Below are 55,686 nucleotides of genomic sequence, written 5' to 3' on the forward strand. Positions count from 1 at the left end.
TTGAAATCAAAGCCTTGCAGCAGGCGGGCGTCGCCCATTTCGTCGATTTCGGCAGGGTGGACTTTATAGTCCCAGCGGCAGGAGTTAGTGCAGGTGCCTTGGTTGGGGTCGCGGTGGTTGAAGTAGCCGGAGAGCAGGCAGCGGCCGGAATAGGCGATGCAGAGTGCGCCGTGCACGAATACTTCGAGCTCGACATCGGGGCATTCTTGGCGGATTTCGGCGATTTCTTCCATGCTCAATTCGCGCGACAAAATAATGCGTTCCACGCCGATGCGCTGCCAGAATTTCACGCCCCAGTAGTTGGTGGTGTTGGCCTGCACGGAGAGATGGACGGGCATATCGGGCCAGCGTTCGCGGGTAACCATAATCAAGCCGGGGTCGGCCATAATCAGCGCGTCTGGCTTCATGGCAACCAGCGGCTCCATATCGGCCACAAAGGTTTTGAGCTTGCTGTTGTGCGGCAGGGTATTGACGGTGAGGTAGAACTTTTTGCCGCGTGTATGGGCTTCGGTAATGCCGGCCTGCAATACGTCGAGCTTGGCGAATTCGTTGTTGCGGGCGCGCAGGGAATAGCGCGGGCTGCCGGCATACACAGCATCGGCGCCGTAATCGAAAGCAGTACGCATGCGCTCGGGACCGCCGGCGGGAAGAAGGAGTTCGGGAGATTTCATGATGATAAATATGTAATTGGAATAATAAAGATTTTTGCTTCGCAGAAGATCAGCTTTGGCTACGCCAAGACATTACTTTCAGGTAGCCTCTAAAGATTTTCAGGTAGCCTCTTAAGTAGGCTACCTGAAAAACATCGGCTTCCACAGAAGCGGCAGTCAAACGGATTATAGCGCAAAATAGCGACTAACCGGTTTCTGCCGAGTCGTGCTTGGGTGCGGGCTCCCAAATCTGCGAGGTGAAGAGTTGTGCGTCGTGCACATAGGGGTTGTTTTGGTCCCACACGTAGCCGGCAAACACGGCGCTGAGCATGCGGTCGGTTTCCGGTGTACGTTGGCTGCTGAAAATCATGTCTTGCAGTGTACCGGAATACCAGGCATCCACATAGTGCCGGAACACGTTTACGCCGGACATCAGCGGGCGGGCGAATTCGTTTTGCCAGTTTACCTGCTGGCCATTCAGCTGGCGGGCCACCAAATCGGCGGCGAGTTTGGCCGAGTGGGTGGCGATGGTTACGCCGGAGGAGAATACCGGGTCGAGAAATTCGGCGGCGTTACCCAAAAGGGCGAAGTGGCGACCGTAGAGCGATTTTACGCTAGCGGAATAGCCAGGCAGGTAGATGAACGGGAAGTCGTTATCCCATTGCGTGTTTTTCAAAATGCGGCGCAAGATTGGCACTTCCAGGGCGAATTTCTTCAGGATAACGGTGGAACTTTCCAGCCCAAGTTTTTCAGGCAGTCCTACTACACCGATGGAGGAGCGGCCGTTGGAAAAGGGAATCAGCCACAGCCAAATGTCGCGGTGTTCGGGGTGGATGCACACCAGGTTTTTGTTGCGGTCGAAGGCTGGGTCGGTGATGTGATCGTCGATGTGGGTGAAGTGCACGTGGCGTAAGGGCAGGTCGGAGGGGATGTCCCAACTGAGCATGCGCGGCAGTACACGATGGTAGCCGCTGGCGTCCAGCACGAAGCGCGCACCCAGCACATAAGGGTCGCCACCTTCCTGTTGCACCACCAGTTTGGCGAAATCACCGTGGTTGTCGAAGGCCTTTACCGTGGAGCCGAACTGCACAGTTACGCCCTGCTTGATGGCTTCGTCAATCAAGATTTTGTCGAAACGGGTACGCTCTACATTAAATGCAGTAGAAGGGCCGGGGGAGAATTTGTCGGTGAATTTAAAGCTGGTGTTGTGTTCGCCCCAAGATAAGGCAAAGCCGTTTTTATATTGAAAGCCGAAGCCGGCTTGCACGGCGGGCAGGAAACCGGCCTCATGCAGCAGCTCTATGCAGTACGGCAGCAGGCTCTCGCCGATAACGAAACGTGGGAAATGCTGCTTTTCCACCACGCAAACATTAAATCCCCGCTTGTTCAACAAAGCGGCCGCCACCGTCCCCGAGGGGCCGGCACCGATGATGACGACGTCGTAATGCTGAATCATGTTTTCCCTTTATTATTCGTTTCCGCCCGACTCTGCGGGCGTTGGCAAGATTATTCATTTGCATCTGCTTTGTCGGCACACCCCACGCACGGCGGCAAGGCTTAAATGGCTTAGAAATTGGTTTGATTATAAATGAATTAGATAAAAATTGTCTGAAACCAACCGCCGTGAGCAATACGGCACCGCTCCTGCCTGCTAGAGCTGTGTTGCCCAGTAAGCAATAGGCCTATAGGCTACCTGAAAGCAATTAGCCTGCCAAGCCGTATTGGTTTTCAAATTAGCGGATTAACTTCGCTTCCGCTGTGGTGTGAGCCCGCCTTGCTGTGCCTTAGTTGCAGTTGGCGGCTCGCAGCCCGATGTCGGAGACAAATTTAATCCTCTACTGTTCCAAGAAGGCCGTACAATATTGCCCGTTATCCAGGTTACCTGAAACTCCAAGGACCCCGCCATGCAGGATTTCCACGTTGCACAACTGTCGCTGCCGCCGCAGGGCACCCACCTTGTCGAGGCTTCCGCCGGCACGGGTAAAACTTACAATATTGCCGCGCTATTTACCCGCTTGGTGGTGCTCGAAGGCTGGGTGCCGGAAAACATACTGGTGGTTACCTTCACCGATGCTGCCACCGCTGAGCTGAAAAACCGCCTGCGCGCTCAGCTGGGCGAAGCCCTGGCTGCTCTGCAAAGCGGGGAAACGCCGGCCGATGAATTTCTGCAACACCTGCTGGCCGAAGCATTGACCAAACAAGAGCGCAGTAAACTCATCCTGCAGCTGCAGGCCGCCCTTTCCGGCTTCGACACCGCCGCCATCTACACCATCCACGGCTTCTGCCTGCGCGTGCTGGGTGACTACGCCTTTTTGTGCGGCGTGCCCTTCGAGCTGGAAACCGGCCCCGCCGACACCGCCGCCCGCCTGGTGGCCGCACAGGATTTTTGGCGCGAATACGTGGCCGACCACCCACAAAACGCACGCATCGCTGCCCGCTTCGGTATCACTCCCGCTTCCGTGCTGGCCGAATTTTCAGGTAGCCTCAAACGCGCCTTTGTGGACTACAGGCTACCTGAAAACCGCCTGCCGCAAATATTGAAAGGCCGCAATGCCGCTTGGCAGAAGCTGCAACGGAATGTGGACGAAATCGAAGCCGTATACCGCCGCATCAAGCCGCAGCTCAACGGCAATACTTTCAATGCCTCTATCGACACCCTGTTTACCGAGCTCCGGCAAGCCGCACAAGAAGGCTTGGAGCAGCCCGTGCTTTCCAGGCCGGACAAGCTGCTGTGTTTTGAAGACAACGCCCTGCGCGGCAAAATCCGGAAAAACCAGCATATTGAAGAAGCCGACATCGCCGCCCTGCAGCCCTTGGCCGTTCTCGGCCGCCGACTGGCCGAAATTAGCGAGGCCGAGCAGGAAGCCGCCATCCGCCTCAAACTTGAATGTTTGGGCTACCTGAAAACCCGTTTGGCCGAAGACAAGCGCCGCAGCCCGCGCCGCGACTACGACGACTTGCTGCTCGATGTGCATGCCGCCCTGTCCAACCCCGAACATCCCGAGCAGGCGGAAGCGCTCGCCCAAGCCCTGGCGGCCAAATGGCGCGTGGCGCTCATCGACGAATTCCAAGACACCGACCCGCTGCAATATGCCATTTTCCACACCGCCTTTATCCGCCAAGGCGTGCCCGTATTTTTGGTGGGCGACCCCAAGCAGGCCATCTACGGCTTTCGCGGTGCCGACATCCATGCCTACCTCGCCGCTGCCGCCGATACCGCCCCCGAGCAAAGCTACACCCTGCACACCAACTACCGCAGCTACCGCAATTTGGTAAACGGCATCGGCCATCTGTTTTCCGCCCGCAGCCGCCCCTTCGTGCTGCCACAGATTGCCTATCCTAATGTGCAGGCCGCCCGCATCGAGAGCTTGCTCCGCCCCGCGCCTGAAGCCGCTGTGGCCGTGCGCTGGATCAATCCGGCTGGCGAAAGCGAAGGGAAGTTGCCGAATAAAGATTCTTTGCGCGAGCTCTGTGCCGATTATTGCGCCCGCGAAATTGCCGCACGGCTTAATCAGGCGCTTTCAGGTAGCCTTTCTATCGGTGGCAAACACGGCGGCGAAAACATGCCGCTGCATCCGGGCCAGGTGGCCGTATTGGTTCGCACCCACAGCGAAGCCGCCCTGGTCGCGCGCGCGCTCAAGCGCCGGGGTGTGCGCAGCGTATTGCTGCAACAGCAATCAGTGTTCGACACGCCCGAAGCCGAAGCCCTGCATGCCCTGTTGCTGTTTTGGCTGGCACCGCAGCAAACTGAATACCTGCGCTTCGTGCTCGGCGGCATTTTCTATGGCTACGCCGCGCAAGACCTGGCCGAATTGAATGGCAACGAAAACCGTTTGGCCGAGTGGATCACCCTGGCCGAAACCGCCGCTGAAGCCTGGCAGCAGCACGGCATCTACACCGCGCTCACCCGTTTCGCCCGCCAAAGCGGCCTTGAGCAGCACCTTCTACACACCCGAAACGAACACAGCTTCACCAATTTCTGGCAGCTGGCCGAAATCCTGGCGCTGGCCACTGCTGAATGTGCCAGCCCAGTTGCATTGGCGCAATGGTTGGAAATGCGGCTGAAAAGTAGCAAGAAAAACAAGAAAAGCAAAGAAAATAAAAATGATAGGGAGGATAAGGGGAATAAAGAATACCAGCTGCGGCTGGAAAGCGACGAAGACTTGGTAAAAATCGTTACCATGCACGCCGCCAAAGGGCTGGAATACCCGCTGGTGTTTTGCCCTTTCGTGTGGGATGCCAGCCGCGATTTGGTAAAAGACTGGAACATCATCAGCCAAAGCAACGGCCGCAACCTATTGTTGGCCAAGGCCCAGCTGGGCGAAGAAGACGAGCGGCAGCTGTTTGCCGAAGACCTCGGCGAACGCCTGCGCCTCTTGTATGTTGCGCTCACCCGCGCCCGCGAGCAGCTCGTGATTTACGCCGCCCCCTGCAGCAACACTCCGGAAAACACCTTCGCCTATCTCTTGGCTGAAACAGGTGAGGACGATTGTCATGCCATCCGCAGCCATTGGAGCAGTTTTGAAGGCCAAGGCCGAGCCGAAGCCCTGCGACAGGCTTGGCTTAAGCGCATCCAAAGCGCCGCACCCGGCCAGCTGCAATGGCTGGAAGACGAGCCGCCCGAAGCCCGCTACCACGCCCGCGATGAACAACAGGGCAGCTACCGCGCCCTCGTGCTGCCCGAGCGGCCGCTGCAATTTATCCGCCACACCAGCTTTACCGGCCTGAGCCGCCGAACCCTTGCTGCCGAAGAGTGGCTACCTGAAAGCCTGCTGGCTGATGAAAACCCCGCTGCCGAAACCGAAAGGCTACCTGAAAGCGCAAACAACGAGTTGCGTTCCAACGGTCAAAATGCAGTTCAGCCAAACGGACAGGGCGACTTATGGCCAAACGAAGCCGAAACCGCTCTGCTAGCCTTCCCCGCCGGCACCACCCCCGGCATCTGCCTGCACAGTATTTTAGAAAAAACCGATTTCGTTTGCCCCACCGCCGAACAAGCGGCATCCTATGCCGATATCTTGGTCAAACACGGCTTTGAGGCCGAACCATGGCTGCCGGCGGTGTTGGAAATGGTAGAAGCCGTGCGCCGTGCACCATTGGTAGAGAATATGCAGTTGGCTGATATCCCCGCCGATAGCTGCGTAGCGGAAATGGGCTTCGTGCTACACCTGCACGATTTCGGTTTGAAACGCCTGCGCCGTTGGTTTGCCCGTCCCGACATCGGGCTACCTGAAAATGCCGCCGCCCATCTGCTGCAGCTGGATTTCCATACCGTAAACGGTTTCCTCAACGGTTTCATCGACCTAATTGCGGCAGACGAAAATGGCAGGGTATGCGTAATCGACCACAAATCCAACCACTTGGGCAATCATTTGGCAGATTACGGCCAAGCCGCCATGAGTGCGGCGGTGAGCGAACACCATTATTACCTGCAGGCGCTGATTTATGCCGTAGCCACCGCACGCTACCTGAAACAACGCCATGCCCTGCCCGAATACATCTATGTTCGCTACCTGTTTGTGCGCGGCCTGAATCCGCACGGCCAAGAAGGCCTGTGGTGCTGGGACATCCCTGTTTCCACCCTGCAAGAATGGCTCGAATAGTCGCAGCCGTGCCGACGGGGAAAGGCGTGGCAGAAAAATCAGCATAAATAACAATCCTTAGCCAAGTTTTCCAGAATGGATGTTGACTATTTGTCAAATCTACCTATAATATGCCGTTTTCGTAAGTATGGCGCAGCCGGAAAACGCCCAAGCGGGAATAGCTCAGTTGGTAGAGCGCAACCTTGCCAAGGTTGAGGTCGCGAGTTCGAGACTCGTTTCCCGCTCCAAGTTTTCAATCATCCGAATCCCAAGCGGGAATAGCTCAGTTGGTAGAGCGCAACCTTGCCAAGGTTGAGGTCGCGAGTTCGAGACTCGTTTCCCGCTCCACTATCTACTTAGTTGTTGGTTCGGGTGCTATGCGGGAATAGCTCAGTTGGTAGAGCGCAACCTTGCCAAGGTTGAGGTCGCGAGTTCGAGACTCGTTTCCCGCTCCAAGTTTTAGCAATTTGGCCGATACAGTCGGCCAAAAGCTAATTTGGCGGGATAGCAAAGTGGTTATGCAGCGGCCTGCAAAGCCGTGTACGCCGGTTCGATTCCGACTCCCGCCTCCAAAATACCATAGTGAATGTAAGCCGCAGGCAGCAAATAGCCATCGCGGTATTAGTTTAAATTAACCATACATCAATCAGCACGGCGGGGTGGCAGAGTGTTTATGCTGCGTGGGGTGCAACCCTCGCATAGGCCGGTTAAAATCCGCGCCCCCGCCTCCAATCATCCAGGCTGCCAGCCGCAGCCCGGCCCGAGTGGTGGAATTGGTAGACACAACGGACTTAAAATCCGTCGCTCCTTAATACGAGCGTACCGGTTCGATTCCGGTCTCGGGCACCACAAACCGCTTTTCAGCGGTTCTTTTATTTTGTCTAATTAATATCTGCTTAAGTATATATTGCTAAGTCCTTCACTTCATACAGAGTTAATTTGTCTTGCTATAGTTCTGTGTTGTCTGCGGCTGGCAACCTTGTACGAGTAATATGGCAAGGTAAGCCGACGTGGTACTGGTTTAAAGTTAATTTGCTTAAGTTGTGTATTTGACAAGTATGCGGGTGGGTCCTTCTCATTTTTCTGCAGAAGTTTTGTCAACAAAACCGCCGGCCTGATTATTTCAGGCCGGCGGTTGCTTAATAATGTGCGCTATATTACTGCTCGTTTTTGGCTGCCCATTCGGCAGGAGTGGCGGCTATGGAGATGGAAAGGGCGTGCAGTTCGTTGCTGGCCAGCCGGTCGGCGAGGCCATCTTTGATCAGGCGGTGACGGGCAAGGCGGGGTTTGCCTTCAAAATCGGTAGACACGATGGCAGCGAAAAAATGATGGCCGTCGCCTTCCACTTGAATCATTTCGGCGTTGATGATTTCGCCAATCATGGCTTGGACTTGTTCGGGAGTGAGCATGTGGGATTCCTTTTGATTTCTTAAGAGGTTTGTGTGAGGGGCGTATTCTACCGTAAACCGTTGTGGTGCGCTTTGTTTGTGTTGGGTAGTTTCAGGTAGCCTATATCGGGTAATGGGCTACCTGAAACTTTAATACGGTTTGAAGAACAGCCTGCTCGGGCAGCGATTTGGCTAATGCTGCACCCTATTGCGTTTTCACTTCGTTGAAGTTCAAGCTTCAGGTAGCCTCTGCGGCAGGTTGCAAAATATACAGGCTTACCGTTTCGCGGCTGCGGGCAGCGGCGAGTGGGTTGGCAGCATCGCGGCTTTTGGGGTGCTGCGGACAGGTGTCGAGGCGTTGGCTGACGGTGAGGTCGGCGGCGGCGATACGTTCGGCCAGTTCATTCGGTCGGCGCAGGCCGAGGTGTTCGGCAAGGTCGGACATGATAAGCCAGATTTGCCCGCCGGGATTGAGGTGGGCGGGGGCTTGCTGCAAAAAGGCTTGCAGCATGGCGCTGCCGGGGTCGTAGAGGGCGGTTTCAATATCGGCGGCGGGTTTGGCGGGCAGCCAGGGCGGGTTGCAAACGATCAGGTCGGCGCAGCCTTCGGGGAAAAGATCGGTTTGCAGCAGCTTGATTTGGGACAGGCCGAGGCGTTGGAAATTGGCGCTAGCACAGGCGACGGCGCGCGGGCTGTTGTCGGTGGCGGTAATCGCTTGGAGACCGCGCCGGGCGAGCAGGGCGGCAATCACGCCGCTGCCGGTGCCGATATCGAAGGCGCTCTGGGCGCTGGGCGGTAGGGGTGCGTCGGCGATCATGCTGAGATATTCGCCGCGCAAGGGGGAGAATACGCCGAACGGCACATGGATGCGCGCACCAAGCGCGGCGATTTCCACGCCTTTTTTGTGCCATTGGTGTGCTCCGATGAAGCCGAGCAGCAGGTTGAGTGGCAGCAGGAATGGCTCGCTGTTTGGTTCGCCGAACACGTCGGCCAGGGTGGCGGATACATCGGGAGTGCGCCGCAGGTTCAGCTGATAGCCAGCATCGATTTCTACCAGCAGCATGTTGGCCAGCCGGCTGCGTTGCGCCTGCTGCATGCGGTGAGTATGAAAATCGGGCGAGGCGGCGGCGGGAAGCTGGCGTTTCACGGCGGAGAGCAGCTGCACGGCCTGATGATAATCGCCGCGCCAAAGCAGGGCTTGGCTTTGGCGGAGGCTTTTGAGCGCGGCTTTGGCAGAAAGGCCTGCTTCAGCTACGGTGAGCGCGGTAGGCGGCTTCTGCGCGGCGGTGTTGCGCCATTTGGCTTGACGGGTCTGGCCTTGTTCTTGCCAGGTGAAGATATGGGGCATAGTGGGTTCGCTTGGTTTGGGTTTCAGGTAGCCTTTGTGCAAGGAAGAGGCTACCTGAAATTTTACTAATGTATTTTCAGCTTTCTACCAGCCTCACACCTACTCTGCCAAGCCATCCAGCAACTTCTGATGGATCCCGCCGAAGCCGCCGTTGCTCATCACGAGGATGTGGTCTCCGCTTCGGGCGTTGCTCAGGATGCTTTGCACGAAGGCGTCGAAATCGTTGCCGGTATGCAGTTTGCCGCCGAGCGGGGCGAGGGTGGCGGCCACATCCCATTCCACGCCGCCGCCGTAGCAGAACACCTGGTCGGCTTCGGCCAGGCTTTCGGGCAGGGCGGCTTTCATACTGCCGAGCTTCATGGTGTTGGAGCGCGGTTCGAGCACGGCGATGATGCGCGCGCCGCCCACTTTCTGCCGCAGGCCGGCCACGGTGGTGGCAATGGCGGTGGGGTGGTGGGCAAAGTCGTCATACACGGTGATGCCGCGCACGCAGCCTTTCACTTCCATGCGCCGCTTCACGTTTTGGAATTGCGAAAGCGCTTCGCAGGCTACCTGAATACTCACGCCGGCGTGGCGGGCGGCGGCGATTACGGCCAGTGCGTTGAGGCGGTTGTGTTCGCCCAACAGCGGCCAGGCGATATGGCCGACAATTCGGCCGTGGTGCAGCACATCGAATGCGCCATTCTCGTCCGGCTCGCCGGCCTGCCAGCCTTCTGCGCTGCCGAAGCTTTCCACCGGCGTCCAGCAGCCTTGCGCCAACACGGCTTGCAGGCTTTCTTCGCGGCCGTTACACACAATCAGGCCTTGGCCGGGAATGGTACGCACGAGGTGGTGGAACTGGGTTTGGATGGCGGCGAGGTTGGGGAAAATGTCGGCGTGGTCGTATTCGAGGTTGTTCAGAATGGCGGTACGCGGGCGGTAGTGTACAAATTTGCTGCGCTTGTCGAAGAAGGCGGTGTCGTATTCGTCGGCTTCGATCACGAAAAACGGCGAGCGGCTGGCCGGATCGGCTTTGGGCGCCTGCGGCAGGCGGGCGGAAATGCCGAAGTTTTGCGGAATACCGCCGATAAGGAAGCCTGGAGCCAGCCCGGCATATTCCAACACCCAGGCCAGCATGGAGGCAGTGGTGGTTTTGCCGTGCGTGCCGGCCACGCCGAGCACCCAGCAGCCGTGTAGCACGTTTTCGGCCAGCCATTGCGGGCCGGACACATAAGGCAGGCCGCGATTCAAAATGGCCTCAATCACCGGCATGCCGCGCTTGGCCACATTGCCGACCACATACACATCGGCAGGAAATTCGCTCAGTTGTTCCGCATCAAATCCTTCGTGTACGGCAATGCCTAAATCAGCCAGCTGCGTGCTCATCGGCGGATACATTTTGGCGTCGCAGCCGCTCACTTTGAAGCCCGCTTCTTGCGCGATGGCGGCCAGCCCGCCCATAAATGTGCCGCCGATGCCGATAATGTGGATGTGTTGCATAGCCGAAAGCCTTATCTGGAAATGGAAAGGCGGAATTATAGCGGATTGGCGCGGCGGCGGGCATGGCGATTCCTGCTATGCCGCAGATTAGGCTTTCAGGTAGCCTTACCGTACAGCAGGCTACCTGAAAGTGATGTTTGAGCAGAATTCAGCATGGTTTCATCCAGCCTGTTTCAGAATAAACCCGTTGATTTGACAATAAAACCGCTAAAATTTAGAATCGCGCCGTTTTGAATTGGGAAGCCGGGATAACGATGAGCAAACGTGTATTGGTGGTGTCGTATTCGCAGAGCGGGCAGCTGGCGTGCCTGAAAGAGAGTTTTCTGCGCGATATACGCGGCGCGGCAGGAATTGAAGTGGACGACGTGGTACTGCGGCCGGCGCAGCCGTTTGCTTTTCCCTGGCGCTTCCTGCCGTTTTTCGATGCCTTCCCCGAAACCGTACATTTGCAACCCGCCCCCATCGAGCCGCCTGTTTTGGCACACGAGCGGTATGACTTGGTTGTGATTGCCTACAGCGTGTGGTTTTTGTCGCCCGCCCAGCCGATTACAGCGTTTCTGCAAAGCGAAACCGCACGGCGGGTGTTGCGCGATACACCGGTGATCACATTGATTGGCTGTCGCAATATGTGGCTGATGGCGCAGGAGAAAATGAAACGTTTGCTGGCCGATACGGGCACACGGCTAGTGGGCAATGTGGTGAAAATCGACCAATGCGGCAGCGCGGCCAGCTTCATCACCACGCCGCTGTGGATGTTTACCGGCAAGCGGCAAGCCGTGCATTGGCTGCCGCCTGCGGGCATCAGCGAAGCAGAAATCGCCGATGCGGCGCGTTTCGGGCAGCGCACCGCCGAAGCTTTGCAGCACGATGAAACATTAGACGAAACGCTGCTGCAACACATGGGCGCGGTGAAGATAAACGAAAAACTGATGGTCAGCGAGCGCGTGGGGCACCGCAGCTTTTTGATGTGGGGCAGACTGGTGATGGCCGCCGGGCACGTATCGCCGCTCTTGAGGCGGCTGGTATTGTGCGTGTATATCGTGTTTCTGCTGGGGATGATTCTCACCGTGGTGCCGATCGGCGCGCTGCTTAAAACCTTGCTTGCCCCACTGCGCCGTGAACAGATGCGGCGGGAACGGGAATATTATGCTGCGCCGTCGGGGGAATGATGAGGAAAGGCTACCTGAATAATCAGATAGCCTTTTGTTTTAATGTGCATAAATGGTTGTGAGCTACTAAGCATAGATCGGATTTCTGAATCAGACATCTCTGACATTGCGGCCATAATAGCAGTAGGCGAGGGCATCCCAAGTTTTGTCGGATACGGGTATCCGCTCTGCTTCGCTTTCAGGTAGCCTCACGTTAAAACTGCTTTTCCAATTCTACAAATACTTGCCGGCTTTTACGTTCTGCCCACACATGGCTGCTGCGGATGCGCTGCCAAGAGAAATTCAACTTCGGGGTTAGGCCTAGGATGGTCCAGTTTCTGTGCCACAGTGAAGCAGAGTATTGGATCTCGCGGTCGCGGCGTTGTTCGGGCGGGAAGCCTTGCGGAGTGATGTTTAGCGCGGTGCCGCGGAAAAGGCGTTCGGCGAAGGAGACGTTAAGCCGGGTGGAGAGGCCGCCTAGAGCATCCCAATCGTGAATCCAGCCTGCGCCGATGCCGTGGCGGTGGTAGGCGGCATTGTTCGGTTTGCTGCGCAGGGTGGACTGTTCTGGCAGCATCTGGTTGAAATTCAGCCCGGCATACAGCGTGTTGCGCGATGTGGCGCGCCAGGCCAGGGAAATGCTTTCCCCCAAATACCAGCCGTTATACATTTCTGCTTTTTCGCTCATTCGGTAATACTGGCGATAGGCATCCAATGCGGTATGAAGCTGCCAGCGCGGGGTGAGCAGGTGGTTGTATTCCGTGCGCAGTCCGGAAGCGTGCGCCCACATGTACATTTTCAGCGTGTGGTTGTTTTGTGGTTTGCGGTTTTCCCAGTTGTCTGTGCCGCTAAGCTGGAATTGGTAAAACGGCATCACCAACAGCCGCTGCCGCGCATCTTGCCAGAGCCAGCCCGTGCCCAAGCGGCCGTAGGCGCTGTCGTAGGCCGACTTGTTGCTCCAGTAATAATTGGTGCCGCTCACATCTAGCTGCACGCGCAGGTTGTGATGCCCGGCCAATGCCTGGTTTTTTGCCAAGCCCAGGCTGTAGGCTATGCCCACTGCATCTTCTGCGCGCTCTCGGCTGCAGCCGAACGGGCTGCAATGCGGCAGCGCCGCGTTGTTCACATTGTTATCAAATGAAGGGGAAAGCCCACCGCTCCACTGCCATTGCTGCTGTTTGGTGATATGGTTCAGATAATGTTGCACATTATTCTGCACCTCCGCCGGCACTTCCGGCTTGTTCTGCACTGTTTCAAATAGCTGCGCCGATTCGTGCCATTGCTTATCTTCTGCCAGCATCGCCGCCAAATCCAGGCGGATGCGTACATCCTGCGGCTCTTCTGCCACCAATTCCCGGTAAATTTGCACCGCGCGCGCGTAATCGCCCGTATATTTTGCCTGCATGCCTTGCGCACGACGCAGCAACACTGTGTCTGGCTGCGGTATTTGCGCATACAGCGAAGTCAAATCCGCCAGCAATTCCGGCTGTGGTGGGCTGTTTAACACCTGCACTAACATATGCGCCAATAATTGTGGCCGTGCTAGCAAATCCTGCTGTGTGAGCACTGGCGCAGCTTGCTGCCCATCTGTTACTGCAGGCGTTTGCACATTATTTTCCAACTGCCGCAGCCATTGCTGCTGCCCTGTTTGTAAAAAACGTTTCTGATCCTGTTCTGGTGTGGTGTCTCCCCAGCTGTGTTGCGCAACACACAACGTAGAAATAATCAGAAACACACTCGTTTTCATCTGCATATATACAAATAGTCTCTTGAAAATAATGAGAATATGATAGATAGGGTTTCGTTAAGTTTGGACATTTCATGCAAACAAAACAGTTTCCTTATCTACAAAAATGAGATATATTACCATTATTTTTAACGAAGGCAGGACTTACTTAAGTAACTATGAAACACCTAATTTTATCTTTGTCTGTGGCTGCTGCGTTGGCAGGGTGTGCGGGTAACGGCGGGGTAACCATTCCCGATGGCACTGCACCTGTGCCTCCGCTCATGCCGGCTGATCCCAGCAAAATTCTCGGCCCGGCGACCAGTGGCGATACCCCTACCGTTTTCCAAACAGGCAGCGGCCAACTGCGTTATGTGTCGTGGAATCAGATGATGTTTGGTCAATCTTTCCCGACCGACAAGTTCATCTATCGCGCACCTGATGGTAAAGATTACGCTTTTGATGGGTTTACCAACCCGCCAAACTTTTCAGGCCGTTTTGTTCCCAACAAAACACAACCTACCAAAATTACCCCTCAATCCACCCCGGAAGGCAATAAATTATTAGTTTGCTGCGAAGGCTTCGATTCCAACCTGCCCGCCGGCTATTTGACTGCCACTCGCTACGGTGTTTGGATCGGCAATGGGCAAATCGATATGTTTGCCGGCGGTATTGCCGCGCCAGTGGCTGATATGCAGAAGCGCAACGGTGCTACTACGCCTACTGGTAAAGCCACTTATGAAGTATGGGCATTCCGTGTGAAAGATGGCTCGGTAACGGCTTCCACATACAATCCAGTAGACGCAAGCAAACGTTCCTTGCTGACTGTTAACTTCAACACCGGCAAAGTGGGCGGCACCATCAAAGGCAATGCGGATTTCGGCGCGGATATTAATTTCCGCGATGTTACTCTCAGTGGCAATACTTTCAGCGGCAGCGTTACCTCCGGTGGCGTTGATGGGCAAGTAAGTGGCGGCCTGTTCGGCAAAAAAGGATATTATGGGCCGGCGGGTACCGAAATTGGTGGGAAAATCACTTTCGGTAGCAACCAAAGCCTCAACAGCGTATTCGGCGGTTCAGTACCACAGCGCAGTTACCGTGATGAAAACTCCACTTCAAATGATTTAACCCCGCTTACTCCTTAATTTAATTTTCAGGTAGCCTTTTGCAGGGTATGTGTCAATTTGGCGCACACCCTGCAATATATTTGGCTAATTAATGAAATTGTTTTTCAGGTAGCCTTTATTATTTCAAACTTTTTAATAGAATCATGAAAACACATATCCATCAACACCGACCAAGTATTTTATTCTTGGCTTTGTGTAGCATCTTTTCCGCCCCGGTTTGGGCATCAGGCGAAACTGAGGACACCAGTTCTGCCCAATTGGAAACCATTGAAATCCAAGGCCGCAAACATACGCCGCGCCAGCTGGGACGTGAACGTATCCGACGGGAGCAGCTGGATAAAGAAATGGTGCAGGATATCCGCGATATGGTGCGTTATGACCCCGGTATCAGTGTGGCCGAAGGCGGCCGGGCCGGCTCCAACGGTTTCAGTATCCGGGGTGTGGATAAAGACCGTGTGGCCATTGTGGTGGACGGTCTTGATCAAGGCGAAAGCCGCTCTTCCTCTGCCTTCCAGGAGCTGTTTGGTGCATACGGCAATTTCAATGCCAACCGCAACGCCGCTGAGCTGGAGCACATGAGCGAAGTAACCATCAGCAAAGGCGCGGATTCCATCACGGCCGGCAGCGGTGCTTTGGGTGGTGCGGTGATTTACCGTACCAAGTCGCCGCGCGATTATGTGGATGAAGACAAGCCTTATTATGTTGGGATGAAAACCGGTTATCTGAGCCGCTCCGAACAATGGTTGGCCAGCATTACTGCTGCCGGTCGACTGGGCAAGTTTGACGCTTTGGTGGTTGGTACCGTGCGCAACGGACATGAAACTAAAAACCACAGCGAAGCCAAAGATGTAAATCTCAGCTTCAACAATAACTACCAATTCGGCAACACAAAATATAGCGGCGTGGCGCGCGGCATTCCCGACCCACAAAACACCGAAGACCATTCCGATTTATTCCGCCTCGGTTACCACTTCAACGACAGCAACTATCTGAGCGGCATTTACGAAACTACACGACAAGATCGGGAAACAGATGAATTATCTAATCTTTTTGGCGCTTATGACAGCACTAGCTACCGCTACCGCCGCGATGTTGCCTACCGCCGCCGCGTTGGCCTAGAATATGAAAACCTACTGGACTGGGGGCCGTGGAATAAGCTGACCGTAAGCCTCGACCGGCAAAAAATCCGCATGACCACCATGACTTGGGATATTCCCACTCAAGATTACATCCGCCGAATGGGACGCAGTGCCGAAAACTACTTTATCCGCCGTAGTCTGAATTACGAAACTAACCAATTCAAAGTGGCTGCCGAAAAACATCTCGATTTTGGCAAAAATGTATTGTGGGATACGGCATATGGCGTGGGTGGATCTCACAAACGCAATACTAACAGTAACACCAGTTATTGGACTTTCGTTTTCTATCCCGATCGTCTGGCTTCCGACCGCGATGAAAAAGAATTTTTGGTCAGCACCCAATCCAATAACTACAATCTTTATTGGAACAACACTCTGCGCTTTAACGAACGCTTCAAGCTGAATCTCGGTGTGCGCTACGACCACACCAAAATGCACACTTTGGATACGGAAAGCTTCAACCCCGATGTAAAAGGCCAGCTCGAAGCCAAGGGTATTTGGAACCAACAAGCGCGCTTCAGCTCGCCCAGTTATGTGGCTGCACTGGATTGGAATATCAGTCCGTCTGTAACCTTGCAGAGTAAATACAGCACCGGTTTCCGCGCGCCCACCACCGATGAAATGTGGTTCTACTTTCCCAACACCTTGTTTTATGTTGAGCCCAATCCGAATCTGAAAGCGGAACGCTCCAAAAACGTTGAGCTGGGCATAGATGTGCATGGCAATTGGGGGCATGTACGCCTTTCTGGCTACCGCACCCGTTACACCGATTTCATCGATTTTGTACATCGTGGTTACAGAGAGGTTATGACTTGGAACTATACCAACAAAACCTTGAGCAACCGAGAATATGCCGACGTTTACCAAAACGTAAACCGTTCCCAAGCCGAAATTAAAGGTTTGGAGCTGAAAGCACGCTGGAATCTCGACAGCATCGGCCTGCCTGCCGGCATGTATACTACGTTGGCCGCCAATTACACCAAAGGCGAAGCTGACGGACGTATTCCGATTAACGCTATCCAGCCGTTTAACGGTGTTATCGGTTTCGGCTACCAGCAGCCCGACAACCGTTGGGGTGTGGATTTGAATATCAGCTATTTCGCGCGCAAAAAACCAGAAGACACTATCGCCTCCTATGACGATACTGGCCGCACTTTCCCTTTTGTCCGCCACAGCAGCAACATCTGGCTGGCCGATCTGACTGCGAATTACCAGTTCAGAAAACACATTACTATACGTGGCGGCATCTACAACCTGTTTAACCGCCGCTACTATACCTGGGAAACCCTGCGCAGCATCCGCGAATTCGGCACCGTAAACCGTGTGAACAACCAAACCCATGCCGGTATCGAACGCTTCAGCGCCCCGGGCCGCAATTTCAGCCTTGTTATTGAAGCTAAGTTTTAAATCCTTGCCGATGGCAGAAACTCCGCTTCCTTGCGGAAGCTTCGTTTTAATTGCGTTGAAGCTTACACTTTCAGGTAGTCGCTCAGGTAGTCGCTGCACTTCTTGGGAGGTTACCTGGAATTACGTTGGCTACACACTTTAAAAAAGGAAAACAAACCATGCAAGATATCCCTTTCAAGCAATACCTGAAAGAAAACTGCCGCACCACCCACGACAGCGTGGACGAGCTGGTGATGTCGGTGAAGCCTTTCGACAACACCGAAAACTACATCCGCTTCCTGCAGCTGCAAGCCGTGTTCCATAAAATTGTGGACGACATCTACAAAAGCCCGCAGCTCAACGAAAAAATCACCGGCTTGGCCGAGCTTGCTCGCTATGATGATGTGATCCTCGACCTACAAGACCTGAACGCTGCCGAAAAAGCCGTTTCCCTGCCCATTCCCAAGCCAGAAGGCGCAGAAGCATTGGGCTGGCTTTATTGTGCTGAAGGCTCCAATGTGGGCGCCGCCTTCTTGTTTAAAGATGCGCAAAACAACCTTGGCTACAACGCCGAACACGGTGCCCGTCACCTCGGCCCCCACGCCGACGGCCGGGGCAGACACTGGCGCCGCTTCGCCGAGCAGTTGAACAACCTAGACATTTCCAATAGCGAACGCGAACAAGCCCTGCAAGGCGCACTCACCGCCTTTGCCTTCTACAAAAAACTGCTGCGCGAAATCTTCGCGTTGCCCGAAGCCGCGTAAGGATTGCCAGCTGTATCCGGCATAACAAAAAGCTACCTGAAATCTTAGCTTCGCAGGAACTTCGCTGCGCTGCGTTTTCAGGTGGCTTTTTTGGTGATACTGTATATAGCTGAAGCACTTATTTCTTGATACAAGGTGAGCCAACGCCGTATGAAGGAATAAGTGCTTCAGATATTGGGTCAAACTGCAAATATTATCGTATGTTGGCTCGTGTAAGCTGTACATAGCTACCGCGGTTTTGCACGTTGGTGTAGCCCATGCTTTCGAGCACTTGTTTGGCGGCTTCGGCACGGCGGCCGCTGCGGCAGTAGAGGTTGATGGGGGTGTTTTTATTGGGAACGTGGGCGGCAATCTGTTGGCCGATTTGGTCGTGCGGAATGTTTTTGGCGTTTTCCAGATGGCCTGCGGCATATTCCTCGGGCGTGCGCACGTCGATCCACACGGCTTCTTGGCGGGCGGGGGCGTGGCGCGGCTGGCTCTGTTGTTGGGCAGGCTTGCGGCTGTGCTGGCCGTGGGCGGAAGCGGCAACGGGCAGGGCGGTCAACAGGGCGATGGCGGCTAGAGAGAGGGTTTTCTTCATGAGGTACCTTTCTTGATGGCGGGGGAGTTTTTCAGGTAGCCTGTTATTCATTAAAGGCTACCTGAAAACCGGTTTAGGCTTCGCGGGCGTCTTCCACGGCTTCGAGGGCGCGCAGGGAGTAGGTGTAGGCGGCACCGGCGTTGAGGGAAATGGCGGTGGCGAGCGCACCGGCCACTTCGCTCTCGGTGGCACCGGCTTTCACAGCGGCTTGGGCGTGTACGGAAATGCAGCTTTCGCAGCGGGTGGTAACGGCCACGGCCAGGGCGATGAGTTCGCGGGTTTTGGCATCCAGCGCTTCGGCTGCGGCAGCGCTTTCGAGGGCGGCATAGCCGGCTAGCATTTTGGGGTGGTCTTTGCCGAGTTTGGTAAAGGATTGTTTAACGTGGGTAGCGTGTTTTTTCCAATCTAAAAACATGATGTTATCCTTAGCAATAAACTCAAATGAAATTTGAACGGATAGCTTTTATCGAAACTGTCTGATGTGGTGCATGATGGCATAAGTTTTAGAGTAAGAATTGACTGATCGTCTCATTCTTTTGACTGCGTGCTATAGCTGAAACAATTATTTTTTCCTACAAGGCGACGAGCCATGAACGGTAAAAGTACGGCAAGGCGAGCCAACGCTGTATGAAGGAATAAGTGTTTTAGCGATATATTTCCGCCATCGGCCAATAAGGAGAATGAAAATGGATGTGTTAGACAAATTAATTTATCTGGCATGGCTGCGTGGTCGGATTGATGTGTGCTGCCGGCTGGGCGGTGGATTTCACTTGGTACACGAAACCGAGCCGGAAACAGCGCGGCTGCATTGGGTGGTGTCGGGCAGCGGCTGGCTGCGGGTAGGTGACGGGCAAGTAGTGGCTTTGCATACGGGCGATGCGGTACTGCTTCCCTATGATACGGCACACAGTATTACCGACAGTTTGGAGGGTTTGGCGCAACCAGCGGGCAAGCCGCAGCTTCACGGAAACGGAGTGTTGGCAGTGAAAGACTGCGGCGGCAACCGCTTGCAACTGTTGTGCGGCCAATACCGCTATACGCGCCATGCAGCGCTGTGGCTGGGTATGCCGGAATACCTGCTTTTACCGCTACCGGAAATGCGGCAAACGGCATCGATGATGCTGGATGAGGCGGAAAGGCTGCGCTATGGTAGCGGTACGGTGGTGAACGCGCTCTCGCAGGTGATGCTGGTGGCCGTGCTGCGACGCTATCGGCAGCAGAGCAGTGCCCCATCTTTTTTGTCGCAGCTGGAAGACCCACGTCTAAGCGGGCTGTTGCAGGCGGTGTTGCTAGCGCCGCAGGATGAGTGGCCAATTGCACGGATGGCGGAAATGGCGAAACTTTCGCGGGCACAGCTGATGCGTTTGTTTAAATCGGTAACCGGGGTGAGTCCGCACCGCTTTGTGCTGTCTATCCGCTTGCAGCAGGCGGCAGTGCAGCTGGCGGCAAGTGCGGATACGATTTTGCGCATTGCGTTGGAAAACGGCTTTGTGTCGGAATCGCATTTCAACCGCGCGTTTAAACAGTATTTCGGGCAAACACCGAAGCAATACCGCGTACAGCAGCTGGAAGAGGCAGAGAAGGCTGTGGCTTGAGAATAGTGAGAATAGTGTTTTAATTAATGAAGGCTACCTGAAAACATGCGCTGTGTTCGCTGTGCTTTCAGGTAGCCTTTAGTTGCATATGGCGGTATATCTGGTTTTACTTATTCCAGATAAAAGGCTACCTGAAACTTTTAGCTTCGCAGAAATTTCCTGCGCTACGTTTTCAGGTGGCCTTTGTTTACTTTCTAAACTGTTCTTTATATTACTGTTTTCTGAAGTCTTTCAAAGTGCCGTCCATGTTGAAATCGATAGAGTATTTGGCACGCGGGGTTTCGATGGTGGAAGTAATCCAGCGGCGGGTTTGGTCCGGCACCCACAGTTGGAAGCTGGTGAAAGTCAGCTCGGTTTCGGTGGCTTCCACTTCCTTGGCTTTCTCGTTCCAAGTTTTGGCGATGGCGGCCACGGTGGCAAACTTGATGTCGTTCAGGGGGGTAACGTTGTCTTTCATGTCGCCGCCGCCGGAAATCTGCACCGGTTGCGGTTCGCTCCACTTGCCGTCTTCATAGGTGTAGTGGTCGATATTATCCGGTTTTTCCGGGTCTTGGATGTCGATTTCAATGCGCGGACGGTTGCTGCCATAGAATTGAACGTTTTGAAATACATTCAATTCCTTGCCGGAAAACTGCGGCAGGGCTTTGAGGGAATCTTCCGCTGCCTGCAAAGCTTGGGCATTGCTCAGGAAGTTATCCATAGAAGCTGCTTCCTGCTGGCTGCCGCTCTCAGCCTGCTGGCTGCCCTCCTGGCTTTGCGAAGCTTGTTGCTGTTGCACGGGGGCTTGTTCATCGCCGCCTTTGCCACCACAGGCGGAAAGGCCGAGTACGGCAGATACACACAACAACCAAAGTGCTTGTTTAGATTTCATAAAGTCATTCCTTCTTCAATATTGGTTGGATAAGTCAGCATTGCTGCTGGGCGGTATTGTAAAGAAAATTGCTGTGTTTTTCAAAATCGTAGCCGATAAGACACGGTATCCACCCAAAATTTGGTTGTTAGATGTTGGCTCGCACAATATAAGGATTGATGCATTTATAAGGCCTCGTTTTTGGCGTATTTCTTCACAATGCGTTTTCGGATGCTGTCTATTTTCGATGTATCTGCGCACTCTGTTTGCTTGTTTTAAACTACACTTTAAAAGACGAGGAGTTTGTAAATATCATAGGCTATCTGCAACCGAATCTATCTTTTTCAGGTAGCCTTTTTCCTGTCTACTAAAACCACAGGCTGATCAAAGCCAAAATAGGCAGCCCGCCTTGCTTGAACAGAATGCTTTTGTTGGGGGGCGCACCGCAGGCGGTAACGGTGATGCAGTTGAGCAGCAAAACGGCGGCGAATTCTTTCGGCTGGGAGGCAAACAGGATGGCGTAGACGAGCATGAGGGCAGTGCAGCCGTTGTAGATGCCTTGGTTACGCATCACACGTTGAAGCGTGATTTTGAATACGCGGGTGGTGGGGGGGGAAGTAGTGGCGAAAGTTTCGAGATACATGATGTAGCCGAACAGAGTGGCGGTGAGTAAAGCGAGGATTTGCGAGAGGGTAGACATATTTTACTTTTTTATTCGTTAGTTATGGTGTGTATGAGTTATTGGGAGATTTAGTTTTGGAGCTGGTTAGAATAGAACAGATTCAAGCAGCAGGCCGCTGCCGAAGAGTAGGTTGACGGCCAAGGTGAAACGTACGATGTGTGGCAGTTCCCGCCCGGCGGCGGCAGGGTTGGTGGCGGTTTGCAGGCGGTGCAGGTGAGTGGCGGCCAACGGCAGTGCGGTTAACCAGAAGAGGCCGCTAGGAATTTGCGGGGCGAGGGCAGCGTAGCAGATGAGGGCGGCGGTGAGGAGGAGGCGGTGCAGGGTTTTGCTGCGTTCAAAGCCCAGCCGAGTGGCGGGGGTGGTTTTGCCGGATTGGCGGTCGCTTTCGATGTCGCGCATATTGTTGATGTGCAGCACGGCTGCGGCGAGCAGGCCACAGCCGGCGGCGGGCAGCCAGCCTTCGGGCGGGCAGCTGCCTTGTTGCAGGTAGGCGCTGCCTTGCACGCCGAGCAGGCCGAAAAATAGGAATACGCTGATTTCGCCCAGCCCGTGGTAGCCGTAGGCATGGCGGCCGAGGGTGTAGGTGAGGGCGGCGGCGAGGGCGAGGCTGCCTAAGAGCAGGAAGGCGAGCCATTGCTGCGGGTGGCGCAAGCTGAGGGCGATGAGCGTGCTGCCGAGGAGCAGGGCGGCCAATACGCTGGCGGCGAGGAGACGGCGGATGTGTGGGAGAGGTATTTGGCCGCTAGTGGTGAGGCGTTCTGGCGCATCGGGGGCGCGGTGGCGGTCGGTACCGCGTATGCCGTCGCCGTAATCGTTGGCAATATTGGAAACGATTTGCAGAGCCAGCGCGGTGAGCAGGTTGAGCAGGAACACGCTGCCGCGCCAGCTTGCGGGGCTGCTGTGCCAAGCAATGGCGTTGCCGCAGCAAACAGCGGCAAGGGCCAGCGGCAGAGTGCGCGGACGAATGAGGCGGAATAGGACGTGCATGGCGGGAGTGGCTTGGAGGCTACCTGAAAAATTCAATTGGCAGTTTCAGGTAGCCTGATACGGAAAACGGGCATGATAACCGATTCTGCGCTATCGGGCTGGGGCTTGCGCTTTTTGCTTGTGTTGGGTCAAGCGGGAGAGTGAACAAATTGTCGGGCAGCTTCAAGCGTTTTCGGCTAAAATACGCAGTTTGGTTTCGGCACGGCTTGCTGTGTTGCCACCCTGTTTTAACTTTGCTGAAGCTCCGCTTTTCAGGTAGCCCGTATCGGCCAAACCGATGCTTTTGCCTACCATCACGACCGCTTACTTTTTTGCCAAAATATGAACAATATCCGCAATTTCTCCATCATCGCCCATATTGACCACGGTAAATCCACGCTCGCCGACCGCTTCATCCAACACTGCGGCGGCTTGGAAAACCGCGAAATGAGTTCGCAGGTTTTGGACAGCATGGACATCGAAAAAGAGCGCGGCATCACGATTAAGGCGCAAACCGCCGCGCTGAACTATAAAGCCCGCAATGGCGAAACTTATCTTTTGAATCTGATTGATACCCCCGGGCACGTCGATTTCTCCTATGAAGTGTCCCGCTCGCTTTCTGCCTGCGAAGGCGCGCTGTTGGTGGTGGACGCGTCGCAGGGCGTGGAAGCGCAAACCGTGGCCAACTGCTACACCGCGATTGATTTGGGCGTGGAAGTCGTGCCGGTGCTGAACAAAATCGACCTGCCCGCCGCCGACCCCGACCGCGTGGCGCAGGAAATTGAAGATATCGTTGGCATCGACGCGGTGGGCGCGGTAACCTGCTCGGCCAAATCCGGGCTGGGCGTGGAAGACGTGCTGGAAGAAATCGTAGCCAAAATCCCCGCGCCGGAAGGCGACGAAAACGCGCCGCTGCAAGCCGTGATTATCGATTCGTGGTTCGACAACTATGTCGGTGTGGTAATGCTGATTCGCGTGAAAAACGGCCGTCTGAAACTGAAAGATAAAGTGCGCTTTATGTCCACCAAAGCCGAAAGCCAAGTGGAGCAGCTTGGCGTGTTTACGCCGAAATCGGTGAACAGACAAGAGCTTAAAGCGGGCGAAGTAGGCTTTTTGATTACCGGCGTGAAAGAGCTCGGCCAAGCCAAAGTGGGCGATACGGTAACGCTGGTGCAAAATCCCGCTGCTGAGCCGCTGCCTGGCTTCAAAGAAGTGCAAAGCCAGGTATTTGCCGGCCTCTATCCGGTGGAAAGCCACGACTACGAAGCCCTGCGCGATGCGCTGGAAAAACTGCAACTCAACGACGCTTCATTAAAATTCGAGCCGGAAGTGTCTCAAGCGCTCGGTTTCGGCTTCCGCTGCGGCTTCCTCGGCCTCTTGCACTTGGAAATTGTGCAGGAACGCCTGGAGCGCGAGTTCGATATGGACTTGATTACCACCGCGCCTACCGTGGTGTATGAAGTGATTTTGAAGACTGGCGAGCATATCGAAGTGGAAAATCCTTCTAAACTGCCGGATTTGGCCACGGTGGAATCCATTTTGGAGCCGATTATCACCGCCACCATTCTGGTGCCGCAGGAATATGTGGGTAATGTGATGACGTTGTGTAACCAGAAGCGTGGCGTGCAAATCAATATGCAGTATCTCGGCCGCCAGGTGATGCTCACTTATGATTTGCCGATGAACGAAGTGGTGATGGACTTTTTCGACAAGCTCAAATCCACCTCGCGCGGCTATGCCTCGCTGGACTACCATTTCAAAGAGTTCCGTGCCGCCAATTTGGTGAAACTAGATATTATGGTGAATGGCGACAAAGTAGATGCGCTCAGCCTGATTGTGCACCGCCAAAATGCCATACACCGAGGCCGAGAGCTGGCAGCAAAAATGCGCGAACTGATTCCGCGCCAAATGTTTGACATCGCCGTGCAGGCTGCTATCGGCAGCCAGATTATCGCTCGCGAAAACGTGAAGGCGCTGCGCAAAAACGTATTGGCGAAATGCTACGGCGGCGACATCACGCGTAAGAAAAAACTGCTGGAAAAACAAAAGGCCGGTAAGAAACGCATGAAGCAGGTGGGTAATGTGGAAATCCCGCAGAGCGCATTTTTGGCGATTTTGCAGGTGGGGGATAAGTAGCCACATTCAGGCTACCTGAAAAACGAGAGCCTGAATGAAAGGAAGCCTGATAATGAAAAACATTTTTTGATACTGGCGATTTATATGGCTTCCTCCGCCTATGCCACGCCCAACCTGCAGATGGAAAAGCCGACGCTATCCGAAAACCTTGCCGTTTCTGCCGCGCCGGAAGCGTTGGAACAATTCCGCCAATTCTGCCCGCAAGGCACACCGGTGCTGTTTTTGAATGAATACGATCCTCAGCAGCAATATTTTCAGGTAGCCTGCCGCCAGGGGCAGATGGTGAAACCGCCTATGGCTTTGGTGTGGGGCTGGGCAGATAGCACGCCAGATACAGATAATTTAGCTGCAGACCACCGCAGCCGTGTTTTGGCTTTGAGGGCTGCAGTTGAGGTGATGCGGTGTTTCCGGCAGCTATGACTTCCGTTTTCAGGAATCAGCCGTTAAGAACGAGCGATTTAGAGCCGGTGAGGCGCAAAAAATTAGTGGTAGAGTCGGTTTCGGCTATGGCCTCAGTTTTATCGAAGGTGTAACCATCAGCGGCAGGAAGCTATGAACAAAGATTTTAGGCGGGCTGCCAGTTTTCAGGTAGCCTAAAGCTTATCAAACTCATTTCAATACAGGAAATATAAAAGTGGAACAATCCAACACAATCCTTTATGCCGCTATAGCTGCTCTGGTGGCCGGTATCGTGCTGTTTGCCGTGAGCAGGAAAACGCGGCAAGAAAACAGTGAATGGAGCAGCGGCCTGCAATGGGGCTACCTCCTGATGATGGTAGGCTCGTTCGGCCTGCTGGCCAAGCTGATGAGCCTCACGGCAGTGCTGCTGCTGCTGGTGCTGTTTACCGGCGCGGTATGGCTGTGGGCGCGTGCGGCACGTAAGCAGCGCAGGCAACAAACTGGTTATGCCGAAGCAGAGCAAGACGACAACCATTTCCGCGATTATATGGGCAGCTTCTTCCCGCTGATTTTGGTGGTGTTTGTGCTGCGCACTTTTGTGGCCGAGCCGTTTCAGATTCCCTCCAGCTCGATGCGGCCGGGGCTGGTGAAGGGCGACTTTGTGCTGGTGAACAAGTTTAGCTACGGCATCCGCGTGCCGGTGTTGAATAATGTGCTGATTCCGGTGGGTCAGGTACAGCGTGGCGATGTGGTGGTGTTTAATTATCCGGTGGAGCCGGATACCAACTACATCAAACGCATTGTCGGCCTGCCGGGTGATGTGGTGGAGTATCGCAATAAGGTGCTGACGGTAAACGGCAAAACTGAGCAGGATAATTTGGTGGGCGGCTACCAATATCCAGATGATTACAAGCCGGATCGGATTCTAGAAGCCACCCGCTTTTCCACTGATTGGGAAGGCCGCCATTTCGATGTGCTGAAAAATGAAAATGTGCCCACGGTTTCCATCCCCTTCTTGGCTGAATCCGCTAATGATTTTGCTGCAAACGGCTACCAAAGCGGCTTGCGCGAAAACTGCGAATACGAGGCAGACGGCAGCGGCTTTAAATGCACCGTGCCGGCAGGCAAGTATTTCGCCATGGGCGACAACCGCGACAGCAGCGCCGATTCGCGCTACTGGGGCTTTGTGGACGACAAGCTGATTGTGGGCAAAGCGTTTTTCGTGTGGATGAACGTGGGCGACACTTCGCGCATCGGCAACACTATCCGCTGATAGGAAAGACAAACCGGCCGGCTGGCCGGTTTTTGCTATTTATGTAAAAGGCTAACTGAAAGTTTCAGGTAGCCTTTATCCTAGTTGTAAATCAGAGGGATATGGTGCCTTGCTTCACTCCTGGTGGTGACTATTTGGATTGATCCGGCTGGAGCCAGCGGAAGGCGCGGCGCAGTTCGGTGGTGCCGTTGGTTTCGTAGTAGCGGCCGTGGGAGAGGATGATTTTGTCGGGCTGCCAGGCGAGTATTTGTGCCAGGCTCTCGCGAGCGGCGGCGCGGTTGCGGAAGGTGGCGCGCCAGTCGGGCGGGGTTTTGCCGTCGGGCTCGGCGATGCCGACCCATTTCATTACCTGCGCCCAGAAGCGGCTGGGGAATTTGTTGGGCTCGAAGTTTTCGATGAGGTCGGTGAGGATCAGGGTGCGGCTGGCGCGGTGGAAGAATACGGTTTCAGTCATGACCGAGCTACCGAGGAAGGGGAGCTGGGCAATGTCGTCTGCCCATTGGGCTGGGGCGCTGGGGCCCAAATCGGCATCAAAGGATACAGCAATGCGCTGGGCAGTGGCGCGTTCGCGTACGCCGAGGCTGGCCCAGGCGGTGGCTTGGGGGTAGTGTTTTTGCCAAGCGGGGATGTGGGCGTAGTGGATGCGGTTGGGCGAGACGAGGTGGCGCACTTCCCCCAGCGCGTTGATTTGGGATAACAGTTCTGGGTTTGGTTCGATGGGGGAGTGGCACCAGAGGCCGCCATCGGCGAGGCGGATAACCGTCATGCGGGTGCTGAAAGGGATACTCAGGCCGAGCGGAAAGGCCATGCGCACAATGCCGCCATCGGCAATCCAAATATTGTTGCCGAAGGGTTTGAGAGTGTGGAGCGGGCGGTAGAGGTGGATGGGGGCGCTCATACGGTTTCCTTGCTGGCGCTAAGCGGCGCTCGCTTCGTTGAAGCCGCTGCTTTCAGGTAGCCTGTTGGCACATTGAGGCTACCTGAAAGCAATTATTGCAAGCTTCTGTGAAGTTGAAACTATCGGCTTATCTGCCTGCTCTATTCCGCCCAAACCACGGTTTCGGCGGCATCGCGGCGTGGTTTGGGCTGAATATCGCGGGCGCGGTAGCCGAAGGTGGCGGCCACGGACACGCCGTATTCGGTGGGGTCGAGCAGCCCGGCTTGGGCGAGGATGTGTTCCACGGCGGTGTAGTCCATGCCTTCCACGGCGCAGGAATCGATGCCGAGCATGGCGGCGCCGGTGAGCATATTGGCCAGGGCGATGTAGCTTTGCTTGCTTGCCCAGTCAAACAGGGCGCGTTCGTCGTCGGCGATGGCGATATCGTGGATTTGGAAGCTGCGGTAGCGCTCAAGGGCGGCGGCGCGCTGCTCGGGGGTGAAGCCGCGCCGGTTCATCAGCTCGCTGAAAAAGGGGCTGTCGTAGCGGGCGTGTTTTTTCGCCAGCAGGATCACTAGGTGGCTGGCTTCGGCAATGGCGCCTTGCATCCCCCAGGCCACAGGCTTGATTTTTTCGCGCAGCTCGTGGTTTTGGATCACCAGAAACTTCCACGGTTCGGAGCCGACGGAGCTGGGCGAGAGTCGGCCGAAATCGAGGATGGCGGCGAAATCTTCGGCGCTGATTTTGCGCTCGGGGTCGTAGTAGCGGGTGGAAACGCGGCGGCGGAAAATATCGAGGGCTTGCTGGCGGGTGAGGATCATGATGATTTCTTTCTATGGCGTTGCATGTTTATCGAAGGGATGATTGGTTTGGGCGGCGCAGAAGCTTGCGCGGTGTATGTTTCAGGTAGCCTATTCGTTTTCTTGATAACGGTGTTCGGGCATGCCGATTTGGCGGCTGACGGGGTTGTTTGCCAGATGGAAGAAGCCGTCTTCGATTTCGTAGAGCGGGTGGTTCCAAAAGGCGTGGTCGGCAGCGGCATCGGGGTCGGTTTGAGCGAGCCAGCTTTGCAGTTGTGCGGCTAGGGCTGCGCCTTGATTAAAGTTGTAGCCTTGGGCGAAATCGGCTTTGAGCAGGAATACGGCCGACATCAGCCGGCAATAAGTTTGCACAAACAAGGCCAGGCTGCTGTTAACCAATACCCATTCCTGCTTCCAAGCGTTTTCGGCGCGCGGCGAATACAGCCACACCGCATCATCTGCAGCCACCACGAAATAGCTGCCGCCATAGCCGTATTTGCCGAAGCAGCGGGCTTCGCCGCGCGGGGTTTGGATGGCGATGGTTTCATCGGGGAGGCGGACGAAGTGGAAACGGGCGGGCGGATAGTCGGCCAGATAGGCGATGCCATCTTTGAAAACAGCATCGAGGCTGGCCGGCTCTCCAATACTATAGGCGGCGGGGCGGAGGATGGGGATACGGTCGGCAGCGAGGGCGCGGGCTAGGTTCATGGCGGTATTGGGGTTTGGCGTTGTCGATGGGCAGGCTACCTGAAAGCCAAGTTAAAACTAAGGTTTGGATCGATTATGGCTGGATGTGTTGTACTTTCAGGTAGCTTGTTTCAGCAAGGCTACCCGAAAATTTTGCTATGGATTTAACTGCAGTGAAGTTTTGCAGAAACTCAGCTTCAGCTGAGCCGAAACTTCGCTTTCAGGTAGCCTTTTGTAGCTGAAATCGGCCTACAGTGCGGGCAGCCATTGGCTGAGGGTGTAAATCAGCAGGCCGACTAGGCCACCGACCAAGGTGCCGTTGATGCGGATAAACTGCAAATCGCGGCCGATGGAAAGCTCGAGTTTGTCGCTCATTTGGCGGCTGTCCCAGCTTTTCACTTTGTCGGCGATAAATTCGGCGGCGGCGTGGCGGTGGCGGCGCACCAGGCTGCGGGCGAGCAGGGCGAGGCGGACGTTGAGGCGGCGCAGCTGCTGCGGGGTGGCGGCGTGTTGTTGCAGCAGGTAGGTGAGCAGGCTGTTCAGCCGGCGTGCAGCGGCGGAATCGGGGCGTTGGGCATCGGCGGTAAGGCGGGTGGTGAGGCTTTGCCACAGTTGGGCGATTTGCTGTTGCAGCTCGGGAGAGTCGGCCAGGCGGCGTTTGGCCAGGGCGAGTTTGCGCTGCCAGGCTTCTGATGTGGCGAGCTCTTGGGCGAGGGCGCGGTATTGGCGGCGGAAGGCGGTGCGCAGCTCGTGCTGCGGGCTGGTGAGGGCGGCTTCGAGGTAGTTGTCGGCCCAGTCGAGGGCTTTTTGTGCCACCCAGCTGTCGATTTGGCCAACGAGGCGGCCGCGCAGCTGGGCTTTGAGTTTGTCCCAGGTGTCGGGCTGGCTGGTTTCGATTTTTTCCGCCCAGGCGCGGAGGTTTTCTTCGAGCAAAACGCGGGTGTTTGGCTGTTTGATCCAATGGCGGATTTGGCCGAGCAGGGCGGTTTGCAGGCTTTCAGGTAGCCCTTGCTGATCGAGCAGGAGCAGGGCTTGGGAGAGGGCGGTGCCGAGTTGTTTGCCGTTACCGTGTGTGGTTAAAAAGGCGGCGCCGAGGCGGGCGGCTTCTGGCGGCGGGATGGTTTGCAGGGCGGCGGGGATTTGGCGCGCGAGGGCGGGCAGCCATTCTTGGCGGGTGCTGCTGCGGGCCAGCCAGCGGCGCAGTTTTTCGGCGATGCGCAGGCGGTAGATGCGGATGGTGATGGGGCGCTCGGGCAGGAAGTTGGTTTCGATGAAGCGGCCGAGCTCGTCGGCAATGCGGTTTTGGTTGCGTGGCAGGATGGCGGTGTGGGGGATTTTGAGGCCGAGTGGGTGGCGGAAGAGGGCGGTTACGGCAAACCAGTCGGCCAGCGCGCCGACGGTGGCGGCTTCGGCGAAGGCTTTCAGGTAGCCCAGCGCGGGGTGGCGCTGCACAAACAGCGCGGAAACGATAAACAGCAATACGGCAGCCAGCAGCAGACCGCCGGCCTGGCGGCGGCTGCGTTGCAGCCTGGCGCGGGCGGCGGCTTCTTGGGCGTGGCCGGACAGGATGTTCATGGCTATAGGGCGCGCTCGGAATAGAGCGGTACTTTGCTCTCGGCCGACAGGCGTTCGATATAGGCTTGCAGCTTGGCGGGGAAGAGGATGCCTTTCACAAGGGTGAGGTTGCGCAACACGGGGAAAATGATGATGTCTTCCATGCCGGGGGCGCTACCGTTGAGATAAGGCTGCTCGCCCAACAGTGCGGCCAGCTCGGGCAGGGCGATATGGATGCGCTCGAGATAGGTGTTGGTTTCGGCCAGGTTTTGCTCGAAACTGCCGATGTTTTGCTCTTTTTTCTGCACGAAGTAGGCAATGGCTTCGGCGGTGGCGAATTCGGGCAGTGGCGGCTCGAGTCGCACTTCGCGCGGCATCACCAGATGGTTGTAGAATTTGTTTACTTGGTCAAACCAAGCCTGCACAGCGGGGCGGATGGTTTCATCCAATCGGGCTTGGCCGGCGAGCTCGTCTACATAGCGCACGATATCGAGGCTCTCGCCCATGTGGCTGCCGTCGGGCTTTTGCAGGATGGGCACTTGTTTGGCGCCGATCAGTCCGATGGGCGTGGCTTCGTCGTCGTTCAGTAAAACGATTTCTTCCACCGGCACGTTGCGCAGGCCGAAAATCATGCGGGCGCGCACGCAGAAGGGGCAGTGGTCGTAGAGATAGAGCTTCATAATAGTTTCCTTGACAGGGATTGATTGCAAGCAGGGAGATTGTAGCACGGAGGCAGAAGGCTACCTGAAAGTATCGCGGATTAAAAAGGAGCTAACGCTGTAGCATTCTTAAATTTTATTCACTATGTCTGCCTGCCAAAGCCGTTGGTCTAGCAGCGCCGGGCGAATGTTCAGCGGCGCGGTTTGCTGTTAAAATCCGCTTTCTGTAACGAAACGGCAAAGCATCATGAGTATCGCCAACAATAAAAAAGCCTTTCACGATTATTTTATCGAAGACCAGCTCGAGGCCGGATTGGTGCTCGACGGCTGGGAAGTGAAAGCCGTGCGCGCCGGTCGCGTGCAGCTGAAAGAAAGCTATATCCACTGGAAAAAAGACGCGTTTTACCTGGTGGGCTGCCACATCACCGCGCTGCCCACCGCCTCCACCCACGTTAAGCCCGATCCGGTGCGCCAGCGCAAACTGTTGCTCAAGCAGAGCGAAATTAACAAGCTGATCGGCAAAGTAGAACGCAGCGGCTACACCCTCGTGCCGCTCAACCTGCACTATCGGCGCGGCTACATTAAAATGGACATCGGCCTGGCCAAAGGCAAAAAACAGCACGACAAACGCCAAAGCATGAAAGAAGCCGACTGGAAGCGCGAAAAACAGCGGCTGCTGAAAAACCGCTGAGTTGCTTGTGTGTCCGATTAAAGGCTACCTGAAAGCGCCATGCCGCCAAGTTTCAGGTAGCCCCACCTTCAGCAGGAGCCCCTTATGAAACAATCCTCCCTTGCCCTCCCCATCGTGTTGATTATTTTCGGCGCCGTTTGGTTCCTCAGCAGCACCGACATTTTGCCCACCACCGCCACGCTGCTGGCTCTCGCGCTGGTATTGGGCGGCCTTGCCCTGCTGCTGCTCGACGGCATCAACACCCAAAGTATCGTGCACGGCCCCATGCTGATGTATATCGGCGCCGCTATTTACCTGCGCAACCAAATGTTTATCAACACAGCCCCGCTGGCCGCGCTCGGCATGATGCTGCTTGGCGCACTCATGCTGCTCGCCCGTAGCGGCATCGTGCCGCAAAAATACGGCGCCCACGGCATCCCGCTGCGCCGCAAACGCCGCAACGGCGAACAGGAATAACATTAAAGGCTACCTGAAAAAGTTTTGGCCTGGCAAAAGCCCGGCCAAGGTCTTGTTTTCAGGTAGCCCGTTACTGAAATTATTAGGAAAAACAATATGGCCATCATCATCAAAACCCCAGAAGAAATCGAAAAAATGCGCGAACTCGGCCGCCTGGCCGCCGAAGCCCTCGACTACATCGGCGATTTCGTCAAACCAGGCGTTACCACCAACGAACTCAACCAGCTGGTGCACGATTATCATGTAAACGTGCAAGGCGGCTACCCCGCGCCCCTGCACTACGGCAATCCCCCCTTCCCCAAATCCTGCTGCACCTCCGTAAACCACGTTATCTGCCACGGTATCCCCGACGATAAGCCCCTGAAAAACGGCGATATCCTCAATATCGACATCACCATCAAAAAAGACGGCTTCCACGGCGATTCCAGCCGCATGTATACCGTGGGCACCATCAGCCCGCAGGCACAGCGCCTGATCGACATCACCCACCAAAGCATGATGGCCGGTATCGAAGCCGTGAAGCCCGGCGCCACCCTCGGCGACATCGGCTACGCCTGCCAGCAAATCGCCGAAAACGCCGGCTATTCCGTGGTGCAGGAATTTTGCGGCCACGGCATCGGCCGCAGCTTCCACGAAGACCCGCAAGTCGTCCACTACGGCAAAAGAGGCACCGGCCCCGTGTTGCAGCCCGGCATGATTTTCACCATCGAGCCCATGATCAACCAAGGCAAACGCCACCTGCGCATCCTCGAAGACGGCTGGACCGTGGTGACCAAAGACCGCAAACTCTCCGCCCAATGGGAACACGAAGTGCTTGTTACCGACACCGGCTACGAAATCCTCACCATCAGCCCCCGCACCGGCCGGCCCTAATCCCGCCCAATCCGGTTTGCCCTGGCCGGAGCAGATTCAGTTTCCAGCCGCGCCAGGAAAACCGACGGCACTGATTTCATTGCCATAAACACCAGCGCTACCTGATTCCACAGCACTTTCAGGTAGCCTTTTCCCTTCGTTAAGCCCCGCCATGAACCGCACCTACCAAATCTTCTATTCCTTCTACACCGACGATGCCCACATCGACGGCGGCAGCCCCGTTACCGTATCCGCTGCCGAGCTGCCCCAATATTTCAGCCGCCTGCAGCAGCACCACGACTTCCTCGGCATCATCGACCGGCACGACAACACCTTTCAAATCCTGCTCGAAGAATTCAGCGGCTTTTACTGGGGCGAAATCCCCGATCCCGTAAAAGTGGGCGCACACGGCCGCTTCTACAGCGCCGAAGAGCTGCTCGAGCTGCTGGACAACCTGCCCGCAGAATTTGTGCCGCAAAACTTCGAAGGCCTCAGCTTCGAGCCCTGGCACGAATATTTCGAAGACACCACCTACGGCAAAGAAGCCCAGCTTCTGTTTGAAAGCAGCGGCGACACCGGAGAAATGGTGCGCACCGCCGAAGACATCTGCGAATCCTGCCGCCTCGGCGCCTGGGACAACCTCTGCGACGACGGCCTCGCCCTCCTGCAAAGCGAACTCCCCGCCAGCCCCGCCGCCTACACCGAAATCAACTACCAGCGCCTCTGCCGCAGCCTCGATTGGCTCGAAGACCTCGTGGCCGAAAACGGTGCATTCGACGAAGACAGCATGGACGACTTGTGCGACATGCTGCTCGAACGCATCGTTGATCTCGACAACTACCGCCAGCCGCGGCACTAGGCATAGCCCATCGAAAGGCTACCTGAAAACGCACAGAGCGGGCGTTATGCCAGCTAAACAGCGATAAAGGCTACCTGAAAAATGTTTCAGGTAGCCTTTTTGTCTTCCGGCTGTGTGGTGCTGTTTTGTGCGGCTTCGTCCAAATCTTTGAGCCAGGATAATTTTTCGGCGATTTTGGCTTCGAGGCCGCGTGGCACGGGTTGGTAGAAATCGGGCTCGGCCAGGCCTTCGGGCATATAGGTTTCGCCGGCGGCGTAGGCGTGCGGTTCGTCGTGGGCGTAGCGGTAGGCGCGGCCGTAGCCGAGCTCCTGCATGAGCTTGGTGGGGGCGTTGCGCAGGTGGGGCGGCACTTCGGCGCTGCCGTGTTGCTTCACGAATTGGCGCATTTGGTTGTAGGCGGTGTAGCCGGCGTTGGATTTGGCGGCAGCAGCCAGATAGAGCACGGCTTGGGCGAGGGCGAGCTCGCCTTCGGGGGAGCCGAGGCGTTCGTAGGTGTGGGCGGCTTCGTTGGCGATGGTGAGGGTGCGGGGATCGGCTAGGCCGATGTCTTCCCAGGCCATGCGGACGATGCGGCGGGCGAGGTAGCGAGGGTCGGCGCCGCCGTCGAGCATGCGGCAGAGCCAGTAGAGGGCGGCGTTGGGGTGGGAGCCGCGCACGGATTTGTGCAGGGCGGAGATTTGGTTGTAGAAGCTTTCGCCGCCTTTGTCGAAACGGCGGATTTGGCTGCCGAGGCTGTCGGCCAGAAAGTCAGCGTTGAGATGGCTGATGCGGCGGGTGGCTGCGGCGCGCAGGAGCTGTTCGAGCAGGTTGAGCAGGCGGCGGGCATCGCCGTCGGCGGTTTGGATGAGCAGTTTTTGTGCGTCTTCTTCGAGGCTGAAGCTGCGGTATTCGGGCAGGGCGAGCACCTTGGCGGTGAGCGCGGCGAGTTCGTCTGCGGAAAGGGCTTGCAATACGTAAACTTGGGCGCGGCTGAGCAGGGCGGGATTGACTTCGAAGGAGGGATTTTCGGTGGTGGCGCCGATGAAGGTGAGCAGGCCGCTTTCCACATAGGGCAGGAAGGCGTCTTGCTGGGCTTTGTTGAAGCGGTGCACTTCATCAACAAACAAAATAGTAGCGCGGCCTTGCTGGAGGGCGATTTCGGCTTTGTTTACGGCTTCGCGGATGTCTTTTATGCCGGAAAACACGGCGGATACGGGCAGGAATTGGGCGTTGAAGCTCTGCGCGAGGATGCGGGCGAGAGTGGTTTTGCCCACGCCGGGCGGCCCCCACAGCAGCATGGAGTGGGGTTGTCCGCCTTCCACGGCCACGCGCAGGGGTTTGCCCGCGCCGATCAGGTACTGCTGGCCGACTACGTCGTCGAGCGTGTGCGGGCGCAGGCGTTCGGCCAGGGGGGCGGCGGGGGTTTGGGCGAAGAGGTCGTTGGGCATGGCAGGCTACCTGAAAAGTGGTAAGGCGTTGGGGTGGATTTTATAGCAAATTCTGTGCGGCGGCTTCTGGGGGAACGGGCTGGTTGTGGTATGATGCGGCGCGATGGGTTTCAGGTAGCCTTAAGCGCATTGGCTGCGGATACTGAAAGGCTACCTGAAAGCTGTGTTTCCGATTTTCCCAAAATAGCCCAAGTATGGGCTGTTTTTAACGCTTGACTGATTCTTTCCTTATGCGATTCCGTTTTGATTTTACGGTGCTGTATGCCTTACTGGCGTTGAATGGGCTGGTGTTTGTGTTGATGCAGCTGCCGGGTTTTGAATTTTTGCAGCTGGCCGGCTCGTTGTGGCCGTTGGAGCACCTGCGCTACCGCTATTGGCAGTGGCTGAGCCATATGTTTTTGCATGCGAATTTCACGCATCTGCTGTTTAATATGGTGGTGTTGTGGTCGTTTGCGCCGATGCTGCTGCTACGCTTCGGCCAGCGGCGTTTTTTGCTGCTTTATTTGCTGTGCGGCTTGGCCGGGGCGCTGCTTTATACGGGCTGGAACGAATACCTGATTGCCAACGGTGTGCGCAATGTGGCCGAGCAAATCGGGCTAGACGAGGCCACGGTGCGTTCAGCGCTACTCTCCGGTGGCTTGCCCAATGTGCCCGACGGCTTGGCTATGGCGTTTTATACGCACCTGCTGGGCGCATCTGGCGCGGTGTTTGGCGTGCTCGCGGCGTTTGCGCTGTGCTTCCCGGATGCACCGCTCACGGTGATGTTTCTGCCGATGCGGATTAAGGCTAAGTATTTGGTGCCGGTGGCGGTGGGGTATGAGCTGTTTGCCCAGTTCGGCGGGGTATCGCTGTTTGGCGACAATATCGCACATTTGGCACACGTGGGGGGCGCGGTGTGCGGCGCGCTTTTGGCCTGGTATTGGCTCAGCCGCCGCGATCCAGTGTCGTTTACCGATTTCGGCGCTTCAGATTTCAGGTAGCCTTTCTCGCTTCGCAGAAACGCACTGCATTTGTTTTCAGGTAGCCATTTTATACAACTTATTATTCCAACAGTGTTTTTATGAGATACATCAGCACGCGTGGGCAAACCGAGCCCAAATCTTTCAGCGAAGTTTTGCTTATGGGCCTCGCCCCCGATGGCGGCCTGATGCTGCCGGAGCGTTATCCGCAGGTGAATGTAGCCACGCTGCAGCACTGGCGCGGTTTGAGCTATGCCGAATTGGCATTTGAAATCATGAGCTTGTTTATCGACGATATTCCGGCAGCCGATTTGCGCCGCCTGGTGGGCAACACCTACACCGAATCCGTGTTCGGCACGCGCGAAATCACCCCTGTGCGCACCCTCTCCGACGGCATCAAAATCCAAGCCCTGTCCAACGGCCCCACGCTGGCTTTCAAAGACATGGCCATGCAGCTTCTCGGCCACGCCTTCGAATATGTGCTGGTGCGTGAAGGCAAATGCCTGAACATCATCGGCGCCACCAGCGGCGACACCGGCTCTGCCGCCGAATATGCCCTGCGCGGCAAGGCCGGCATTCATGTGTTTATGTTGTCGCCGCACGGTAAAATGAGCGCCTTCCAGCGGGCGCAAATGTATAGCTTGGCCGATGCCAATATCCACAATATTGCTATCGAAGGCATGTTTGACGACTGCCAAGACATTGTCAAAGCGCTGCAAAACGATGCCGCCTTCAAGCAGCAATACAGCATCGGTACGGTAAATTCCATCAACTGGGGGCGCATCGTGGCGCAGGTGGTGTATTACTTTGCCGGCTATTTCCGCGCCACCGCAAGCAATAGTGAAGAAGTGAGCTTCTGCGTGCCCAGCGGCAATTTCGGTAACATCTGCGCCGGGCATATCGCCAGACAGATGGGCCTGCCCATCCGCCGCCTGATGGTGGCCACCAATGAAAACGACGTGCTGGACGAGTTCTTTCGCACCGGCCGCTATCGCCCGCGCAGCGCCGCTAAAACCTACGTTACCTCCAGCCCTTCGATGGATATTTCCAAAGCCTCCAATTTTGAGCGTTTTGTGTTTGATTTATTGAGGAGAGGCAGCGTTCAGGTAGCCTCCTTGTGGCAGCAGGTGGCGGCCGGCGAAGGTTTCGATTTATCTGCCGAACTGCCGCGCATCCGCGACACTTTCGGCTTTGTGTCCGGCTCCAGCCGCCATGCCGACCGCCTCGCCACCATCCGCGCCATACACACAAGCGACGGGGAATGGCTCGACCCGCACACCGCCGACGGCATGAAAGTGGCGCGCGAATTGCGCGAGGTGGGCGAAACCGTCGTGTGCCTGGAAACCGCGCTGGCGGCCAAGTTTGCTGACACCATCAGCGAAGCCGCCGGGCATGAAGTGAAACCCCCGCGCCCCGCCGCACTTGCCGGGTTGGAAAACCTGCCACAACACGTTACCGTACTGCCCAACAGTGCGGCAGCAGTGAAAAGCTTGATTGAGCAGGCTTTGGCTTAATTGACAGACAATGAAAAGGCTACCTGAAAATATCGGCTTCAACGGAGCTCAAGCCAATTTCAAGTAGCCTTTGGGTGTATTATGAGCCGGTACAAACGCTTCAGCCTGAGCGGCATTGCACTGCCGCTGCTTCCACCGCTTGTGTAAGCTGCTGCGGCGATACTTCGCCCAGCAGGGTTTTGCGGTAGTTGCCGCAGGCCGGGGCGCGGATTACGGTGAAGGGCAGGGCGCCGGTTTGGTTGCCCAAGCCGCGCATCCAGGCGGTGCTGTCATTGCCGGTGTAACGCAGGATTTGGTAGTGCACTGGCACGCTCTGCAAAAAGAGGCTCACATCGGCAGGCTTATCCAGTGCCACGCCTGCCATGTCCACGCGCACTCCGCGCCGCTGCCGTTTTTCGGCGGCATACCATTGCGAAAGCGCCGGCATCTCGCGCCGGCATGGCACGCACCATGTCGCCCACACGTTTACTACCTGCACCCGCTTCTGCGCGCCAGTATCGAGCGAGGCAGGGCGGTTGTCTGAATGGTTCACCAAATCTGCCGCATACAGCGGCACAGCGGCCAGCAGGGCGGCCAATCCAACATATTTTTTCAAAACAGATTTCCAAATTGTGAAAACAAGAGTGGCTATTGTACGATATAGTGGCTTAGAATTGAATCGACCGATGCTGATGTAGCTATTCCTTCCTGCCGCATTGACTCGTCTTAGCGTATAGTTTGTACTAGTCTGCAATTAGCTTACTTATGTATGAAAAAATAATTGCATCAACTATCTCTGCCGACAAACCGCTGTTTAAATCATCATTTCTCTGCGAGCACCCCATGAGCGAAACCGTTTTGCTGTATCACAACCCGAATTGTTCCAAATCCCGTGCCGCCTTAAAGTGGCTGCAACAGCAGCCGGGCATGGCCGTGCAAACACTGGATTACTGTGCCAATCCGCCTTTCGAAGCCGATTTGCGAGGGTTGCTACAACAGCTCGGCACCCAAGATGTGCGCAGCATCATGCGCACTGCCGATGCGGCCTATGCCGAGCTGGGTTTGGACAAGCCGGATTTGAGCCAAGACGAGCTGATTGCCGCGCTGCACCAACATCCGGCATTGCTGCAACGCCCGATTGCGGTATACCGACAACGCGCCGCCATCGGGCGGCCGTTGGAAAACATTATTGCCTTGTTCGATTAACTGATTGAGTTGTAAGTATATGTGAGACCACCATGCTGGCCATATTCCGCGGTTCCCTGTTGCGCCAAGTTTGGCGGGGCATCAAGCTCTGTCTGCTGGTGTTGCTGGTGCAGGCCGCATGGTGCACTTGGCTGATGTACAGTTACAGCACGCGCACCGCTTCCCGGCGGGCAGATGCAGCGGTGGTGCTGGGCGCGGCGGCCTGGGGCAAAAATCCTTCGCCTGTGTTCCGCGAGCGCATCAACCACGGCATCACGCTCTACCGCAGCAATCGAGTGGGCAAGCTGATTTTCACCGGCGGCACGCCCAAGGCGGGCTATATGACCGAAGCCGAAGTGGCCCGCCGCTACGCACGCAGCCACGGCGTGCCGAATAAAGACATCCTGCTGGAAACCACGTCGCGCGACACACAGCAGAATTTGGAAAATACCAAAACCTTAATGTATAACAACGGCTTAGAAAGCGTGGTTATCATCAGCGACCCCTACCATCTCGCCCGCGCCGCCGCCGTGGCCGATTATGTGGGGCTGGATTACCAAACCGAGCCCACGCCCACCAGCCGCTACAGCGGGCAGAACCGTGCTAAATTCATAGTCAGCGAAGTGCTGTCGCTGATGGCCTTCCAATGGTGGCGGTTGAGCGAAACCGCTGCTGCCTACGGGCGGGATTACCTGCTTTCGCGGCAGGCAGGGCAGTAGTTTTCAGCACACCGCTTCTTTGCTGCCGCCATTATCTCCCAGCCGGCAGGAAAAGGGATAGAGAGGCAACGGTATTTCTCCCTATTCAGTTCACATAATTTTCAGGTAGCCTTTTGCATGATTTGGGTGGCTTATTTTGTGTTTTCGGTTTGGGTGCAGCTGTTTTTGGCAATGGCGGCTTTGAAGGTTTCGGGGTGACCAGTGAGGGTGAAATGGTGGGTGGTGGGGTAGTAGAGGTTGCTTTGGGCGAGCAGGGGGTCTTCGCACACAAGGGCGCGGGCTTCGGTTTGCAGTTTGGCGCGGATTTGTGCAGCTGGCTGTTTGGCGAGCTCAGGATCGTTGAGAGTGAGGTATTTGTGCATGGTGCGCGCGGTGTGGTCGAAGCGGACGCGTTGCAGGGTGAGTTTTTCTTCGGTGAGGGGGAGGCGTTGGTTCATACCGGGGATGAGGAGGATGAGGGCGGCGATTTGGCCGTTTTCTTCCTGTTGCGCCGGGCTTTGGCTGCTTTGGCTGCTTTGGATTTGGGTACAGCGGCTGGCAGGGATGGTGATGTTGATGGGGGCGGTTTCGCCGCTGATGGAGTAGCGGGTGGTGAGGCTGCGAGTTTGGTTGAGGGCGGGGAATTGGGGATGTTCGCACCAGGAGGCTTCGGCCAGGGTTTGCAGGGCTTGGACGGTGGGCTCGCGTTCGGCAGCGGGCGGCAGTGGGAGCAGTTGGCTGTCGATGACGGCATCAATCAGGATGTTGCCGCCTTGTGCGGTGGCACGACGGATGGTGAAGGGACCGGATTTGATGGGCGCGTCGTGGTTGATGCTACGGATGAATTGGGGCAGGCCGGCGGCTTGGCGGGCGGACTGCTTGGCTTGGGCGGCAAGGGGTAGGGTAGCGGCGGATAGGATGAGGGCTAATTTGATTGCTTGCATGGTGGTTTCCTTTTTATGCGGGTTGGAGGCTACCTGAAAACTGCGGTTTGGTTTTTCAGGTAGCCTTTTTTATTGTCGTATACAAGTGCTTACATCACCGCCAGCGCGGCCAAACATTTTTCGCGCTGGCCGTTTTGCGGAGGGATGGTTTGGCCGGGCAGGATTAAAGTGTAGCGGTGGCCGCGGCCGTGGGCTTCGAGCACGCGGTAACACAGGAGGCTGGCGAGGCGGTCGGCGCTGGTGCCGGCGGGGTAGTCGGCATAGCTGATGATGTGGTCGGCGGCGTGGAAGGCGGGTTCTTCGAAGTGTTTGTCGAGCAGGCGGCCGCTTTTGGCGTAGCTTTTCCAGGCGATGTGTTGCAGAGACGTGCCGGGTTGGTGGTCTTGCAGGAAGGCGAGGTCTTCGTTGCCGCCGAGCTTGTGGCGTGGCTCGCCTTCTTCGGCGGGAGTGCTGCCTGGCGGGGCGGTGTGCGGTTGGGGGGCGGGATAGACGAGGCCGTTGGCGGGCCAGTGCCATACGCATTCCACGCTGCTCACGGCAAACGGCCACACGCTGGCGCAGCGCAGCGGGGGCAGGATGAGGCGGCCGCGCCGTGCGGGCAGCACGGGCCAGATGAAGGGTTGGGGCTGCTTGGCGGTGAAGAGGGCGGTGCGGTATTCGGGATCGGTATTGCGGCGGCTCTCGGGGGCAAACCAAAGCTGGCGGTGGCGGGCTTTGACGGAAGGGGCAGGGAAGAGTTGGATATCGGCAGGCTGCCCTTGGAAGAGTTCTTCGGGTAGGGTGAGGTCTAGGCGCAGGCCGAGCAGTTGGAGACAATTGAGCAGGGTGCCGACAAACAGGAAGCCGGCGAGCCAGAAGGCGACGATATAGGCGAGGTTTACCTGATAGTTGAGCCCGACGAGCCACAACAGGACAATCATGGCGGCCAGGCTGATGCCAAGCCGGGTGGGTCGCAGGCGCAGGTCGCGCAGGCGCGGGCTGTATTGGTTGGTGCTCACGATACGGCTACCTGAAGCAGCATTTGTTCCAACAGCTGGGGGATGGATTGGGGTTGCAAGGTTTGCAGGCGGTGTCCGGCCACAGCTATCCATACGGCTTTGATGTCTTCCGGTAGCACATAATCGCGGCCGGCGAGGAAGGCCCAGGCTTTAGCAGCTTTAACCACGGCAAGTCCGGCGCGCGGGCTGAGGCCGGTAACGAACAGGCCGGGCTGTCGGGTGGATTGCACCAGCCGGTAAACATAATCGGCGGCCTGCTGAGAGCATTTCACTTGGGTGGCCTGGGCCTGCCATTGGAGTAGGATTTCGGCGTTGCACACGGCTTTGAGCGCGGGCAGCAGTTGGCGGCGGTCGCCTTGGGCATAGAGCCGGCGTTCGGCTTCGGCGGAGGGGTAGCCCAGTGAGAGGCGCATCATGAAGCGGTCGAGCTGGGATTCGGGCAGGGGGAAGGTGCCGAGTTGTTCGATGGGGTTTTGGGTGGCGATTACGAAGAAGGGTTTGGGCAGGCGGTAGGTTTTGCCGTCTACGGAAACCTGTTTTTCCTCCATGGCTTCCAAAAGTGCGGACTGCATTTTGGGCGAGGCACGGTTGATTTCGTCGGCCAGCAGGAAGTGGTGGAAAATGGGGCCGGGATGGAATTTGAATTGGCCGTCGGCAGGTTGGAAGACGTTGATACCGAGAAGATCGGCGGGCAGCATGTCGTTGGTGAACTGGACGCGGCGGTAGTCGAGGCCGAGCACGGCGGCCAGGCCGTGGGCGAGGGTAGTTTTGCCCACGCCAGGCACGTCTTCGAGCAAAACGTGGCCGTCGGCCAGGATGCAGGCCATCAGGTGTTGGAGAACGGTTTCTTTGCCGAGAATCAGGCTGTTGAGTTGGGAGAAGACGTTTTGCAAGTGGGGATTCATAGTGTGGATTATCTGAGTTGTTATGTGTGTGAGGCTACCTGAAAATATTTTTGCTGTGGCGGTATGAAGAAAAGCCCTGTTCAATCAACAGGGCATATTCCCAGGCAGACTAATCGTGCACCGGCTCTTCGGCGGAAACCTGCTCGATCAGCTGGGAGATGCTCATGCCGCGTTCAAGAGATTGGTCGTATTTGAAGTGCAACTCGGGCGTTTTAAACAGCTTGATGCAGTAGGAAAGCTCGCTGCGCAGATGACCCTTGGCATGTTCGAGCGCTTTGGCGGTAATCTCGCGCGTGGCATCGTCAAGCACGGTGTAATACACGGTGGCGTGGCTGTAGTCGCGGGCAAGCTCGACTTCGTTGATGGTAATGAAACCGGCGCGCGGGTCTTTGAGGCCGGTGCGGACGAGCTCGGCCAGCTCGCGCAGGATTTGTTCGCGCACGCGGTCTTGGCGGGCATAGCCGCGGTGGATTTTGGCCATATGGTCTTTCTTGATCAGGGATTATTTCAGTTCGCTGGTGCGGTCGAGCAGGGCATCCATCAACGAGTCGTATTGTTTTTTACGGTGTTGGATGCGCAGTTGGTCGAATTCACCCAGCTGTTCTTCAAAGGTGCGGGTTTTGAAATAGGGCTTCAGGTCGAAGGACTTTTCCAAAAAGCGGATAATATTGAGGTCATTTTCGCGATCGACAGGGCGCAGAGGCAGCCGCCTGGTGAGCACGAAGTTGTCGGGCATGACAAGGGTGGCCACGATGATCGGTTCGTCGTTTTCGCGTTGGCGTATTTCGCGGATTAGGGTAAAAGTTTCAAAGGCATATGTTTGTTTGTCGTTCATTTTCGCGTACTCATCAGGGCAGCGGTGGGTATGGTGGGCAAACATGGTGTAAACAAGCGATATGATACGATAACCATCGCCGACTGGGTATAGGCCTAAGCATTTATTTTTTTACATATATAGCCAAACTGCTAAAAAACCATAACCGAACGGTGGGGTTTGGCTGCGTTTTCTTATTTGCCAAACAGTTCACTGCTCCACAACGCTCTCAATATAGCCTGCAGTGCGGAAAATGTAGCGAGAGGCTACCTGAAACGGGTTCGGGCAGCCTCTTGTTTCGTCTTGTGCCTGTTTACAGAGTGCGGGCTACTTCCACAATATCGAAGGCTTCCAGCATATCGCTTTCTTGGATATCGTTGTAGTTCTTTAGCATCAGGCCACATTCGAAGCCCATACGCACTTCTTTCACATCGTCTTTGAAGCGTTTTAGCGATTCGAGCTCGCCAGTGTGGATTACCACATGGTCGCGGATGAGGCGCACACGGCTGTCGCGCTTGATGATGCCATCGGTAACTATGCAGCCGGCAATGTTGCCCACTTTGGAAATATTGATGACCTGGCGGATTTCCACCGTGCCGGTCTGCTGCTCTTTCTGCTCGGGGGCGAGCATGCCGCTCATGGCCGCTTTCACATCGTCGATGGCATCGTAAATGATGTTGTAGTAGCGGATTTCGATGTCTTCGTTTTCGGCCAGCTTGCGGGCAGAGCCGTCGGCGCGCACGTTGAAGCCGATGATGAATGCGCCGGAGGCAATGGCCAAGTTTACATCGCTTTCGGTAATGCCACCTACGCCGCTGTGCAACACTTCCACTTTCACCTCGTCGTTCGACAGCTTTTTGAGGCTACCTGAAAGTGCTTCGTACGAACCCTGTACATCGGCTTTGATGATTACCGACAAATGCTGTGCTGCCTGGCCGTCGTCGGCGTTGGCAAATAGGTTCTCCAGCTTGGCAGCTTGCTGTTTGGCCAGCCGCACGTCGCGGTATTTGCCTTGGCGGAATAGGGCGATTTCACGTGCTTTTTTCTCGTCGGCCAATACCATGGCATCTTCGCCGGCATTGGGTACGTCGGAGAGACCGAGGATTTCCACCGGAATGGAGGGACCGGCTTCCTGTACTTGTCTGCCGTTTTCATCCACCATGGCACGTACTTTACCGAATGCAGTGCCGGCCAGGAGCATATCGCCTTTTTTCAGCGTGCCGCTTTGCACCAGCAGGGTAGCCACCGCACCGCGGCCTTTATCAAGGCGGGCTTCCACGATGATGCCTTTGGCGGGTGCGTCTACCGGGGCTTTCAGTTCGAGCACTTCGGCTTCCAGCAGCACGGCTTCCAAAAGCGCATCGATATTGATGCCTTGTTTGGCGGAAACATCGATAAACTGCACATTACCACCCCAAGCATCGGGGATAACTTCGTGAGCAGTCAGCTCTTGGCGGATGCGTTCGGGATTGGCGGCTTCCTTATCGATTTTGTTCACGGCCACCACCATTGGCACACCGGCTGCTTTGGCGTGGGCGATAGCTTCGATGGTTTGTGGCATCACGCCGTCGTCGGCAGCCACCACCAGAATCACGATATCGGTAGCCTGTGCGCCGCGTGCACGCATCGCGGTAAAGGCTTCGTGACCGGGGGTGTCGAGAAAGGTGATGACGCCGCGCGGGGTTTGCACGTGGTAGGCGCCGATGTGCTGGGTAATGCCGCCGGCTTCGCCTTGTACCACTTTGGCACGGCGGATGTAGTCAAGCAGTGAGGTTTTACCGTGGTCCACGTGGCCCATTACGGTTACCACCGGCGGGCGCGGCAGGACTTCAGCTTGAACGGCGGTTTCGGTGTCATCCAAGAAGGCTTCGGGATCGTCTGCGGCGGCGGGTTTGCCGATATGACCCATTTCTTCCACCACAATCAGCGCGGTTTCTTGGTCGAGCGATTGGTTGATGGTAACCATCATGCCCATCTTCATCAGGGCTTTCACCACTTCCACGCCCTTAACCGCCATTTTGTGTGCCAAATCGGCCACTGTAATGGTTTCGGGTACGAGCACTTCATGCACCACCGGCTCGGTTGGGGCTTGGAAGGCGTGCTGATTAGGCTCCAGCTTGAGCTGTTTTTTGCTTTTTTTACCGCTGCGCACACGTTCTTCATCGCCACGGTTATTGCGTTCTTTGCCTTTGCTTTTGGCGGAATGGCCGCGCGGCATATCGTCGTCGCGCTGGTGGCGTTCGCCTTTTTTTGGGCGGCTACTTCCAGGGGCGGCGCTACCAGAGGAAAGAGGGGTTTTTTCGCTTGGCGCAGCACTGCGCGGGGCAGACTGCTGCTCTTTGGCCAGCTTGGCTTCCTGCTGCGCTTGCAGTTTGGCAGCTTCTCGGCGAGCTTGGCGCTCCTGTTTTTCTTTCAATAGGGCTTGCTGGTGCGCACGCAAGGCTTCGGCACGGCGGGCTTCTTCGTTACGCATGACCTGTTCGGCGGCACTGACTACTTCCACAGGCTGCGGTAGTGGTTTGGGTGCTTTTTCTTTTTTGGGGTTGCGGCTGCGTTTTGGTTTGACTTCGGCAGCAGCTTCGGTTTTCGCCTTGGCTGGTTTTTCTTTGGCAGCAAGTACAGTGTCAGCTTCAAGGTTTTTGGAGGCTATTTGAATCTCTGTGGCAGCTGGCTCGATGGCAGTTTCAACAATAGTGGCCATAGTTTTAACCGGAGTGGCCGGCTCGGCAGTGGGTAGTACAACAAGCTCGGCAGCTGATTCAATTGGCGGCACGGCTACACGGCGGCGGCGGCGGGTTTCTACCTGTACGCCAGCCACGATGCTGCGTTCGGTGCGGGTGCGGCTCACGCTGATGGATACAGTGCCGCTATCATTCTGCTTGCGTAGGTACGCCAGTAGGGCTTGTTTGTCTGCCGGGCTGATGCTGTCGGCACCATTGTTTTTCTCCACGCCGGCGGCTTTGAGCTGCTCTAAGAGTGTGGGTACGGTTTTTTTCAGTTCAGCAGCAAATTGTTGTACGGTACTACTCATAAGTTTCCGGCCTCCTTATTCCTGTGTTTCGGCAAACCAATGTTCACGGGCGGCCAAAATAACGGTTTTGGCATCTTCTTCGCTCACGCCGGTGATTTCAATCAATTCGTCGGTGGAAAGCTCAGCCAGGCTGTCGCGGGTGGTAATGCCGGCCTGTGCCAGATCGCGCAGCATGTCTAGATCGATGCCGTTTAGGTTTTTTAGCTCTTCTTCTATTTCGTCCAGTTTTTCTTCCGACATGATGGCCAGGGTAAGAATGGCATCGCGGGCGCGGTTGTGCAGGGTCTCCACGGTGGCTTCGTCGAAGCCGATTTCCACCAGTTCGGCAGTGGGCACATAGGCCACTTCTTCTAAGGCGGCGAAGCCTTCTTCAATCAGCAGGTCAGCAGTTTGCTCGTCCACGTTCAAGTGCTGCATGAACAGGTTGCGGATTTGTGCGTCTTCAGCTTCGTGGCGCTCTTCGGCTTCCTGTACAGTCATAATGTTGAGCTGCCAGCCGGTGAGATCGGCGGCGAGGCGCACGTTTTGGCCGCTGCGTCCGATGGCGGGCGCGAGCTGGTCGTCGGCTACTATAACGTCTACCGAATGGTTATCTTCATCAATCAAAATGCGGCTGACTTCGGCGGGGGAGAGCGCGTTAATCACAAATTGGGCGGTTTCGGGCGACCACAGCACCACGTCCACACGCTCGCCGGCCAATTCGTTGGATACGGCATTCACACGCGAGCCGCGCACACCGATGCAGGTACCTTGTGGGTCGATACGCGTATCATTGGATTTGACGGCGATTTTAGCGCGCTGGCCGGGGTCGCGGGCGACTTCTTTTATTTCCAACAGGCCATCTTCAATTTCCGGCACTTCCTGCTCAAACAGTTTTACCAAAAATTCGCGCGAGGTGCGGCTGAGGATAACTTGTTTGCGCCCGCTGTTGCCTTGTTCGTCCACGCGCAGGAAGAGGGCACGGATGCGGTCGCCGCTGCGGAAGTTTTCACGTGGGATACACTGGTCGCGCGGAATCAGTGCGTCCAAACGGCCGACTTCCACAATGATGCCGTGGCGCTCAACGCGTTTTACTGTGCCCATTACCACGTCTTCACGGCGGGCAAGGAATTTTTGCAGAATTTGCTCACGCTCGGCATCACGGATGCGTTGCAGGATGATTTGCTTGGCAGTTTGTGCGGCTTGGCGGCCAAAGGCCACGTTTTCCAGCTCTTCTTCGTAATACTCGCCAATTTGTAGCGTGGAATCGAGGAATTCTTCTTGGATTTCCTCGATGGTTTTCTGCGTGTCGGGGTAGGTGTAGTCTTCATCGGCCACAATTAACCAGCGGCGGAAAGTATGGTATTCACCGGTATTGCGGTCGATGCTCACGCGCACGTCCATGTGTTCGCGGTCGTCCTTTTTCTTGGCAGCCACCGACAGGGCGAACTCCAATGCTTCGAATACCACTTCGGATTCAACGTTTTTTTCGCTGGCCAATGCTTCGGCCAGTTGCAACATTTCGCGGCTCATGGGAATGAACTCTCCATTATTAATTGATAAATAGGCAAATTAGAATTCGGGCTTCAGGCGTGCCTGGTCGATATTGGATAATTCGATGACAGCAGTTTTGCCGTCGAAGGCAATAGTTAGCACGTCGTTTTCAAAGTTTTCGATGCGGCCGATGAAGTTTTTCTGCCCCTCAATCGGCAAACGGGTTTTTAGCTTGACGAGGCTACCTGAAAAACGGATGAAGTCGGCCGCCTTTTTCAGCGGTCGGTCTAGGCCGGGGCTGGAGATTTCCAGCCGTTTGTAGTCCACGTCTTCCACTATGAAGAGGCGGCTCAAATGGTTGCTGACGGTGGCGCAGTCTTCCACAGTGATTCCTTCTGGTTTGTCGATAAACACGCGCAAATTGCCTTGCGCGGTGAGTTCGAAATCCACCAGTTCGTAGCCCAGGCCGGGCAGGGTTTTTTCTAAAACGGCTTGAATATCCATGAATTCCCTAGTTGGAAAACAAAAAAATGGCCTCGGGGCCATTTCTCATTTATCTTGTATAAATAACTGAAAAACGGTGTAATTCTAAACCATATTCGCCAGTTTGGCAATTCTGTTTTCGCTTGGTACACAGGATGGTGGGCGGGTTGTAAGAATCGTGCAACAATGAAGAAGTATAATGGAGCAGGGTGTTTTGTTTGGTTTTTTAACTTCGTTGCAGTAGCACTTTCAGGCAGCCTTCTTTACCACGCAATGTAAAACATCTCTTTGGCCAGAAACACAATCGGGTTGTGCAGGATTTGCAGGTAGCGGTGCATCATCACCAGGCCGGAAGGAAACAGCAGCCTGACCACCCACGGCATCACCTTCACTGCCTGCGCAGACGGCACCCGTTCCGTTTCGCGCTGCGCCTCGCGGTTAACTTTTTTGGTGTACAGTACCGATAAAACCAGCGACTCAAACAGCATCCCGCCCATGAAGATGATGGCACAAAATATCAGTGAATGATGTGTGCAACGGAGTAAACAGACATTTACCTGCCTTTTGATGCAATCACAGAAAAGTACGATACTCTCACAGGCAGGTAGGGCGGTTAAATTCGCCGTGCCTCTCTGATACTGACAGAAAGGGTATATACCATGAGAAAATCTACCGTTACTTCTATTTTCACTGTTATGCTGCTGGCCGCCTCCCTGAGCGCTTGCACTGGTATGACCACCAGACAGCGCAACGCCGCCATCGGTGCCGCAGTGGGTGGGGTGGCAGGCAACGTGATCGGCGGTGATACCGGCTCAACCTTGGGTGGTGCCGCGTTGGGTGGTGTGGCCGGTAGCTTGATTCAATAAGCTTAAACCCTTGTGATGATGCGGGCGGAAGTGTGAAAGCACTTCTGCCTGCAATTGTTTTGATATTTTATAGACTAGTACGATTTCGATATTAAATCATTCCGATTAGGCTGAGGCAGGGTAAACTAAGGCTGTATCGGTTTGATCGAAACGGTTAGAGATAATGTGTACCGCAGCTGGCCGGTAAGCCGGGTTCTGTCGTTGGACAGTCATTCCTCTAGGCCGATTGTTACCAAGCGGCTCAAGCAACCTACCCGAATGCTCGGCGAGCAGCGTCGTTGCATTCTGTTTGGTCTTGCTGCGGATGGGGTTTGGCCTGCTACGGGCTGTTACCAGCCGCACGGTGCGCTCTTACCGCACCATTTCACCCTTACCTGTGCTGCGTTGCCGCAGCCATCGGCGGTTATGCTTTCTGTTCCACTTTCCGTCGCCTCGCGGCGCCCAGCCGTTAGCCGGCATCCTGCTCTGTGCAGCCCGGACTTTCCTCCCCACCCAAAGGCGCGGCGACTGTCTGGCCTGCTGCGGTACGGGCGTGATTATAACGGATTGGGCGGGAAAGGCTACCTGAAAACGAAGTTTCCGAAGGAAGCTGAGTTTATGCGGAGCTAAAGTCAAACTTCAACGAAGTTGAAATGCAGCGCAATAAGTGTCTGTGAAGCTAAAATTTTCAGGTAGCCTTCTGCACACTTGTCAGTGTACTTGATAGCGCTGCAATACGGCGCGGATTTGCGGTAGGGCGACGCGGGCGGCGTCTTCGCCGAGTTTGATGGCGTGGGCTTTTTCATCGAAGCCGCCCACGGCGCCGAGATGCTGCACCTGTGGTTTGATCACCACGTCGGCCTTGGCCAGCTCGCTGTTGAGGGCGGGGGTGCTCATAATGTTGAGGCTTTGGTCGAGGTAGGAGAAGAAGCCGCTTTGGGATAGGCGGGCGGGTTTGGCGGAAATGTCCACCGCAATCACCACGTTGGCACCCATCTGGCGGGCGGCGGATACGGGTACGGGGGCGGTGAGGCCACCATCCACATAGCGTTTGCCGTTGATTACTGCGGGCTGGAACACGTTGGGGATGCTGGCGGAGGCGCGCACGGCCTGGCCGGTGTTACCGCTGCGAAATACCACGCTGCGGCCGGAGTCGAATTCGGTGGCCACGGCGGCGAATTTGCGCGGCAGGTTTTGGATGGGGCGATTGCCCACTTGGCGGTTGATGTAGTTTTGCAGTTTTTCGCCACGGATAAATCCGTTAGTGGAAAGGGTTAAGTCCACCAAATCGGCGCGTTGCAGATTTTCGGCTTCGCGCTGCAGGCGGGGGGCGTTCATACCGGAGGCATAGAGGCTGCCCACCAGGGCGCCGGCGCTGGTTCCGGTAACGATTTTTATGGGAATATTGTTTTCTTCCAATACTTTAATCACGCCGATATGGGCGAAGCCTTTGGATGCGCCGCCGCCCAAGGCCAAGCCGATGACGACTTGGGGCTTACGGGTGGCGGTGAGCGGCTGGCGTGATGGGTTCTGCGAGTTGCCGCTGATGAGGTTGCAGGCGGAGAGGGTTAAGGTGAGCAGGGAAATGCCGAGGCTGCGGTGCAATAGGCTGTTCATGGGGGAATCCTCTGTTATTAAGCGGGGGAGCCGGTATTGTATAGCAAAGTAACTCAATTTTCGCTACGGCCTTGGTTTGCTTTATTGTAGTTTTATACTGTCTGCGGTTTGCCGCCTGGTATCGAAAGTTGATTTAGTCCGCTATAGCGGATCGCTATGATTGCCGGCGAGTTGCTGATGTTGGCGTTGGAACGATAAGGAGTATTGCTAAAGAACAAACCTACCTGAAAGCGCAGCTGCAACGAGAGGCTAAAACGAGAAGTTAAAATAGGAATGATGTGGTGTTGGCTCTTCTTGCTGCCACTCAAGCTATCTTCGGTTTGTCGGCTGTTAGGAGTCACACTAACTAAGTGCCAAAACCATATCGGCTGTTAATTATGCTCATGCGTAGGCTGTTCGCACGCTTGGCAGCATGCTGCGCCGGTATTGGCGGGTTCGGTCTGCACGGTGATGTGCCCGATGCCGTGAGTTTGCACCGTTGCCTGCACTTGTTGCGCCAAAGTGGCGGCTTGTGCCACGGTTAGGTTGCCGCGCACGATGATGTGGCAGGACATGGCGTGTTTTTTGCTGGTAATTGTCCAGGCATGCAAATCGTGTACGCCTAATATGCCGTTGATTTTCTGAATGTCTTCGGCGATTTTCACCAAATCCGTGCCTTGGGGCGTGCCTTCCATCAGGATGTGCAGGCTACCTGAAAGCACGCCCCAGCCGCTTTTGCCAATCAGCAGCGCCACCGCCGCGCTGGCGGCCAAGTCCGCCCAGTCCCAGCCATAAAACTGTATCAACAGGCCGGCCGCTACTGCGGCAACGGAGCCGAGCAAATCGCCCACCACATGCAAAAATGCGCCGCGCATGTTCAGGTTGTCTTTCTCGCCGCGCAGCATATACCACGCGATAAACAGGTTTACCAACAGCCCGAATGCAGCCACCATCAGCATCGCGCCGCCTGCTACGGGCACGGGCTTGAAGGCGCGGATAACAGCTTCGACCACAATCCACGCCGCCATCACCACCAGCGTAAGCCCATTGAGCGTGGCGGCAAGGATTTCTACACGCTGATAGCCGTAGCTTTTCTGCGAGTTGGCGGCCTTCTCCGCCCATTTGAAGGCAAAAAGCGCCAGGGTGAGCGAGGCGGCATCGGAAAACATATGTCCCGCGTCTGAGAGGAGTGCCAAGCTGCCGCTGAGCCAGCCTGCCGCTGCTTCCACCAGCATAAAGCCGGCAATCACGGCTAACGATACGCGCAGGATATGGGTGTTGGTGCTGTGGACGTGGGAATGGTTGTGTTCGTGGCTGTGGAAGGACATGGACACTCCTTGGGGGACAGGGTGGGGCTACCTACCTGAAAATGAGAAGACAATAGAAGCGGGCATAAATGCCCGCGTGGTTTCAGGTAGCCTTAGGAATAAAAATGTATAGGCAGCGAGTGTTCATCCCACGGCTTGCTTGCCTAACTGGCTACCTGAAAATTTGCAGCCGCTGGGGCTAGTCTGCCTTCAGCACGCGCTGGCGGCGGGTTTCGGCCAGCACCATGCCGGTGCTCACGGATACGTTGAGGCTTTCCACCGTGCCGAGCATGGGGATGGAAACCAGCGCGTCGCAGTGTTCGCGGGTGAGGCGGCGCATGCCTTCGCCTTCGTTGCCCATCACCCAGGCCACGGCGGCGGGGATGTCGTAGTGGAACAGGTCGGCTTCGCCGCCCATGTCGGTGCCCACTATCCAGATATCGCGCTCTTTGAGTTCGCGCAGGGTGCGGGCAAGGTTGGTGACGGCGATGTAGGGCACGGTTTCGGCGGCGCCGCAGGCCACTTTGCTCACGGTGGCATTCAAGCCGACGCTGCGGTTTTTCGGTGCAATTACGGCGTGCACGCCCATGGCGTCGGCTACGCGCAGGCAGGCGCCGAGATTGTGCGGGTCGGTGATGCCGTCGAGGATGAGCAGCAGGGGCGGCTCGGTGAGGTTGTCGAGCACGTCGTCGAGGTGGACGTGGTTGTGCGAAGCGTCGATAAAGCCGGCGATGCCTTGGTGTCGGGCGTGGCGGCACAGGTTATCGAGGCGGGCGGCTTCCACGAAGTGAACGGGAATATTTTCCTGCGCGGCTTTTTCCAAGGCCTGCTGCATACGGGCATCGTGGCGGCCGGATAGGGCGTAGAGCTCGGTGAGGCTTTTGGGGTTTTGCCACAGGCGGGCGTTGACGGCGTGGAAGCCGTAGATCAGGCGGCGGTTGGACATATGGTTTGCTTTCGTGATGTAGGCTACCTGAAAAAGCGGATGCGGTTTCAGGTAGCCTTTTGGATATTGGGGTTTAATTTACGCGGCAGCTTGCGCTTGCGGATGGCCGCGTGGTGCGCGGCCTTATTCCGGCCACAATTTTTGGAAGGCGCGCACGGCAGCGGCGGGGTCAGAAGCGTGGGTGACGGCGCTGACCACGGCCAGCGAGGACACGCCGGTGGCGAGCACGGCGGGCGCGTTTTCCAGCGTGATGCCGCCGATGGCCACGGTGGGGGTATTGCCGGCTTGTTGCACGTAGCGGCGCAGTTTGTCCAGCCCCTGCGGTTCGGTGGGCATGGCTTTGGTGTTGGTGGCGAATACGGCGCCGCAGGCCACGTAGCTGGGCTGCACGGCCAAGGCACATGCCATTTCGGCTTCGTCGTGGGTGCTCAGCCCCAAGCGGATGCCGGCGCGGGCAAGGGCGGCAAAGTCGGCGCTGTCCATGTCTTCTTGGCCGAGGTGTACGCCGTAGGCGCCTTCTTCGAGGGCGAGCTGCCAGTGGTCGTTGATGAAAAGTTGGCTATGCGAGCCACGGGTGGCGGCGATGGCACGGCGGATTTCCTGGCGCAGGGCTTCGCCGGTGAGGGTTTTGCTGCGCAGCTGCACGGTGTCCGCGCCGGCATCGGCCATACGCGCCACCCAATCGGCATCGGGCACTACAGCGTAGAATTTGAGGGGGCGGATGATGGAGGGAAATGGTTGCATAGCGGGCGGCCTGCGGGTGGTTGCGGGGTGGCTATTATAGCGCAGCTGCCAATGGCCAGGATGGGAAAGATACTGTCAGGACTAGCCCCGACGGCATGAAATATATAAGGCTACCTGAAAATAAATTGGAGCTTTCAGGTAGTCTTTAGGGCAGAGATGGCGGTTGCCTGAGCATATAGTCGTGTCGAAATAGGCATGCTACGACGTCGGCACGTTTTGCGTGAGGCTGTATGTTCATGGTTTGTTGTCTTGTATGAAAATAGTTGTGCCTCAATATAATAAAAGGCTACCTGGAACTTTCAGGTAGCCTTTTGTGTGCATTAGAGAGCTTAGAACAGGCGTTGGCGGCGGCGGCTGATTTCAAAGCCGTGGTTTTGGCTGTTGGTGCAGGTCATGCCACTGGTGCGGCTGGTGCACTGCCAGCCGTCACCGCGCAGGGTTTGGCCGTAGGGCAGCACGCGGCTGTCGGGGCTAGCGAGGCTATCGCCAACGCAGCCCATTTGGGTGCGGCCGGTGCGGGAGATGGAGAAATTGCCGCCCCAATCGAGCTCGCAATCGCGCGGTTTGGGCCGGATGGGACGGTCGGGCTGGGGAATCTGGCATTCCACTACGCCGGGGGAATGGTCGTACATGCAGTTGATGTTGCCGCTGGGGCTGCGGAAAAGTTTGATGTCGGCATGGGCGGTGCCAGCGGCGAGCAGGATGGCTGCGGCGGTAAGGGGGAGGGTACGCATGATGTTACTCCTTATATAGAGAGTGGTTGGAAAAGTGATTGGTAAACAGATAGTTAGAAGCGGTACAGGCTGTCTGGACTGATTTGGAAGCCGTGGCCTTCGGTATTGGTGCAACTTAGACTGCCGGATTGGGCAGTGCATTGCCAGCCGGGTTGGTTAAAGAGTTTGAAGGGCTGGTTGTCGGGGAGGGCATAGCTGCCTGCTTGGAATTTGGCGTAGTTGTGGTGGTTGCAGTTGAGGTGGGCGGAGCCTTTTGCAAATAGGGAGATATTGCCGCTCCATTGGCCGTTCCAAGTTCCGAAGGGGCAGTCTTGAGGTTCGCATTCTACAGGAATGGGTTTGGTAGGCGGGGGAATTTCGCAGGTGAGTTGGGGGACGTAGCCACCGTATCGGCAGGTGATTTGGCCATCTACACTGTGGAAGAATGCCACTCTGGCATGGGTGCCGGCGGCAGCGAGTAGGATGGCTGCGGCTGCTATGGGTAAGGTACGCATGGTGTTACTCTATTAGAGTGGTTGGGAAAGGAGAATTGTATCTCAAAGTTGGATGTTTTTTTAGCTTTGTAAAAACTAGTTTTAGCTTCTTTAAATAATTTCTCAGAAACTCGACTTCCTTCGAAAAGCTTGTTTCAGATAGTCTTTTGCTGCATTCTAAAGAGGCTACCTGAAAAATATTTCAGGGTTTCACAGCACGGCTTGCGGATAGGCGCCGATGATTTTTACGAAGGCGGCGCATTCGGCAAGGGTTTCGAGGGCGGGCTGGATTTGGGGACTGTCGGCGTGGCCTTCGATGTCGATAAAGAAGATGTAGTCCCACAGACCGGCGCGGCTGGGGCGGCTTTCGAGCTTGGTCATGGAGATGCCGTGCTCGGAGAAGGGTTGGAGCAGGCGGTGCACGGTGCCGGGGCGGTTGGGGGCGGAGACGATGAGGGAGGTTTTGTCGCGGCCGGAGGGCTGGGTGCTGTTGTGGCCGAAGATGAGGAAACGGGTAGTATTGTTAGGCTCGTCTTCGATGTTGGCGGCGAGTTTGGCCAGATTGTAATGCTCGGCGGCGGCCTGGGCGGCAATGGCGGCGGCTTGCGGCTCGGCAGCGGCGAGGCGGGCGGCTTCGGCGTTGCTGGCCACGGAAATGCGGGTGGCATGGGGCAGGTGGCGGTTGAGCCACTCGTGGCATTGGGCCAGCGCTTGGGCGTGGGCATACACTTTTTCCGGCTGCCCGTTAGCGCCGTGCTGCTGCAATAAATGATGCTGGATGCGCAGGAGCACTTCGCCGCAGGCACGCAGGGGGGTGGAAACCATAAGGTCGAGGGTGCGGCCGACCGGGCCTTCGGTGGAGTTTTCCACGGGGGCGACAACGTAGTCGGCCTGGCGGGCTTCCACCAGTCGGAAGCATTCGTCGATGGAGGGGCAGGGCTGGGTGCGGGCGGCGTGGCCGAAGTGCTTCACGGCGGC

General features: G+C 56.3%; 52 protein-coding genes, 6 tRNA genes and 1 other RNA gene (2 of these 59 cut by a window edge). 24 read left to right on the top strand and 35 right to left on the bottom strand.

What is annotated here, in order from left to right; genetic code table 11:
• Both yegQ and A7P99_RS00510 read right to left on the bottom strand, forming a co-directional pair.
• On the bottom strand, window positions 1-671 hold the start of the coding sequence (gene yegQ, locus A7P99_RS00505; RefSeq protein WP_067527551.1) for a tRNA 5-hydroxyuridine modification protein YegQ. Its footprint begins 685 nt before the window's first position; the window shows 671 of its 1,356 coding nt (coding positions 1-671); it begins with the start codon at window positions 669-671; its stop codon lies beyond the left edge, outside the window.
• Between the two features lie 184 nt (window positions 672-855).
• Complete coding sequence (locus A7P99_RS00510) at window positions 856-2,106, bottom strand: NAD(P)/FAD-dependent oxidoreductase (protein ID WP_067446373.1); 1,251 nt, start codon at window positions 2,104-2,106, stop codon at window positions 856-858.
• 448 nt (window positions 2,107-2,554) lie between these two features.
• Between A7P99_RS00510 and recB the strand changes: the two genes are divergently transcribed.
• The 7 genes from recB to A7P99_RS00540 all read left to right on the top strand — a co-directional run bounded on the left by recB (window position 2,555) and on the right by A7P99_RS00540 (window position 7,081).
• Entirely contained in the window at window positions 2,555-6,253 is a 3,699-nt protein-coding gene (recB, locus tag A7P99_RS00515) for an exodeoxyribonuclease V subunit beta (protein WP_067686191.1), read from the top strand.
• Window positions 6,254-6,404: 151 nt separating this feature from the next.
• A tRNA-Gly gene (locus A7P99_RS00520) sits at window positions 6,405-6,480 on the top strand.
• A 24-nt stretch (window positions 6,481-6,504) separates the two neighbouring features.
• Window positions 6,505-6,580, top strand: a tRNA-Gly gene (locus A7P99_RS00525).
• 31 nt (window positions 6,581-6,611) lie between these two features.
• Window positions 6,612-6,687: transfer RNA gene (locus A7P99_RS00530), tRNA-Gly, on the top strand.
• 43 nt (window positions 6,688-6,730) lie between these two features.
• Window positions 6,731-6,804: transfer RNA gene (locus A7P99_RS00535), tRNA-Cys, on the top strand.
• An 81-nt stretch (window positions 6,805-6,885) separates the two neighbouring features.
• Window positions 6,886-6,963 (top strand) — tRNA-Cys (locus A7P99_RS09900).
• 27 nt (window positions 6,964-6,990) lie between these two features.
• Window positions 6,991-7,081: transfer RNA gene (locus tag A7P99_RS00540), tRNA-Leu, on the top strand.
• 308 nt (window positions 7,082-7,389) lie between these two features.
• Here A7P99_RS00540 and A7P99_RS00545 read toward each other — a convergent pair.
• From A7P99_RS00545 to mpl, 3 genes are all read right to left on the bottom strand, one after another.
• On the bottom strand, window positions 7,390-7,641 hold the full coding sequence (locus A7P99_RS00545) for a BolA family protein (RefSeq protein ID WP_067446379.1): 252 nt from the start codon (window positions 7,639-7,641) through the stop codon (window positions 7,390-7,392).
• A gap of 217 nt (window positions 7,642-7,858) precedes the next feature.
• The gene (locus A7P99_RS00550; RefSeq protein ID WP_067686463.1) at window positions 7,859-8,968 is read right to left on the bottom strand and encodes a class I SAM-dependent methyltransferase; all 1,110 of its coding nucleotides are present in this window, start codon (window positions 8,966-8,968) and stop codon (window positions 7,859-7,861) included.
• A 99-nt stretch (window positions 8,969-9,067) separates the two neighbouring features.
• The gene (gene mpl, locus A7P99_RS00555; RefSeq protein ID WP_067446382.1) at window positions 9,068-10,447 is read right to left on the bottom strand and encodes a UDP-N-acetylmuramate:L-alanyl-gamma-D-glutamyl-meso-diaminopimelate ligase; all 1,380 of its coding nucleotides are present in this window, start codon (window positions 10,445-10,447) and stop codon (window positions 9,068-9,070) included.
• 254 nt (window positions 10,448-10,701) lie between these two features.
• Between mpl and A7P99_RS00560 the strand changes: the two genes are divergently transcribed.
• Window positions 10,702-11,616 (top strand): hypothetical protein, encoded by a 915-nt coding sequence (locus A7P99_RS00560; protein ID WP_067686192.1) that lies wholly within the window; start codon window positions 10,702-10,704, stop codon window positions 11,614-11,616.
• 193 nt (window positions 11,617-11,809) lie between these two features.
• Here A7P99_RS00560 and A7P99_RS00565 read toward each other — a convergent pair whose 3' ends face one another.
• Window positions 11,810-13,204, bottom strand: coding sequence for a porin family protein (locus A7P99_RS00565; RefSeq protein ID WP_231863691.1), 1,395 nt, complete (start codon window positions 13,202-13,204; stop codon window positions 11,810-11,812).
• 296 nt (window positions 13,205-13,500) lie between these two features.
• Between A7P99_RS00565 and A7P99_RS00570 the strand changes: the two genes are divergently transcribed.
• From A7P99_RS00570 to A7P99_RS00580, 3 genes are all read left to right on the top strand, one after another.
• Window positions 13,501-14,466 carry a transferrin-binding protein-like solute binding protein gene (locus tag A7P99_RS00570; protein WP_067446391.1) on the top strand — a complete coding sequence of 322 codons (966 nt, stop codon included), beginning with the start codon at window positions 13,501-13,503 and terminating at the stop codon, window positions 14,464-14,466.
• A gap of 239 nt (window positions 14,467-14,705) precedes the next feature.
• Window positions 14,706-16,994, top strand: coding sequence for a TonB-dependent hemoglobin/transferrin/lactoferrin family receptor (locus A7P99_RS00575; protein ID WP_369799375.1), 2,289 nt, complete (start codon window positions 14,706-14,708; stop codon window positions 16,992-16,994).
• 158 nt (window positions 16,995-17,152) lie between these two features.
• The gene (locus tag A7P99_RS00580; protein WP_067527555.1) at window positions 17,153-17,737 is read left to right on the top strand and encodes a biliverdin-producing heme oxygenase; all 585 of its coding nucleotides are present in this window, start codon (window positions 17,153-17,155) and stop codon (window positions 17,735-17,737) included.
• Window positions 17,738-17,930: 193 nt separating this feature from the next.
• Here the strand turns inward: A7P99_RS00580 and A7P99_RS00585 are convergent, their stop codons facing one another.
• Both A7P99_RS00585 and A7P99_RS00590 read right to left on the bottom strand, forming a co-directional pair.
• Window positions 17,931-18,317, bottom strand: coding sequence for a rhodanese-like domain-containing protein (locus tag A7P99_RS00585; RefSeq protein WP_067446399.1), 387 nt, complete (start codon window positions 18,315-18,317; stop codon window positions 17,931-17,933).
• A gap of 73 nt (window positions 18,318-18,390) precedes the next feature.
• Window positions 18,391-18,732, bottom strand: coding sequence for a carboxymuconolactone decarboxylase family protein (locus tag A7P99_RS00590; protein ID WP_067438680.1), 342 nt, complete (start codon window positions 18,730-18,732; stop codon window positions 18,391-18,393).
• Between the two features lie 271 nt (window positions 18,733-19,003).
• Here A7P99_RS00590 and A7P99_RS00595 point away from each other — a divergent pair, with 271 nt between their 5' ends.
• Entirely contained in the window at window positions 19,004-19,912 is a 909-nt protein-coding gene (locus A7P99_RS00595; protein ID WP_067446402.1) for an AraC family transcriptional regulator, read from the top strand.
• A gap of 211 nt (window positions 19,913-20,123) precedes the next feature.
• Here A7P99_RS00595 and A7P99_RS00600 read toward each other — a convergent pair whose 3' ends face one another.
• The 3 genes from A7P99_RS00600 to menA all read right to left on the bottom strand — a co-directional run bounded on the left by A7P99_RS00600 (window position 20,124) and on the right by menA (window position 22,431).
• On the bottom strand, window positions 20,124-20,783 hold the full coding sequence (locus tag A7P99_RS00600; RefSeq protein WP_067686195.1) for a hypothetical protein: 660 nt from the start codon (window positions 20,781-20,783) through the stop codon (window positions 20,124-20,126).
• A gap of 346 nt (window positions 20,784-21,129) precedes the next feature.
• On the bottom strand, window positions 21,130-21,462 hold the full coding sequence (locus A7P99_RS00605) for a DUF1304 domain-containing protein (RefSeq protein ID WP_067446408.1): 333 nt from the start codon (window positions 21,460-21,462) through the stop codon (window positions 21,130-21,132).
• Between the two features lie 66 nt (window positions 21,463-21,528).
• Window positions 21,529-22,431, bottom strand: a complete 903-nt coding sequence (menA, locus tag A7P99_RS00610; RefSeq protein ID WP_067527559.1) for a 1,4-dihydroxy-2-naphthoate octaprenyltransferase — start codon at window positions 22,429-22,431, stop codon at window positions 21,529-21,531.
• A 321-nt stretch (window positions 22,432-22,752) separates the two neighbouring features.
• Between menA and lepA the strand changes: the two genes are divergently transcribed.
• The 3 genes from lepA to lepB all read left to right on the top strand — a co-directional run bounded on the left by lepA (window position 22,753) and on the right by lepB (window position 26,218).
• Window positions 22,753-24,546, top strand: a complete 1,794-nt coding sequence (lepA, locus tag A7P99_RS00615; protein ID WP_067446414.1) for a translation elongation factor 4 — start codon at window positions 22,753-22,755, stop codon at window positions 24,544-24,546.
• A gap of 84 nt (window positions 24,547-24,630) precedes the next feature.
• Window positions 24,631-24,966 carry a hypothetical protein gene (locus A7P99_RS00620; RefSeq protein ID WP_067446417.1) on the top strand — a complete coding sequence of 112 codons (336 nt, stop codon included), beginning with the start codon at window positions 24,631-24,633 and terminating at the stop codon, window positions 24,964-24,966.
• Between the two features lie 214 nt (window positions 24,967-25,180).
• A complete protein-coding gene (gene lepB, locus A7P99_RS00625) occupies window positions 25,181-26,218 on the top strand; it encodes a signal peptidase I (RefSeq protein WP_082880632.1) in 1,038 nt (345 codons plus the stop codon).
• 130 nt (window positions 26,219-26,348) lie between these two features.
• Here the strand turns inward: lepB and A7P99_RS00630 are convergent, their stop codons facing one another.
• From A7P99_RS00630 to A7P99_RS00650, 5 genes are all read right to left on the bottom strand, one after another.
• Complete coding sequence (locus tag A7P99_RS00630) at window positions 26,349-27,116, bottom strand: DUF4336 domain-containing protein (RefSeq protein WP_067446420.1); 768 nt, start codon at window positions 27,114-27,116, stop codon at window positions 26,349-26,351.
• A gap of 140 nt (window positions 27,117-27,256) precedes the next feature.
• Window positions 27,257-27,916, bottom strand: coding sequence for an NAD(P)H-dependent oxidoreductase (locus A7P99_RS00635; protein WP_067446423.1), 660 nt, complete (start codon window positions 27,914-27,916; stop codon window positions 27,257-27,259).
• A gap of 90 nt (window positions 27,917-28,006) precedes the next feature.
• Window positions 28,007-28,603 carry an SUKH-4 family immunity protein gene (locus A7P99_RS00640; RefSeq protein ID WP_067446426.1) on the bottom strand — a complete coding sequence of 199 codons (597 nt, stop codon included), beginning with the start codon at window positions 28,601-28,603 and terminating at the stop codon, window positions 28,007-28,009.
• Window positions 28,604-28,831: 228 nt separating this feature from the next.
• Entirely contained in the window at window positions 28,832-30,157 is a 1,326-nt protein-coding gene (locus A7P99_RS00645) for a DUF445 domain-containing protein (RefSeq protein ID WP_067446429.1), read from the bottom strand.
• Between the two features lie 2 nt (window positions 30,158-30,159).
• Complete coding sequence (locus tag A7P99_RS00650; protein WP_067446432.1) at window positions 30,160-30,816, bottom strand: GrxB family glutaredoxin; 657 nt, start codon at window positions 30,814-30,816, stop codon at window positions 30,160-30,162.
• 223 nt (window positions 30,817-31,039) lie between these two features.
• Here A7P99_RS00650 and smpB point away from each other — a divergent pair, with 223 nt between their 5' ends.
• The 4 genes from smpB (at window position 31,040) to A7P99_RS00670 (ending at window position 33,653) form a co-directional block, all read left to right on the top strand.
• On the top strand, window positions 31,040-31,486 hold the full coding sequence (smpB, locus tag A7P99_RS00655) for an SsrA-binding protein SmpB (protein ID WP_255361181.1): 447 nt from the start codon (window positions 31,040-31,042) through the stop codon (window positions 31,484-31,486).
• 84 nt (window positions 31,487-31,570) lie between these two features.
• Window positions 31,571-31,942 (top strand): hypothetical protein, encoded by a 372-nt coding sequence (locus A7P99_RS00660; RefSeq protein ID WP_067527561.1) that lies wholly within the window; start codon window positions 31,571-31,573, stop codon window positions 31,940-31,942.
• Window positions 31,943-32,038: 96 nt separating this feature from the next.
• Window positions 32,039-32,815: a type I methionyl aminopeptidase gene (gene map / locus A7P99_RS00665; RefSeq protein ID WP_003823082.1), complete on the top strand. Its 777-nt coding sequence runs from the start codon at window positions 32,039-32,041 to the stop codon at window positions 32,813-32,815.
• 151 nt (window positions 32,816-32,966) lie between these two features.
• A complete protein-coding gene (locus A7P99_RS00670; protein WP_067527563.1) occupies window positions 32,967-33,653 on the top strand; it encodes a hypothetical protein in 687 nt (228 codons plus the stop codon).
• A gap of 86 nt (window positions 33,654-33,739) precedes the next feature.
• Here the strand turns inward: A7P99_RS00670 and A7P99_RS00675 are convergent, their stop codons facing one another.
• Window positions 33,740-35,080: a replication-associated recombination protein A gene (locus A7P99_RS00675; RefSeq protein WP_067686198.1), complete on the bottom strand. Its 1,341-nt coding sequence runs from the start codon at window positions 35,078-35,080 to the stop codon at window positions 33,740-33,742.
• A 230-nt stretch (window positions 35,081-35,310) separates the two neighbouring features.
• On the opposite strand from A7P99_RS00675, the gene A7P99_RS00680 reads away from it, so the two are divergent.
• Together A7P99_RS00680 and thrC are read left to right on the top strand one after the other, a co-directional pair.
• Entirely contained in the window at window positions 35,311-36,060 is a 750-nt protein-coding gene (locus A7P99_RS00680) for a rhomboid family intramembrane serine protease (protein WP_067446444.1), read from the top strand.
• 80 nt (window positions 36,061-36,140) lie between these two features.
• On the top strand, window positions 36,141-37,553 hold the full coding sequence (thrC, locus tag A7P99_RS00685) for a threonine synthase (RefSeq protein ID WP_067686200.1): 1,413 nt from the start codon (window positions 36,141-36,143) through the stop codon (window positions 37,551-37,553).
• A gap of 100 nt (window positions 37,554-37,653) precedes the next feature.
• Here the strand turns inward: thrC and A7P99_RS00690 are convergent, their stop codons facing one another.
• Window positions 37,654-38,148, bottom strand: a complete 495-nt coding sequence (locus A7P99_RS00690) for a TlpA disulfide reductase family protein (RefSeq protein ID WP_153705668.1) — start codon at window positions 38,146-38,148, stop codon at window positions 37,654-37,656.
• Between the two features lie 227 nt (window positions 38,149-38,375).
• Between A7P99_RS00690 and arsC the strand changes: the two genes are divergently transcribed.
• A complete protein-coding gene (gene arsC / locus A7P99_RS00695) occupies window positions 38,376-38,738 on the top strand; it encodes an arsenate reductase (glutaredoxin) (protein ID WP_067447329.1) in 363 nt (120 codons plus the stop codon).
• A 32-nt stretch (window positions 38,739-38,770) separates the two neighbouring features.
• On the top strand, window positions 38,771-39,436 hold the full coding sequence (locus tag A7P99_RS00700) for a YdcF family protein (RefSeq protein ID WP_067686203.1): 666 nt from the start codon (window positions 38,771-38,773) through the stop codon (window positions 39,434-39,436).
• A gap of 131 nt (window positions 39,437-39,567) precedes the next feature.
• Here the strand turns inward: A7P99_RS00700 and A7P99_RS00705 are convergent, their stop codons facing one another.
• The 9 genes from A7P99_RS00705 to A7P99_RS00745 all read right to left on the bottom strand — a co-directional run bounded on the left by A7P99_RS00705 (window position 39,568) and on the right by A7P99_RS00745 (window position 48,560).
• A complete protein-coding gene (locus A7P99_RS00705) occupies window positions 39,568-40,359 on the bottom strand; it encodes a hypothetical protein (RefSeq protein ID WP_067686206.1) in 792 nt (263 codons plus the stop codon).
• 89 nt (window positions 40,360-40,448) lie between these two features.
• Window positions 40,449-41,357 carry a DUF58 domain-containing protein gene (locus A7P99_RS00710; RefSeq protein WP_067446456.1) on the bottom strand — a complete coding sequence of 303 codons (909 nt, stop codon included), beginning with the start codon at window positions 41,355-41,357 and terminating at the stop codon, window positions 40,449-40,451.
• Window positions 41,354-42,262, bottom strand: a complete 909-nt coding sequence (locus tag A7P99_RS00715) for a MoxR family ATPase (RefSeq protein ID WP_067446459.1) — start codon at window positions 42,260-42,262, stop codon at window positions 41,354-41,356. The genes A7P99_RS00710 and A7P99_RS00715 overlap by 4 nt, the downstream gene beginning before the upstream one ends.
• A 109-nt stretch (window positions 42,263-42,371) precedes the next feature.
• Window positions 42,372-42,743, bottom strand: a complete 372-nt coding sequence (rbfA, locus tag A7P99_RS00720) for a 30S ribosome-binding factor RbfA (RefSeq protein WP_067686209.1) — start codon at window positions 42,741-42,743, stop codon at window positions 42,372-42,374.
• A gap of 21 nt (window positions 42,744-42,764) precedes the next feature.
• Window positions 42,765-43,097, bottom strand: a complete 333-nt coding sequence (locus A7P99_RS00725; protein WP_067447331.1) for a hypothetical protein — start codon at window positions 43,095-43,097, stop codon at window positions 42,765-42,767.
• 292 nt (window positions 43,098-43,389) lie between these two features.
• Entirely contained in the window at window positions 43,390-46,107 is a 2,718-nt protein-coding gene (gene infB / locus A7P99_RS00730; protein WP_067686212.1) for a translation initiation factor IF-2, read from the bottom strand.
• A gap of 15 nt (window positions 46,108-46,122) precedes the next feature.
• Window positions 46,123-47,619 carry a transcription termination factor NusA gene (gene nusA, locus A7P99_RS00735; protein WP_067446468.1) on the bottom strand — a complete coding sequence of 499 codons (1,497 nt, stop codon included), beginning with the start codon at window positions 47,617-47,619 and terminating at the stop codon, window positions 46,123-46,125.
• Window positions 47,620-47,658: 39 nt separating this feature from the next.
• Window positions 47,659-48,084 carry a ribosome maturation factor RimP gene (gene rimP / locus A7P99_RS00740; RefSeq protein ID WP_067446471.1) on the bottom strand — a complete coding sequence of 142 codons (426 nt, stop codon included), beginning with the start codon at window positions 48,082-48,084 and terminating at the stop codon, window positions 47,659-47,661.
• Between the two features lie 242 nt (window positions 48,085-48,326).
• Entirely contained in the window at window positions 48,327-48,560 is a 234-nt protein-coding gene (locus tag A7P99_RS00745; RefSeq protein ID WP_067439548.1) for a hypothetical protein, read from the bottom strand.
• A 162-nt stretch (window positions 48,561-48,722) separates the two neighbouring features.
• On the opposite strand from A7P99_RS00745, the gene A7P99_RS00750 reads away from it, so the two are divergent.
• On the top strand, window positions 48,723-48,929 hold the full coding sequence (locus A7P99_RS00750; protein ID WP_067439543.1) for a glycine zipper 2TM domain-containing protein: 207 nt from the start codon (window positions 48,723-48,725) through the stop codon (window positions 48,927-48,929).
• Window positions 48,930-49,097: 168 nt separating this feature from the next.
• Here the strand turns inward: A7P99_RS00750 and rnpB are convergent.
• The 8 genes from rnpB to pheA form a co-directional block, all read right to left on the bottom strand.
• Window positions 49,098-49,452: RNase P RNA component class A (rnpB, locus tag A7P99_RS00755), an RNA gene on the bottom strand.
• A gap of 167 nt (window positions 49,453-49,619) precedes the next feature.
• Window positions 49,620-50,525, bottom strand: a complete 906-nt coding sequence (locus tag A7P99_RS00760; RefSeq protein ID WP_067446474.1) for a patatin-like phospholipase family protein — start codon at window positions 50,523-50,525, stop codon at window positions 49,620-49,622.
• A 371-nt stretch (window positions 50,526-50,896) separates the two neighbouring features.
• On the bottom strand, window positions 50,897-51,832 hold the full coding sequence (locus A7P99_RS00765; protein WP_067446477.1) for a cation diffusion facilitator family transporter: 936 nt from the start codon (window positions 51,830-51,832) through the stop codon (window positions 50,897-50,899).
• A 178-nt stretch (window positions 51,833-52,010) separates the two neighbouring features.
• Complete coding sequence (gene rlmB, locus A7P99_RS00770; RefSeq protein ID WP_067446480.1) at window positions 52,011-52,757, bottom strand: 23S rRNA (guanosine(2251)-2'-O)-methyltransferase RlmB; 747 nt, start codon at window positions 52,755-52,757, stop codon at window positions 52,011-52,013.
• 123 nt (window positions 52,758-52,880) lie between these two features.
• Complete coding sequence (gene thiE / locus A7P99_RS00775; protein WP_067686215.1) at window positions 52,881-53,501, bottom strand: thiamine phosphate synthase; 621 nt, start codon at window positions 53,499-53,501, stop codon at window positions 52,881-52,883.
• A 329-nt stretch (window positions 53,502-53,830) separates the two neighbouring features.
• The gene (locus A7P99_RS00780; protein WP_082880633.1) at window positions 53,831-54,235 is read right to left on the bottom strand and encodes a DUF6636 domain-containing protein; all 405 of its coding nucleotides are present in this window, start codon (window positions 54,233-54,235) and stop codon (window positions 53,831-53,833) included.
• A 53-nt stretch (window positions 54,236-54,288) separates the two neighbouring features.
• Window positions 54,289-54,729 (bottom strand): hypothetical protein, encoded by a 441-nt coding sequence (locus tag A7P99_RS00785; protein WP_067446486.1) that lies wholly within the window; start codon window positions 54,727-54,729, stop codon window positions 54,289-54,291.
• A gap of 189 nt (window positions 54,730-54,918) precedes the next feature.
• A protein-coding gene (pheA, locus tag A7P99_RS00790; protein WP_067686466.1) for a prephenate dehydratase crosses the window boundary here: on the bottom strand, window positions 54,919-55,686 show its 3' portion. 312 nt of this gene lie beyond the right edge of the window; 768 of the gene's 1,080 nt are visible here — the last part of the coding sequence; the start codon falls outside the window, past its right edge — the gene reads right to left on this strand; it ends in the stop codon at window positions 54,919-54,921.

Origin of the sequence: Eikenella sp. NML120348 (assembly GCF_001648435.1) — a bacterium.
Taxonomy (GTDB): domain Bacteria; phylum Pseudomonadota; class Gammaproteobacteria; order Burkholderiales; family Neisseriaceae; genus Eikenella; species Eikenella exigua.

What these genes read in the sequence shown, in the direction of transcription:
- A7P99_RS00510 (WP_067446373.1), bottom strand. Translation starts at nt 2,106, where the DNA reads ATGATTCAGCATTACGACGTCGTCATCATCGGTGCCGGCCCCTCGGGG.
- recB (WP_067686191.1), top strand. Translation starts at nt 2,555, where the DNA reads ATGCAGGATTTCCACGTTGCACAACTGTCGCTGCCGCCGCAGGGCACC.
- A7P99_RS00545 (WP_067446379.1), bottom strand. Translation starts at nt 7,641, where the DNA reads ATGCTCACTCCCGAACAAGTCCAAGCCATGATTGGCGAAATCATCAAC.
- A7P99_RS00550 (WP_067686463.1), bottom strand. Translation starts at nt 8,968, where the DNA reads ATGCCCCATATCTTCACCTGGCAAGAACAAGGCCAGACCCGTCAAGCC.
- mpl (WP_067446382.1), bottom strand. Translation starts at nt 10,447, where the DNA reads ATGCAACACATCCACATTATCGGCATCGGCGGCACATTTATGGGCGGG.
- A7P99_RS00560 (WP_067686192.1), top strand. Translation starts at nt 10,702, where the DNA reads ATGAGCAAACGTGTATTGGTGGTGTCGTATTCGCAGAGCGGGCAGCTG.
- A7P99_RS00570 (WP_067446391.1), top strand. Translation starts at nt 13,501, where the DNA reads ATGAAACACCTAATTTTATCTTTGTCTGTGGCTGCTGCGTTGGCAGGG.
- A7P99_RS00580 (WP_067527555.1), top strand. Translation starts at nt 17,153, where the DNA reads ATGCAAGATATCCCTTTCAAGCAATACCTGAAAGAAAACTGCCGCACC.
- A7P99_RS00585 (WP_067446399.1), bottom strand. Translation starts at nt 18,317, where the DNA reads ATGAAGAAAACCCTCTCTCTAGCCGCCATCGCCCTGTTGACCGCCCTG.
- A7P99_RS00590 (WP_067438680.1), bottom strand. Translation starts at nt 18,732, where the DNA reads ATGTTTTTAGATTGGAAAAAACACGCTACCCACGTTAAACAATCCTTT.
- A7P99_RS00595 (WP_067446402.1), top strand. Translation starts at nt 19,004, where the DNA reads ATGGATGTGTTAGACAAATTAATTTATCTGGCATGGCTGCGTGGTCGG.
- A7P99_RS00600 (WP_067686195.1), bottom strand. Translation starts at nt 20,783, where the DNA reads ATGAAATCTAAACAAGCACTTTGGTTGTTGTGTGTATCTGCCGTACTC.
- A7P99_RS00605 (WP_067446408.1), bottom strand. Translation starts at nt 21,462, where the DNA reads ATGTCTACCCTCTCGCAAATCCTCGCTTTACTCACCGCCACTCTGTTC.
- menA (WP_067527559.1), bottom strand. Translation starts at nt 22,431, where the DNA reads ATGCACGTCCTATTCCGCCTCATTCGTCCGCGCACTCTGCCGCTGGCC.
- lepA (WP_067446414.1), top strand. Translation starts at nt 22,753, where the DNA reads ATGAACAATATCCGCAATTTCTCCATCATCGCCCATATTGACCACGGT.
- A7P99_RS00620 (WP_067446417.1), top strand. Translation starts at nt 24,631, where the DNA reads ATGGCTTCCTCCGCCTATGCCACGCCCAACCTGCAGATGGAAAAGCCG.
- A7P99_RS00630 (WP_067446420.1), bottom strand. Translation starts at nt 27,116, where the DNA reads ATGAGCGCCCCCATCCACCTCTACCGCCCGCTCCACACTCTCAAACCC.
- A7P99_RS00635 (WP_067446423.1), bottom strand. Translation starts at nt 27,916, where the DNA reads ATGATCCTCACCCGCCAGCAAGCCCTCGATATTTTCCGCCGCCGCGTT.
- A7P99_RS00640 (WP_067446426.1), bottom strand. Translation starts at nt 28,603, where the DNA reads ATGAACCTAGCCCGCGCCCTCGCTGCCGACCGTATCCCCATCCTCCGC.
- A7P99_RS00645 (WP_067446429.1), bottom strand. Translation starts at nt 30,157, where the DNA reads ATGAACATCCTGTCCGGCCACGCCCAAGAAGCCGCCGCCCGCGCCAGG.
- A7P99_RS00650 (WP_067446432.1), bottom strand. Translation starts at nt 30,816, where the DNA reads ATGAAGCTCTATCTCTACGACCACTGCCCCTTCTGCGTGCGCGCCCGC.
- A7P99_RS00660 (WP_067527561.1), top strand. Translation starts at nt 31,571, where the DNA reads ATGAAACAATCCTCCCTTGCCCTCCCCATCGTGTTGATTATTTTCGGC.
- map (WP_003823082.1), top strand. Translation starts at nt 32,039, where the DNA reads ATGGCCATCATCATCAAAACCCCAGAAGAAATCGAAAAAATGCGCGAA.
- A7P99_RS00670 (WP_067527563.1), top strand. Translation starts at nt 32,967, where the DNA reads ATGAACCGCACCTACCAAATCTTCTATTCCTTCTACACCGACGATGCC.
- A7P99_RS00675 (WP_067686198.1), bottom strand. Translation starts at nt 35,080, where the DNA reads ATGCCCAACGACCTCTTCGCCCAAACCCCCGCCGCCCCCCTGGCCGAA.
- A7P99_RS00680 (WP_067446444.1), top strand. Translation starts at nt 35,311, where the DNA reads ATGCGATTCCGTTTTGATTTTACGGTGCTGTATGCCTTACTGGCGTTG.
- thrC (WP_067686200.1), top strand. Translation starts at nt 36,141, where the DNA reads ATGAGATACATCAGCACGCGTGGGCAAACCGAGCCCAAATCTTTCAGC.
- arsC (WP_067447329.1), top strand. Translation starts at nt 38,376, where the DNA reads ATGAGCGAAACCGTTTTGCTGTATCACAACCCGAATTGTTCCAAATCC.
- A7P99_RS00700 (WP_067686203.1), top strand. Translation starts at nt 38,771, where the DNA reads ATGCTGGCCATATTCCGCGGTTCCCTGTTGCGCCAAGTTTGGCGGGGC.
- A7P99_RS00705 (WP_067686206.1), bottom strand. Translation starts at nt 40,359, where the DNA reads ATGCAAGCAATCAAATTAGCCCTCATCCTATCCGCCGCTACCCTACCC.
- A7P99_RS00715 (WP_067446459.1), bottom strand. Translation starts at nt 42,262, where the DNA reads ATGAATCCCCACTTGCAAAACGTCTTCTCCCAACTCAACAGCCTGATT.
- rbfA (WP_067686209.1), bottom strand. Translation starts at nt 42,743, where the DNA reads ATGGCCAAAATCCACCGCGGCTATGCCCGCCAAGACCGCGTGCGCGAA.
- A7P99_RS00725 (WP_067447331.1), bottom strand. Translation starts at nt 43,097, where the DNA reads ATGAACGACAAACAAACATATGCCTTTGAAACTTTTACCCTAATCCGC.
- infB (WP_067686212.1), bottom strand. Translation starts at nt 46,107, where the DNA reads ATGAGTAGTACCGTACAACAATTTGCTGCTGAACTGAAAAAAACCGTA.
- nusA (WP_067446468.1), bottom strand. Translation starts at nt 47,619, where the DNA reads ATGAGCCGCGAAATGTTGCAACTGGCCGAAGCATTGGCCAGCGAAAAA.
- rimP (WP_067446471.1), bottom strand. Translation starts at nt 48,084, where the DNA reads ATGGATATTCAAGCCGTTTTAGAAAAAACCCTGCCCGGCCTGGGCTAC.
- A7P99_RS00745 (WP_067439548.1), bottom strand. Translation starts at nt 48,560, where the DNA reads ATGGGCGGGATGCTGTTTGAGTCGCTGGTTTTATCGGTACTGTACACC.
- A7P99_RS00750 (WP_067439543.1), top strand. Translation starts at nt 48,723, where the DNA reads ATGAGAAAATCTACCGTTACTTCTATTTTCACTGTTATGCTGCTGGCC.
- A7P99_RS00760 (WP_067446474.1), bottom strand. Translation starts at nt 50,525, where the DNA reads ATGAACAGCCTATTGCACCGCAGCCTCGGCATTTCCCTGCTCACCTTA.
- A7P99_RS00765 (WP_067446477.1), bottom strand. Translation starts at nt 51,832, where the DNA reads ATGTCCTTCCACAGCCACGAACACAACCATTCCCACGTCCACAGCACC.
- rlmB (WP_067446480.1), bottom strand. Translation starts at nt 52,757, where the DNA reads ATGTCCAACCGCCGCCTGATCTACGGCTTCCACGCCGTCAACGCCCGC.
- thiE (WP_067686215.1), bottom strand. Translation starts at nt 53,501, where the DNA reads ATGCAACCATTTCCCTCCATCATCCGCCCCCTCAAATTCTACGCTGTA.
- A7P99_RS00780 (WP_082880633.1), bottom strand. Translation starts at nt 54,235, where the DNA reads ATGCGTACCCTCCCCCTTACCGCCGCAGCCATCCTGCTCGCCGCTGGC.
- A7P99_RS00785 (WP_067446486.1), bottom strand. Translation starts at nt 54,729, where the DNA reads ATGCGTACCTTACCCATAGCAGCCGCAGCCATCCTACTCGCTGCCGCC.